Source organism: Candidatus Kinetoplastibacterium blastocrithidii (ex Strigomonas culicis) (genome assembly GCF_000319245.1).
Taxonomy (GTDB): domain Bacteria; phylum Pseudomonadota; class Gammaproteobacteria; order Burkholderiales; family Burkholderiaceae_B; genus Kinetoplastidibacterium; species Kinetoplastidibacterium blastocrithidiae.
Genome location: NC_019814.1, coordinates 403,701 through 461,371 on the forward strand (window position 1 = coordinate 403,701; position 57,671 = coordinate 461,371).

Sequence of the window (57,671 nt, forward strand, 5' to 3'; positions counted from 1 at the left end):
GTTCTCCTCAACAATTACTCCTTCTACTACTTCTGAGCGAGCTCCAATAAAACAGTTATCTTCTATTATAGTTGGATTTGATTGTAGTGGTTCTAGTACTCCACCTATACCAACCCCTCCTGAAAGGTGTACATTTTTACCTATTTGGGCGCAAGATCCAACTGTTGACCATGTGTCAACCATAGTTCCTTCATCTACATATGCCCCTATATTAACGTATGATGGCATTAATACTACATTACTAGCAATGAAAGATCCTTTTCGTGCTATTGCTCCTGGAACAACCCTATAGCCAGATTCCATAAATTTTTTATCGCTGAATCCAGAAAATTTCAGAGGAACTTTATCATAAAATAACATTGACCCACTGTCTAGAATCTTATTTTCTTTGATTCTGAAGGACAATAGAACTGCTTTTTTTAGCCATTGATGAACAACCCATTCATTATTTTTCTTTTCAGCAACCCTTAATTTTCCAGAGTCTAGTAATTCTATGGTGTTGTTAATAGCATCAGACACGTCTGTACTTAAGTTCATAGGAGATAGGCTTGATCTATCGTTCCAAATATTTTCAATCTTGTTTTGTAATGTTGTATTCGTCATATTATATATAAATAAAAGATATTAAAATTTTAAATATTGATTTTCACAAAGTTAATAATTCTATTTGCTGCTTCAACACATTCTTCTAATGAAGAAACCAAAGCAATTCTTATCCTATTCTTACCTGGGTTTTCTCCCAAAGATTCTCTAGCTAGGAAGCTTCCAGGAAGTACTGTCACTGCTGTTTTCTTATACAATTCCCTAGTAAAAATTGTATCTGATATTGGAGTTCTTATCCACAAATAAAAAGAAGCTTGCGGTCTTGGCACATCTAACACTTGTTGTAATATTGGAAGAACTGTATTGATTTTATTGGTATACATTTTGCGATTTTCTTGTACATGTGCCTCATCACTCCAAGCAGCTATGCTAGCATTTGCAATTACTGGCCCCATGGCGCTGCCATTATATGTCCTATATAGCAGAAATTTATTTAACAATTTTGAATCGCCTGCTATGAATCCTGATCTTAATCCAGGTAAGCTCGAGCGTTTTGATAAGCTAGAGAATACAACTAGGTTTTTAAAATCATTTATCCCTATAATGTCAGCTGCTTGCATACCTCCAAGAGGAGGCGTCATAGTTTCGTCATATATTTCTGAATAACATTCATCAGAAGCTATGATAAATCCATATTTATTGGATAAATAAAAAATTTTCTTCCATTCGTCTAGGCTTATTACATTACCAACTGGATTTCCTGGGGAGCACACGAATACCATCTTTGTTTTTTTCCAAATATAATCTGGAACGCTATCCCAATCATATGAGAAGTCTTTTTCTTGATTTAAATTTATATAATATGGTTTAGCTCCTGCTAGGAATGTTGCTCCTTCATAAATTTGGTAAAATGGATTTGGACAGATTACAATAGAATCTGTATCTGCGGCTGAATCGATAGCAATTTGTGTGAATGAAAATAAAGCCTCTCTCGATCCCAATGCTGGCAGAACTTGTGATTCTGCATCTATGGAGGCTATTTTATAACGATTCCTTAGCCACTTACAAATAACTTCTCTTAATGCTGAATCACCCTTTGTTGAAGGATAAACTGATAATCCTGACAAGTTGTCTATGATTGCTTTTTTTACTATAGCGGGAGATGGGTGTTTAGGCTCGCCTATAGATAAATTAATAGGGGTAGCATTGTAGTGTGTATCCTCATTATTTATATTATTTAAAAGAGAACGCAGGTTTTCAAATGGATAAGGATTTAATTTATTTAATCTTTTGTTCATATTATACAATTCTGATCATTAAAGTGTTATAATACCACTAATGGTTTAGCGAAGGTGGCGAAATTGGTAGACGCACCAGGTTTAGGTCCTGGCGCCGCGAGGCGTATGGGTTCGAGTCCCCTCCTTCGCACCATGTGTTTTATTAGTGTAAAGCTTCGTTGTTATTATGGATGTTTTATGCTATTTTTTCATCTTATTCTTATAAATGAGATAAGTTTCAGCAACATTTTTTTATTGTTTGGTTCTCAAAGCAACATATTTGCTATATATGATTTTTGAAATAAATAGTAAATTCTTTCTGTACTATCATTTTGTATATGTAGATTGTTGCGTTATTGGCACTAAATATTGAAATTTTATTGACTTGATTTTATAAGATTAGGATAGTATTACAACACGATTTTGGGTGTTGAGGTTTTTTGTTCAGTGCTTTGCCTACTTCGGGTTATGGTTATTGTTCTTTAGCTCTCTCCTTGATTGTGTTTTTTAAGGCTAAGGCCAGTGTGTCTCAAGGAAAATATAATATGTTGGAAACTGGAGTAGTAAAGTGGTTTAATGCTGAAAAAGGTTATGGTTTTATAGCCCCTGAATCTGGAGGCAAAGATCTTTTTGTGCATTTTTCTGAAATTCAAGGTACTGGATTTAAATCTCTTGAAGAAAATCAGAGAGTAAGCTTTGTGGTTACTAATGGGCCTAGAGGTTTACAAGCAACAAAGATTCAAATATTGCAATAGTATAATATTGCAATAGTAATATACATTTTATAATAATATAGAGTGTTTTTACATATGAGGACCGCTTCTGTAACTATGGAAGTGGTCTTTATTTTTATTTGTTTTATTGTAATAGATAAATACAGGTTTAATTTTTAAAATATAATAAGACATTAGTTTTTGATTGGTTTCTTTTTTAAAGATTTTTAAGTGATAGAGATCTAATACAATTTTGAAAAAATTTATAATATTAAAACTTTCCTGTAAAATTTCCAAAATCAGTAATTTTTTTTAACTATTTATTTTAATGGATTTTTAAATGCAGCCTGTGATTGAATCGCTTTCTGGTTTGAAGCGTCGTGTGGTTTTAGAGGTCTCTGTTGCAAATGTAGAGGATAAATTCCAGAAGCAATTAAGGGATTTTGCTAAGAAAACAAAAATTTCTGGTTTTAGGCCTGGTAAGGCTCCTATTAATATGATTGAGCGTTCTCATGGTTTTAGTATACGACAAGATATTATTAGTGGAGAGTTGAGCGATACATTCGAAAAAGTTATTAAGTCTGAGAATATTAATATAGTAAGAATGCCAAGTATTGTCCCTAGTAAAAAATCCACTGAGAACAATGAAGTTTTAACTTTTGAGGCGACTTTTGAGATTTATCCAGAAGTAATTATTCCTGATTTTTCTGAAGTTAGTGTTATTAGATATGTTTCAGAGATAAAAGATGAAGATGTAAATAAAACTATAGATTTTTTGCGTCAACAAAAGTCATCCTTTATTAGCAGGAAAAATAAAGTTGTTTCTGAGGGAGATAAAGTAACTCTAAGTTTTATTGGATCCATAGATGATAAGTCCTTTCAAGGAGGAAGCTCGGATTCTTTTTCTTTTATAGTTGGCAAAGGAAAACTTTTACCTGATTTTGAGAATGCTGTATTGGGAATGATTGATAATGAAGAGAAAGTCTTCAATGTAACATTTCCAGATGATTATCATGATAAAACCACTGCTGGTAAAACAGCAAAATTTAGCATTAAAATTTTAGAGGTTTGTGAAAATATACTTCCAGAGTTAAATGACGATTTTGCCAAATTATTTAGTCATGAGAAGCTATTTAACCTAGATATGCTTCGCCAAGAGGTTCTAGATAGTTTAAAACGTGATATTTCTTTTAGGCTAAAGAATAGAAATAAAAAATCTGTGATGGATGCTCTTTCTAATCTAATAAATTTTGATATTCCTGAAGTTTTGATTGAAGACGAAAAAAATAATATGTTGAGTGCCTTTAAAGATCGCATAAAATCAAAAAATAGTTCAGATAATTTGGATAGCATTTCTCTTGATATTTTTTCAGAGGAAGCAAAAAAGAGAGTAGGTGTTGGTTTGTTAGTATCTGAACTGTCGAATAAAAACAATTTATTGCCTACAGATGAACAGATTGTTGAATACTTTAAATTAGTTTCAAAAAATTATCAGGATTCAGATAAGCTTATTAAGCAATATTTATCGGATAAAAAACACTACTCAGATAGTAAAATGTTAATTTTAGAAGACAATGTAGTTAATTATATTTTTTCTCTAGCTAAAGTTACTGATGAGGTCGTCTCATTTGAAGACTTGATGGGAATACAATGACAAATAATAATATAACTACAGGTTTTTTAGGAATATCAAATTTCAATTATGTGCCTACTGTCATTGAAAAGTCTGGCAGATCTGAACGTGCTTATGATATATACTCCAGGCTTTTAAAGGAGAGAATTGTTTTTTTATCTGGTCCGGTGACAGATCATTCTGCTAATTTGGTAATTGCTCAGTTATTGTTTTTAGAATCAGATGACCCAAGTAAAGATATATCCCTTTACATAAATTCTCCTGGTGGCTCTGTTTATGCTGGAATGGCTATTTTTGACACTATGAATTTTATTAAGCCTCATGTCTCTACTATGTGCATAGGAATTGCTGCTAGTATGGGTGCTTTTTTATTAGCTGCGGGCACAAAAGGGAAACGATTCTCACTACCTAATGCATGTATGATGATACACCAACCTTCAGGTGGTGCGCAGGGTCAAGCTAGTGATATTCAGATTCATGCTGAAGAAATACTTAGATTGCGTAATCGTTTAAATAAAATATTGGCAGACAACACTGGTCAAACTATGGAAAAGATCTCTAGTGATACTGATAGAGATAATTTTATGTCAGCTAATGATGCTTTGAATTACGGATTGATTGATAAGATATTAGCAAATCGTATTATGTGATTGTGATTTGTATTATTTAAGATTTCATATTGTATTGCTAATTTTATATATTTAGAGATGTGATTTATGTCAGGAAAAAGTGAATCTTTGGATGGTGGTGGTATTCGTTGTTCTTTTTGTGGAAAAAGTCAAGATGATGTTGAGCGTCTAATATCAGGTCCTTCATCATTGTATATATGTAATGGATGTATTGATTTGTGCAATGAAGTTATGTTTGAGGAATCCAAAGCATCATCTAATCATATACATAATGACTTTAAAATTAATCTGCCAACTCCTAGGCAAATTAAGACTCATCTTGATCAATATGTAATTGGACAAGATATACCAAAACGTATACTTTCTGTGGCAGTATATAATCATTATAAGCGTATAAATGATACTTATAACTCTGTTAAAAATGAAGTAGAGTTATCTAAAAGCAATATTATACTTATAGGATCTACTGGCTCAGGTAAAACTTTGTTAGCCCAAGTACTAGCAAAATTTCTGGAGGTGCCATTTGTAATAGCTGATGCAACAACTTTAACCGAAGCGGGTTATGTAGGGGAAGATGTTGAGAATATTATCCATAAGTTGCTACAATCTTGTGATAATGATATAAAAAAAGCGCAAAGAGCTATTATATACATTGATGAAATAGATAAAATTTCTAGAAAATCTGAGAATCCTTCAATAACTAGAGATGTATCTGGTGAAGGAGTACAGCAAGCTTTGCTAAAATTTATTGAGGGAACAGTAGCTTCAGTTCCTCCACAAGGGGGAAGAAAGAATCCGAATCAAGATTTTATTCAAGTTGACACTACTAATATTTTATTTATAGTTGGTGGGGCTTTTGATGGTTTAGATAAAATAATTAGATTGAGATCAGAGAAGTCTGGTATTGGTTTTTCTGCAAATGTTTTTTCAAAAGATGATGATTTGAATAATTTAAATAAAGTTGAACCAAGGGATTTAGTTAAATTTGGATTGATACCTGAACTAGTTGGTAGATTGCCTGTAATAACTTCTCTTGATGATCTTGATGAAGCTGCTTTAGTAAGGGTTTTAGTGGAGCCTAGAAATTCTATTGTTAAGCAATTTCAAAAATTATTTTCTTTTGATGGTGTTACTCTTGAGGTTACAGAAAAAGCTTTGCATCTAATCTCTAATAAGGCATTAATTAGAAAAACTGGTGCTAGAGGGTTAAGATCTATAGTAGAGTCTGCTTTGTTTGATGTTATGTACGATATTCCTGATAATAACGATATAAGTAAGGTTATTTTAGATATTACAGAAGATAATGAATTAAAAACCATAGTTATAAAAGATAACTGAATATAGATATTTTTATTTAGTTCTACTGTCTTTTACTATTGAATTACAGGTTATTAATACCAATATTAACATTATCGATTAGAAGTCAGTTGTTAAATTACAATTTCCATAAACTAGTATTTTTATTATCTCAAGGATGTGCTTATGTCGGACAGCAAGCCTGTTCACTCAGAACCTGTAGGTTTACCGTTGCTACCATTGAGAGATGTAGTTGTTTTCCCTAATATGGCTATACCTTTATTTGTGGGAAGATCTCGCTCTATAAAAGCTCTTGAAATAGCTATGGAAGCTGGCAGGAAAATAATTTTAGTAACTCAAAAGTCTGCTAGCAAAGATGATCCTGATGTGGGAGATTTATATAGGATAGGTTGTTTAGTTAATATTTTACAGATGCTGAAGCTTCCAGATGGCACTGTTAAAGTTTTAGTAGAGGGTATTCAACGTGTATCAATTACAACCATCGATAATCTAGATACTCATTTTGTTTGTAATATTGATTATATAAGTAATGTTGATATTGATAAAATAGAGTTAGAAGCATTGCGTCGTGCTCTTACAGAGCAGTTTGATGAGTATCTTAAACTAAATAAAAAAATACCTTCAGAGGTTATTTCTTCGTTATTTGATATAAAAGAGGCCGAGCGTTTAGCATATACTATAGCTGCACATCTACCTATTAAGTTAGAAAATAAGCAGGGAATACTTGAAACCATTTCTTTATCAGAGCAAATGGAGTTATTACTGTCTTATATAGATATGGAAATAGACATTCTACAAGTTGAGAAAAAAATACGTGGTCGAGTAAAGAAACAAATGGAGAAGAGCCAGCGAGATTATTATCTTAATGAGCAATTTAAGGCCATTCAGAAAGAACTTGGCGAAGGTGAAGATAACGGATTAGAGGAATTAGAAAAGAAAATTAATTCTGCTAATTTGTCCAAAGAGGCCTGTAAAAAAATTGATTCTGAATTGTCAAAGTTAAAATTGATGTCCCCTATGTCGGCGGAGGCAAATGTAATTCGCAATTATATAGAAACAGTAATAAATTTACCTTGGAAAAAAAAGAGCAAGATAAATATAAATCTTATAAATGCTGAAAGTGTTTTGGATAATGATCATTACGGGCTTGAGAAAGTAAAAAATCGTATTATTGAGTATCTGGCTGTTCAAAAACGTGTTAAAAAATTAAAGGCTCCTATCTTATGTTTAGTAGGGCCGCCTGGAGTTGGTAAAACTTCCTTAGGTCAGTCTATTGCTAGAGCAACCAATCGTAAATTTGTAAGAATGGCTTTGGGTGGTGTTAGAGATGAGGCTGAAATTAGAGGTCATCGCCGTACATATATTGGGTCTATGCCAGGTAAAATCTTACAAAATATATCAAAAGTAGGGGTTAGCAATCCTTTGTTTTTGTTAGATGAGGTAGATAAAATTGGTATGGATTTTAGGGGTGATCCTGCTTCAGCTCTATTGGAAGTATTAGATCCGGAACAAAACAATACGTTTCAAGATCATTATGTAGAGGTTGATTTTGATCTTTCTGATGTAATGTTTGTAGCTACTAGTAATACATTCAATATACCACCTGCATTATTAGATAGAATGGAGATAATCAGTCTATCTGGATACACAGATGATGAAAAATTACATATAGCTAGATATCATCTTTTGCCAAAGATAATGAAAAACAATGGAATTTTAGAAGACGAATTAAATATAGACGATTCTGCGTTAATAGGCATAATACGATATTACACTAGAGAAGCCGGTGTTCGTTCTTTAGAAAGAGAGATAAGTAAAATATGTCGTAAAATAGTAAGAAAAATTTTGGAAAATAGTGAAAAAGGTGAGATTAATTCGTTAATTGATATTAATTCTAATAATTTGGAAGAGTATTTAGGAGTTCGTCGATATGACTTTGACTCTGTGGATCATGAGAATAGAATAGGTCAAGTAACAGGTCTAGCTTGGACTGAGGTTGGTGGAGACTTATTAACTATTGAGGTGGCAGATGTTTCTGGAAAAGGAAACATATTACGTACAGGATCATTGGGTGAGGTGATGAAAGAGTCAGTAGAAGCTGCTCGTACTGTGGTTAGATCTCGATTGAGTTCATTTGGTTTGCAAGACGATGTATTTGATAAAAGAGATATGCATTTACATGTTCCTGAAGGAGCTACTCCTAAAGATGGTCCATCTGCAGGTATAGCCATTGCCACTGCCATGGTTTCTGCCTTAACAAGAATACCAGTCAGATGTGATGTTGCTATGACAGGTGAAATTACTTTGAGAGGTGAGGTTCTTCCAATTGGCGGATTAAAGGAAAAGTTATTGGCTGCTCATAGAGGAGGGGTTAAGATAGTTTTAATACCTAACGATAATATAAAAGATCTATCTGAAATACCTGATTCTATAAAAGGAAGATTGGAAATAATTCCTGTAAAATGGATAGATAAAGTTTTGGAAATAGCTTTAGAAAGAGCTCCTGAATTTATAAATGAGACACATACAAGAAATAGAAGTTGGAATAAAAGCACAAAAAACAGCAACAAAGTAACAAAACATTAAGAAACGCATGAGCAGGTAATCTTTAGGCTTTATTCCTGCTCATGTTCTAATTATTTATCTAATACCTGAGAGATACTTGATGCAACTAAATCAATATTATTATCATTGAGAGCGGCAACGCATATCCTACCACTGGACACAGCATATATTCCATATTGTTCGCGAAGAATATCAACTTGATGAGATGTTAGTCCAGAATAAGAAAACATTCCTCTCTGATCTAAGACAAAACTAAAATCTTTTTTACTGCTATGCTTGCCAATTTTGTTAATAAGGTTTTTACGCATAAGCTTAATTCTATTCCGCATATCTGATAATTCATTCTCCCATATTTCAAAAAGATCATCAGAGCTTAATACATGATTAACTATGCTAGCACCATGTGTAGGTGGGTTTGAATAGTTGCTTCTTATTAATCTCTTAATTTGGCTAAGCGCTCTATTTGTTTCATCCCTGTTATTTGTTGTTATTGTCAATGCCCCAACGCGTTCTCCATATAATGCAAATGATTTTGAGAATGAAGAGCTGATAAATGATGGTATGTCCATATCTGAAAACATTCTAACAACATATGCATCTTCAGATAACCCATCTCCGAAACCTTGGTATGCAATATCTAGAAATGGTATTAAATTACGTTCTTTAATTGTTTCTACTATTTCTCTCCATTGTTTTACAGTAGGATCAATGCCAGTAGGATTGTGGCAGCAAGCATGTAGTACTACTATTGTTCCACTAGCCGTAGTATTTAAGCTTTCAAGCATCCTATCAAATGCAATATTGTTATTGGCTGGGTCATAGTATGGGTATGTATCAACCAAGAATCCTGATTTCTCAAATATAGCTCTATGATTTTCCCAACTAGGGTTGCTGATTAAAACTTTTGAATTAGGTAACAATTGATACAAGAAATCTGCTCCAATTTTTAGAGCTCCAGTTCCACCAAGAGTTTGTACTGTTAATGCACGTCCCTCTTCAATTTTATTAGAATTTTCTCCAAATAATAATTTCATTGCATTTTTATTATAGTTTGAAATACCATCAATAGGTAAATAGCCCCTAGGTAGTTTTTTTGACGCAAGAAATGCTTCAGATTTACACACTGCTTCCATTAATGGGATTCTACCATCTTTGTCGTAGTATACGCCAACACCTAGGTTTACCTTATTTAATCTATTATCTGAATTAAATTTTTCGTTTAGCCCCAATATAGGATCACTAGGTGCTAGTTTGACAGATTTAAATATATCTTTCATGATGCTCATCAATGTTATAGATTTAGTATAATGGATTTAATCAATACCTTTACAATTTAAAGTCTAACATGACAAATAATAGATTTGTACCTTTTTCTAACAATAGTATATTCAATCTTTCTAAGCCATATAAGCCAGCAGGTGATCAGCCAGAGGCAATTGTTAAATTGATAAATGGCATATCAGATGGTTTACATTACCAGACCCTTTTGGGGGTTACTGGTTCTGGTAAAACTTATACTATGGCTAATATTATAGCAAGTATTGGCAGGCCATCTCTAATATTAGCTCCTAATAAAACATTAGCAGCGCAATTATATTCTGAGATGAGAGACTTTTTTCCTAATAATGCGGTTGAATATTTTGTTTCTTATTACGATTTTTATCAGCCAGAGGCATATATAGCATCAAAAGATATCTTTATAGAGAAAGATGCGCGTATTAATGCACATATAGAACAGATGCGCTTATCAGCAACTAAAAGTTTAATAGAGAGACGAGATACGATTATAGTAAGCACAGTATCTTGTATATATGGTATTGGTGACATGTCTTGTTATAACTCGATGGCTTTTTCTTTGCGTTTAGGCAACTTGGTCTCAAGAGATAATTTTTTTAAAAACTTAATAGATATGCAGTACACTAGAAATGATATAGAATTTTCTAGATCCACATTCCGTGTTCGTGGTGAATATATAGATATTTTTCCGGCTGAGAACTTTGATTTAGCCGTAAGAGTTTATCTTGTCGATAATGAGATAAAAAAATTATCACTATTTGATCCAGTTATCGGCAAAATGCTTAAGGATATATCTCGTTTTGCTTTGTATCCCGTTTCTCACTATGTTGTTCCAAGAGAAAAAATATTATCTGCTATAGATTCTATAAAAGAAGAGTTAAGAGAGCAATTAAAATTCTTAGTAGATAATAATAAATTGCTAGAGGCAAAACGTTTAGAGCAAAGGACAAGATTTGATTTAGAGATGTTACAGGAGACAGGTTTTTGTAAGGGTATTGAGAATTATACAAGACATTTATCTAAATTATTGCCAGGATCTCCTCCGAGCACTTTGATAGGTTATTTACCGTCAGACGCTATTATATTTATTGATGAAAGTCATATAACATTAGGGCAATTATCAGGTATGTATTATGGAGACAGATCGAGAAAAGAAACATTGGTGCGGCATGGTTTTCGTTTGCCATCAGCCTTAGATAATAGACCTTTAAAGTTTGAAGAGTTTGAGAATATAGTCAAACAATGTATTTTTGTTTCCGCAACTCCTTCTGATTATGAGAGAGAACATTCTAGTAATATTGTAGAGCAACTAGTTAGGCCAACAGGGTTGGTAGATCCGATTGTTGAAGTTAGACCAGCTAAGACGCAGATTGACGATATTTTATTGCAAATAAAAAGAACAGTTATATTAAAAGAGCGAGTGTTTGTTACAACATTAACAAAACGGATGTCTGAGAATTTAACTGATTTCTTAAAGGATAATGGTATAAAAGTTAGATATTTGCATTCAGACATAGATACTGTTGAAAGAGTGGAGATATTAAGAGATTTACGCATTGGATCTTTTGATGTTTTAGTAGGAATAAATCTTCTGAGAGAAGGATTAGATATACCTGAGGTGTCTTTGGTCGCAATCATGGATGCAGACAAAGAGGGTTTTTTAAGATCTGAGCGCAGTTTAATTCAGACTATAGGTAGGGCAGCTAGGAATTTAAATGGACATGCAATATTGTATGCTGACAATATAACTAAATCAATGAAAAAGGCTATAGAAGAGACTAGAAGAAGAAGAGAAAAGCAATTAGAGTTTAACTCTATACATGGCATTAAAGCAATTGGTATTAAGAAGGATATAAGGGAACTTATAGATGGAGTAGTTGTTAATAACAAATCATTAAAAGTTGATATTAATAAGAATATTGTAAAATCGCATAAAAAATTATCAAAGGAGATTAAACGATTAGAGAAGTCTATGATTGATCATGCTAATAAGTTGGAATTTGAGAAAGCAGCAGAAGTTCGTGATTCTTTAAATGCATTAAAAGAACTTCTTTTATTTGGCTAGAAACTTGAGGTTATGATGTGAATAATGTTCTTTTTGTATGCACTGGTAACATTTGCCGTTCCCCAACAGCAGAAGGAGTATTTAGAAAATTATTACTAGAGAAGAAAATAGCAGTAGAGTTTAATGTTGATTCTGCAGGAACTCATTCATATTATGTTGGAAGAAAGCCTGATGAGCGGGCAAAAATGGAAGCATTGTTAAGGGGTTATGATATTAGTAATCATGTAGCAAGGCAGTTAGAAAATATTGATTTTTTATGTTTTGACTTGATACTGGCTATGGATTTTAAGAATATCCAATATATGAAAGAAATTTGTCCTAATGAATATTTTTATAAGGTAAAACTTTTGACTAATTTTTCTAATTATTATAGAAATACTGAAGTTCCCGACCCTTATTATGGCAACAGGAATGGGTTTAAATTAGTTATAGATTATATTGAAGATGCTTGTAATGGTTTGATAGATTATCTTAATTTTTAGCTATCTCTAGTTTAAATACCTTTAATTATTATTTGCTGATTTATTCCTTATAAAAACACTCTGGAATTATGTTATAATGTAGAAAGAATATAGATATGGAGTTGCTTATGGAATTTTATAATGCGATTAACTACTAAGGGTCGTTTCGCTGTTACTGCTATGTTAGATTTGGCATTAAATCAAGATGCTGGTAGGGTTAGTATAGTTTCTATTAGTAAGCGTAATAATATTTCTCTATATTACTTAGAGCAGTTGTTCATTAAGTTAAGAAAGTGTTCTTTAGTCATTGGGATGCGCGGTCCTAGCGGTGGTTATTATTTGGCAAGGTTGCCGGACAATATAACATTAGCAGATATTATATGCGCTGTTGATGAGTGTATAGATTCTACCAGTTGTGGAGGAAAGATTAATTGCATAAAAGATGAATTAACAGGCGAATATAAAAAATGTTTAACTCATGACCTATGGTCTGATTTAAATAGGAAAATGTTTGATTATCTTAACTCTATTTCTTTGTTAGACCTCATGATGATCCATCATAAAGGTTTGAATCATTTAGGTTATAAGGAGTATGAGATATCTGTAATAAAAAATCCCAGATGTAATTTGTCACCTGTATAAGTATTTATAAGAAATTGAAGGTTATTATGGCAAAAAATAAATTCCCTATATATATGGATTATTCTGCTACTACCCCTGTAGATCCAAGAGTGGTAGAGAAAATGATACCATGGTTATATGATAATCCTGGAAATCCTGCATCTAGAAGTCATAGTTTTGGATGGAAAGCAGAAGAGGCGATAGAAAGAGCTAGAGAAGAGGTTGCGGATTTGGTTAATGCTGATCCTAGGGAAATTATTTGGACATCTGGAGCAACTGAATCTAATAATCTAGCTATAAAAGGGGCTGCAAATTTTTATTCAGGAAAAGGTAAGCATATTATTACGATAAAAACAGAACATAAAGCAGTATTAGATACTTGTCGTAACCTTGAGAAACATGGTTTTGATGTTAGTTACCTTAATGTTATGAGTAATGGGCTCTTAGATCTTGATTATTTTAAGGATTCTATTAGAAAGGATACCATATTAGCATCAGTGATGTTGGTTAATAATGAGATTGGAATTATTCAGGATATAGAATCAATTGGAAAAATATGTAGAGATAAGGGAGTTATTTTTCATGTGGATGCTGCTCAAGCATCTGGTAAATTATCAATAAATCTACAAAAAATGCCTGTAGATTTGATGTCTTTTTCTGCTCATAAAGTATATGGACCTAAAGGTATTGGCGCTCTATATATTTGTCGCAAGCCTAGAGTTCGTGTTGAGGCGCAAATTCATGGCGGAGGTCACGAGCGCGGTCTTAGATCAGGAACATTAGCAACACATCAGATTGTTGGAATGGGAGAAGCATTTCGCATTGCTAAGACAGATATGAATATGGATAATGTACGTATAGCTTCATTAAGGGACAAATTGTGGGCAGGGATTTCTGATATAGAGGATGTATATATAAATGGTAGTATTGAGCATAGTATTCCTCATAACTTAAATGTAAGTTTCAATTATGTGGAGGGTGAGTCGTTAATTATGGCATTAAAAAATCTAGCCGTTTCTAGTGGATCTGCATGCACTTCAGCCAGTTTAGAGCCATCATATGTATTACGGGCTTTAGGCAGAAGTGACGAATTAGCTCATAGTTCTATACGTTTTACTTTAGGAAGATTTTCTTGCGAGAATGATATTGCATTTGCTATTCAAGAGTTGAATACGCATGTTAGTAAATTAAGAGAAATGTCGCCTTTATGGGAGATGGTTAAAAGTGGTATAGATTTGGAATCTGTTCATTGGTCATCTCATTGATATTTAGTTTTTGAAAGGATATTACTTATGTCTTATAGCAATAAAGTTTTGGATCATTATGAAAATCCTCGTAATGTTGGGTCTTTTAGTAGAGAGGATGATTCTGTTGGTACTGGCATGGTTGGAGCTCCTGCTTGTGGCGATGTTATGAAATTGCAAATAAAGGTTAATTGTGATGGTATTATCGAAGATGCTTGTTTTAAAACCTATGGCTGCGGTTCTGCTATTGCTTCTAGCTCGTTAGTGACAGAATGGATTCTAGGCAAATCTCTGACAGAAGCTTCACAAATTAGCAATATGCAAATAGCAGAGGAGTTGGCATTGCCCCCTGTAAAAATACATTGTTCTATACTAGCAGAAGATGCTATTAGATCGGCTATACAAGATTACAAGTTAAAAAATAAGATAGATTAATACTTAAGAGATGAAAAATGTCTATAAATTTGACTGAAAATGCTGCTTCACATATAGATCGTTTTTTAAAAAAACGAGGGAAAGGGATCGGTTTGCGAATGAAAGTTCAAATAAATGGATGTTCTGGTCTTTCCTATAAGATCGAGTATGTTGATGATTTTAATCAAGATGATATAATTTTTGAAAATTTTGGAGTAAAGATTTTTGTTGATCCAGATAGCTTTATTTATTTAGATGGAACGATACTTGATTATGTTAGAGAAGGATTTAAAGAGGGGTTTAAATATGTTAATCCTAATGAGAAGTCCAAATGTGGTTGTGGCAAGTCATTTATGGTATAAAAATTAATTTTAGTCATGCAGCATTTAAATTATTTCAGTACATTCGGATTGCCTATTTTGTTTTCTATAGATCAAGATGACTTAGAAAAAAAATGGAGGAATTTGTCTTGTATTATTCATCCAGATAGGTATGTAGATTCTGATGATATTGATCGCAAAGCTTCCATAGAAATGGCATCATTCTTAAACAAAGCCTATAAGATTCTAAAGGATCCTATATTACGTGCTAGTTATATATGTGAAATCAATGGTATTGATTTCGAAAAAAAGTTTAATGCCTCTAGCGTTGTTTTTCTGGAACAGCAATTAATATGGAGAGAATCTATTGACAGTTTTTCTAGTAGTAAAAATCTTGATGGTTTAAAAAAACTAGAAATAGTGCTTTGTAAGGAAAGGGATGAAAGACTTGAAACTTTATCTGTCTTATTAGATCATTCTTCTGATTATATAAATGCTAGTGTTTTAATTAATGATCTAAAGTTTATTGATAAAATTTTTAATGATGTCACAGAAAAAATTCTTTTTCTTTGTGATTAATAGATTCTCATGTTGATGCAGTATTAATTCAATAAAAATAAAGTTTATATAGATGGAACTATTACAAATATCCGAGCCTAGTGGTCAGTTTTGTGAAAAACACAAGAAAATAATTCTTGGCATTGACTTAGGAACTACAAACTCTTTGGTTGCTTTTATAAATGATAATGATTCGCCAGAAGTTTTATGTGATGATTTTAACAGATCACTATTTCCATCAGTTGTTGGTTTCCTCGATGATGGAAAGATGCTAACTAGTCACAAGGCATTCGAACTAAATAGTAATGAAATTGTATCTTCTTTTAAAAAATTTATGGGAAGATCTTTTGAGGACTCAAAATATTTACACTCCACTTATGAGTTATTAGAAAAAGAAGGAATTTTAAAAATTCATACCTCATATGGCGATTTTACTCCTTTAGAATTGTCATCTAAAATATTGAGCCATTTATATAAAATTGCCATAAATAGGATAGGGAGAGAGGTTAAAGATGTTATTATCACTGTACCTGCCTATTTTAATGAAACCCAGCGCCAAGATACTATATTAGCAGCAAGATTAGTAGGTTTAAACGTGATACGTTTGTTGAATGAGCCAACGGCTGCTGCTATTGCTTATGGTATTGGTAATTTAAAAGAAGGCATATATGCTGTATTCGATTTAGGTGGCGGCACGTTTGATATTTCTATCTTAAAATTAATGGAAGGTGTTTTTGATGTTATAGCTACTTCAGGGGATAATGCATTAGGAGGAGATGATTTTGATTTAGCTATAGTTGATTATGTTATAAATCTATTTACTAAGAATGAAGTTTCTTTTGAAGAAAAGAGTAATTTAATGAGGATAGCAAAAGAGACAAGAGAATGTTTGACTAATAATGATTCGGCTCTTTTCTATACTCCATCAGAAATTGGAAGTCATATAGAAATAAGCAATAGCACTTTCTATGAAATAGTTGATCCTCTAATAAAGAGGATCTCTAAATGTATTAAAAGATCATTAGTAGATGCTAAACTACGTATTGATGATATTTGTGGAGTGATAATGGTAGGTGGTTCTACTAGGATGCCTATAGTACGTGATTTTGTATCTAATTATTTCAAGAAGAAGGATCTATTATCTAATATTGATCCTGATAAGGTTGTTGCTATTGGGGCAGCTCTATATGGTGATATGTTATTAAACAGAAATTCTTTAAGTAAGGAATGGCAACTTTTAGATGTTACTCCTTTATCTTTAGGGATAGAAGTTTCTGGTGGATTAGTAGAACGCATTATACATAGGAATAGCAAAATTCCTGTTTCTCACTCTCAAGATTTTACTACCATGAGAGATGGTCAGACAGCAATGAAAATCCACGTTCTTCAAGGTGAGAGTGATGTGGTAGAGAAATGCCGTTCTTTATCCTATTTCGAATTGAACAATATTCCAGCAATGCCTGCTGGTAAAGCTCGAATTAATATAACTTTCCAAATAGATTCTGATGGTTTATTATTGGTGTCAGCTAAAGAAAAAAGTACTGGCTTAGGATCAAGCGTGATTGTCAATAATTTGAATAGAATGTTACATGAAGATATAAGAAGTTTACTTCAATCTGATAATAACAACTTAGAAAATAAAGATTCTTCACAATTACACAAATTAAAATCAAGACTTAGAAGCTTAGTAAACTCAATAAATAGCATACTTGATGCAGACTATAGTTTGATAGGCGATCACGAGTCATCTTATATTCAAGATAGAATTATGATTGCGAATAAGATGTTGAATGCTCAGGATATCAACTCTAATAAACTAATGGATGATATAAATTATTTCTCATTATTAGCTGAGAATTTTGCAAAATTAAAGATTAATAGGAGTCTTCAGGAGACCTTATTAAATAAAAAAATTTAATTATCAATATAGTAAAAATATATGACGAAGATAACAGTGCTGCCTAATAAAGATATATGTCCATCAGGCATTGTTATAGATAATGTTCCTGATGATGTTTCTATTTGTAAGATTTTACTAGATAATGATGTCAATATAGAACATGCATGTGGCATGGTAGGAGCTTGCTCCACTTGTCATATTATAATAAAAGAAGGGTTTTTATCACTAGAGAGATCATCTGATTTGGAAGATGATATGTTAGATAAGGCTTGGGGATTATCTTCAAATTCTCGCTTAGCATGTCAATGTAAAGTTTCTAAATCTGATTTATCTATTGAGATACCTAGGTATACCGTAAATCATGCTAAAGAAAAGTAAATATTAATAACACAGACCAATAAACTTTAGTATGTGTTATTAATGGCTAATATTATCTTTCTCTGAGATGAGGGAATAATATTACGTCTTTTATGTTTGATTTGTTTGTTAGTAGCATTACTAACCTATCTATTCCTATACCGCATCCACCTGTTGGTGGCATGCCATATTCTAAGGCTGTTATATAGTCAGAATCAAAAAACATCTCATGACTATCATCTATATTTTCATTTTTACTATCTGCTTGCTCCAATAGTCTTTTTGCTTGTTCTTCTGGGTCATTTAACTCAGAAAATCCATTGGCTATTTCTTTACCAGATATGAATAATTCAAATCTTTCAGTTATTTTTTTATTCGCGTCTGACTGCCTTGCTAATGGTGATGTTTCAACAGGGTAGTCTATTATATATGTTGGATCCCAAACTTTTTCTTCTGTTGTTTTTTCAAAAAAACATAATTGCAGCTCTCCTAATTTAGAAAGCATTAGGAAATCTTTGGAAATCTTATTGTCAATTCTATGTAGTTCTTTTTGTAAAAACTTATAATCATTAAGCTGTTCTAGATCATATTTATTGTTATATTTGCATATTGCTTCACATATACTTAAGCGCTCGAATGGCTTTGATAGATTTATAGTATTACCTTGATAATCTATATAATTTTTGTTATTTATGCTAATTGAAATTTCACGTATTAATAGTTCAGTAAAGTCCATCATCCATTTATAATCTGTATAAGTAGCATAAAATTCCATCATCGTGAATTCTGGGTTGTGTCTTGGGCTTGTTCCTTCATTTCTAAAGTTGCGATTTAATTCAAATACTCTATCAAATCCACCTACTATTAGTCTTTTTAAATATAATTCTGGAGCTATACGTAAGTACATATCCATATTTAGAGAGTTGTGGTGGGTAGTAAATGGCTTAGCAGCAGCACCTCCAGGTATTTTATGTAACATTGGTGTTTCAACTTCCATAAAACCTTCTTTAGACATATATTGTCTAATATTGGCTATTATTTTGCTACGCAATTCAAAGGTTTTTTTCGTCTCTTCAGATACGATTAGATCAATATACCTTTGTCTATATTTTATATTATGATCAGATATGCCATGAAATTTTTCAGGCAATGGTCTTATTGCTTTTGAGACTAATGATATTGATTTTACATTTATAGATAATTCCCCTTTATTTGTTTTAAAAACTTTTCCTTCTATTATTAATATGTCACCTAAATCAAATTGTTTGAAGTTATTGTAGGCTTCCTCTCCAATGTTTTTTTGAGAAATATATATTTGTATACGGTTTGTACTATCCTTAATTGTTGAAAAACTTGCTTTGCCCATAATTCTTTTCAACATCATGCGTCCAGAAATTTTAACTATTACATTTTCTAAATTAATAGCATCAGCATCTAGATCAGTATATTTATTTATAATATCTATGGTTTTTTTAGTTGGCGAAACATCATTTGGATATTCAAAACCTAGTTCTCTATATTTATTAAGTTTTATTCGTCTTTCTATAACAAGTTTGTTTTCGTCATTATCAGAATTTATAGAATCAATAGTATTAGTCATGGTTTTTCTTAATTAGTTTATTGTCAATATTTAAATTTTTTTAAATGCCCATCTTTAGGCTTTCGTGAATAAATACATCTAAATCTCCATCAAGGATTTTTTGTACATTGGAGACTTCTACATTTGTTCTCAGATCTTTTATTCTGCTCTTATCTAATACATATGAGCGTATTTGATTGCCCCATCCAACATCTGTTTTTGAGTCTTCTAGTTTTTTTTGTTCAGCCATCCTATTACGCATTTCTAAATCATATAATTTTGACTTTAGCATTTGCATAGCTTCTGCCTTATTTCTGTGTTGTGATCTATCACTCTGACATTGAACAACTATTCCTGTGGAATTATGTGTAATGCGTACGGCTGAATCTGTTTTATTAATATGTTGTCCACCAGCACCACTAGCTCTATAGGTATCTATTCTTAAATCGTTTGGATTAATCAAAATATCAAAGGAGTCATCTATTTCTGGGTATACAAATATACTTGCAAATGAAGTATGTCTACCACCAGAAGAATTGAATGGGCTTTTTCTAACTAAACGATGAACACCTGTTTCAGTTCTAAAATAACCAAATGCATATTCTCCAATAATTCTAATTGTAGATGATTTAATTCCAGCAATTTCTCCTGTTGACTCTGTTATAATTTCAGAGCTAAAGCCTTTCCTTTCTGCATACCTAAGATATTGCCTTAATAGCATTGATGCCCAGTCTTGTGCTTCTGTTCCACCGGCTCCTGATTGTATATCTAAAAAACAATTTAGCTTGTCTGTTTTGTTAACAAACATTCTGCAAAATTCCATTTCTTTTATTTTGCTATAAAACAGATCCATATTATTTTCTAAGGATCTTATTGTTTTAAAATCATTATCTATTTCTGATATGTAAAATAGATCTATAGAATCATTTATTTCATTGTGTAGAAATTCTAGAGTGTTTATAATCTCCTCTAAATATTTCTTCTCTCTATTTAGGTTTTGGGCACAACTCACATTATCCCATAATTTAGGATCTTCTAATTCAGTATTTATGATATGCAATCGTTCTAGTTTTTTATTGTACTCAAAGATACCTCCGAAGGTCTAATTCTCTTTGTGCGTAATCTTTAAGTCTTGTGATTATTTGATTTTTGTTTTCTATATCCATTATTTTAAACTCTCTTTGTTTTAAATATTTAATAATTAGTAACATATTATATATGTTGTATATGTTTTAACATGACATATTATTTATAATACTATGTCATGTTATTCTGTTATTTTTAAGTTTATAATTCTGTTTGCTGTATAAATTAATGGGTTATATCTTTATTCTATAATTTATCTATTACTATATTCAAACTATAGAAGTTGATTTTGAAAAATATATTATTTGTTTTAGTAATGAATAGTGAATTTGTTGGTGCTTTCAAAAAAATCACAAAATATATAAATTATTTATCTAACTAGTGTGGATTATATTTCATTTTAATTAAATTTAATTATCATATTTATTCTAGAGAGCATTTGATGACGTATTCTGTAAAAGAAATTTTTAAAACACTACAAGGTGAAGGATTTTATACGGGAAGAGCTGCTGTATTTTGCAGATTTACTGGTTGTAATTTTTGGAATGGAAATAATCCAGATCGTATTAATTCAGTATGTAAATTTTGCGATACTGATTTTATTGGTATAAATGGTTGTAATGGTGGCAAATTCAGATCTGCCAGTCTACTTGTTAAAGAGATATCTAGAGTATGGGGAGAAGGTGATTTTAGCCGTTATGTTGTATTAACTGGAGGTGAGCCGTTACTACAACTGGATAGTGATCTATTAAATGAATTACATAATAATGGATTCGAGGTTGGTGTTGAGACAAACGGTAGTATTATTCCTCCTAAGAATATAGATTGGATTTGTGTTAGTCCTAAGGATTTAAATCATATGGTTTTAAGAGAGGGCAATGAGTTAAAATTAGTTTTCCCTCAAGATAGTATTTGCCCAGATAATTTTATTAATATGGATTTTCAACATTTTTATTTGCAGCCTATGTATAGTGATAATCTATCCTTAAATATTGATTTAGCAGTTGATTATTGTAAAAAAAACCCAAAGTGGAGACTAAGTCTTCAAACACATAAATACATAGGGATACCATGATTTCAATCTCAAGAAAACTGGAATTTGATGCCGGCCACAGAATACAAAATCATAAAGGAAAATGCAATAATATTCACGGACATAGATATTCATTAATAGTTACATTGGAAGGAGAAATTTCTAAATCAGCTACAAGCAGTGATTATGGCATGTTAATGGATTTTGCTGATGTTAAGATTATAGCGTTAAAAAATATAATAGAAGTTTGGGACCATGGATTTTTAGTATCTAATGATGATTATGAAATTTTAAACTTATTAAAATCTTTAACCAATCATAAAACTGTAATTTTAAATAAAGTGCCAACTGTTGAAAATTTAGCAATTATTGCTTATGAAACATTAAAACCTCTATATAGCAATCATTATGGGAATAAATTGAGTTTAAAAAAAGTTTGCCTATATGAAACTCCTAATTGTTGGTCAGAGTATATTGGTTAATATTGGTTTAATATATTATGATTATATTGAATGATTTTGATAAATCTATGCTTTCTCTAGCATTGAAACAGGCAGAAATAGCCTATCGCAAAGGGGAAGTACCTGTTGGTGCAGTTATAGTTAATGATGATTATATACCAGTTGCTTTTGGTTACAACAGAACAATAACTGATCACGATCCAACAGCACATGCTGAGATTGTTGCTATAAGATTATTAGCTAATAAAATTAATAATTATAGATTAAATGGCATGAGCATGTATGTAACTTTAGAGCCATGTGTAATGTGTATGGGTGCAATTTTAAATTCTAGATTAGCTAAAGTTATTTATGGAGCTAGAGATTTTAAAACAGGTTCTTGTGGTGGGGTTTTAGATATAGCATCTATTAAAGAGATTAATCATCATACAGCTGTTTTTGACGGTAGCTCATTAAATGATTGTAGCTATATAATGAAAAATTTTTTTTATAATCTACGTAGAAAAAAAAAGAACTAATAATGGTTATTATTGTTTCTGTTAATCAAATCTTATGAGAACTATTGATGATGTTTGTAAATATGTAAAATTGGTAAAGAAAAGTCGTTTCTTAGTTAAAGCAGTTTCAGTAAATCATGTTTATGAAGCTGATAATTTTTTATGTTCTAATAAAAATAGTCTTGCAACTCATAATTGTTGGGCTTATCGTATAAATGATTTATATCGTTTCTGTGATGATAAAGAGCCATTTGGTACTGCTGGTAGACCAATACTTCAAGCAATAGATGGTCTTAAACTAAATAAAATCGCTGTTTTGGTTGCCAGATGGTTTGGTGGAGTAAAGCTTGGGAAAGGTGGTCTTATGAGGGCTTATAAATCTTCTGTTGAGGATTGTCTGTCTCAAGTTAATTTAATCGAGATTATAGATACAGTAATAATAAAATGTATACTATCAGTCAAAGATGCTCACATTATATACAATCCATGCGAAAGTATAAGTATAATTTCTGACAGTTTCAATAATGATAGTTATGAGTTTGTTATCAAAATTCAAAAAGACAAAGTAGGTGATCTAAAAAATAGAATCAATAAATTATCTAAGGATAATTCACTGTTTTACTGCCTAGACAGTACTAAAACAAACTAAAGTAGTACTTGCTAGGTCTTTTCTTACTTAAAGTATTTCTTATGAAATAATGATTTCACCTTCTTGTGATTTTTGAATAAGTTCATTTATTTTATTGATATTTATAGATCCTGGTTTTGAATATACCTGTTTCTTCTTATGGAATATAACTATAGTTGGTATTGAACTGATCTTTAATTCTGAAGCCAGCTCTTTTTCAATATCTACATTTATTTTTGCAAATATAGCGGAAGTATTTTGTTGTGCTGCGTTTTCAAATATGGGAGCAAAACTCTTGCACGGTCCACACCAAGGAGCCCAGAAATCTATAATTACTGTATCATTATTTTCTATAGTTTCATGAAATGATTTTTTATTTAGTTCTATCACGCTCATTTATCATATCCTTTTTTATAAAATTTTTCACATTTCACCATTCGCAATAGTACTAGTATGATTTAACTATGTATTGTAATGGTTTTGTATAGTTACATATTATAATAACTTTTTGTAGTATTATGTAAATAGTGTGAGATGCTTTTATCATGCTATTATTTTAAATTTGTTTGTTATTAAAAGATGGCGAAATGATAATTCTTGGATTTGAAAGTTCTTGCGATGATACTTGTGTTGCTGTTTTCTCTACAAATTTAGGATTAGTCTCTAATATTGTTCATACTCAAAAGAATACACATATTGAATATGGAGGGATAGTCCCGGAGTTGGCATCTAGAGATCATTTGAGTTATATAGTACAACTAACTAAGAAAGCAATGAGTGATATAGATTTAGATTTCTGTGATATTAATGCTGTAGCTTATACCGCTGGCCCTGGTTTATTAGGTTCCTTACTAGTTGGTTCTAGTTTTGCTAAGTCTATTGCTTGGTCTTTGAGCAAACCATCCATACCTATAAACCATTTGGAAGGACACTTGTTATCTCCTTTAATTACAAACCAAGATTTGAAGTTTCCTTTCATTTGTCTCTTGGTATCTGGTGGTAATACAATGATCGTTCTAGTTAAAGACTTTTGTGACTATTATGTGCTAGGTGATACATTAGATGATGCGGCAGGAGAGGCTTTTGATAAGATTGCCAAACTAATAGGTTTGACGCCATGTACTGGATTAGAGTTGTCAAAATTGGCTGATGATGGTGATAGTAGTTGTTTCGATTTTCCAAGACCAATGTTAAGAACCAATGATCTTAATTTCAGTTTCAGTGGATTAAAAACTTCAGTGATGCTGAAAATTAAAAAATTAAAATCAAATGGTAATTTTGATTATTCTACAAAAGCAAATATAGCAGCATCAGTGCAAGATGCTATAACTGATATATTAGTTCATAAGGTCATTCTTGCAGTCAAGAAGACTGGTATAAATAATGTTGCTATTTCTGGTGGCGTAAGTGCCAATAAAATTTTAAGAAATAAATTAATCTTTGCTTTAAATCCTCTAGGTGGTAATGTTTATTTACCAGACATTGAACTATGTACTGATAATGCAGCCATGATAGCATTTGCTGCTTCATATAGAATAAAATCTGGTCTAGTTGATTTTACAAATATTGCAGATCTAAATCATGTTATATCAAGATGGGGTATAGAGGATATTAATAGATAAATAGCTAAGCAATTAAAAATTTATACTATTTTCTGTGCCATTTATTAGTTTTTTAATGTTTTTTTTATGCTTATAGATTAATAATATGCCCACTACCATGATAGATATTAGTATCTCTCTGTCAGTATTGCCCGTTTTATAGTCAATAAAATAGTAAGTTATGGCTATAACAACAGTTACAATGGATGACATTGAAGAATACTTCCATATATATGAAATTATTATCCATGATATTGCATAGAATACTGACGACAATGGATTTATTGCAGATAGTATTCCAAAAAATGTTGCTATCCCTTTTCCCCCTCTGAAATTAGCAAAAACTGGATACATGTGACCTAATACTACAAATACAATAGAAAGTCCCATTAATTTTGGACAGTTGATTCCGTAAATTATAGTGGTTATCTTTATAGCTATAAATCCCTTTATCATATCTCCTAACAATGTTATTATGGCTGCTATTTTGTTACCTGTTCTTAGCATATTTGTTGCTCCAGGATTCTTAGATCCAAAATTACGCGGGTCTTCTAGTCCAAGAAATATACTTGTTAAAACTGCAAACGGTATTGAGCCAATTATGTAGGAAAGTATAGTTACTGAAAAAAAATGAATATTTGTGCAATTGTTAGCTATCATATCGATATTGTTCTATAATTCTGAGTTAGGTATATAAGATAAACAATTATGTAATATTAACAGATAAAGCATATTATTTCTTGAGATAAGTCTTTTAATGCATATTCTAATTTCTAACGATGATGGTCATTCTTCAGTTGGTCTGAAAGCTGCAGTTGATGCATTAGTCAGCATAGCAGATGTCACAGTGGTTGCTCCTGAATCAAATTGCAGTGGCTCCTCAAATTCGATAACACTTAATAGGCCATTAAGTGTACATTTTGCTTCAGATAATTATATGATTATTAATGGTACTCCAACTGATTGTGTTCATCTAGCCTTGACAGGCTTGTTGGATAATTTACCTGATCTTGTCATTTCTGGTATTAATAACGGAGCTAACCTTGGTAATGATGTTCTATATTCTGGCACAGTTGGAGCGGCTAGAGAAGCCTACATGTTCGGCATTCCTTCGATTGCTGTGTCTTTGGTTGAAAAAGGATGGGGCAATTTAGAATCAGCTGCTATGATTTTGCGTGATATAGTTATTAATTGCATTAAAAATCCTTTTCAAGAATCATTCCTATGGAACATTAATATTCCTAATATTAGTTTAAACCATGTTAATGGTATAAAGTCTACTAGAATAGGAAAAAGATATCCGTCACAATTATCAACAAAGCATAAAACTCCTCGTAATGAAACAGTTTATTGGATTGGTCCAGTTGGAGAAGTTTCTGACAACTCTGATGGAACTGATTTTAATGCCATATCAAATAATTTTGTCTCTATTACACCATTGGGAATTGACTTAACCATAATAGATAATTTAGGCAAAATAAATAAATGGATTGGAAGTATTTAAAAAAACTACTATATTGCTGTTTATTGCTTATATTGATATGAGATAACTAATGATTTATATTTTACGTATTATAAACGTACTAATAAGATGTTTATTCTTTGCCTCATTATTACTAATTTCTGGATGTGTTAGAGAGATAACTGATTTTAAATGTGCTCATATATTTGAAATTTCTATGGATGAAAAACAATCTGTAAATGTCTATATAGTTAAGCAGGGTGATAGCTTATATAAAATAGCAAAACATTACGGAGTGGATGTTGATTTACTGAAAAAAACTAATAACATGGAGAATTCTTATCAAGTTAATGTTGGTAGTTTATTATATATACCTATAATAGATAATTCCTATGATGAATCAATTATTACAGATAGTAGAGTAGTGAGAAATGATAATTTTCGCTCGAGAAGAAATACAAGTAGTACTTCGATAGACTGGGAATGGCCTTGTAGTGGACTTGTAGAGGAATATTTTAGTTTAAAAAATAGAGGCATAGACATATACGGTAATATTGGTGATCCTGTTTTAGCTGCGACTGATGGCAGAGTTGTATATAGCGGTGGTGGTGTTAGCGGTTTAGGAAAGTTATTAATTTTGAGCCATAACGAAGGTTATATAACAGCGTATGCTCATAATAGTAAGATTTTTGTTTATAATGGTCAGGAAGTTACAAAAGGTTTTAAGATAGCAGAGATGGGTGATAGCGACTCAGATGCTCCTAAATTACATTTCGAGATTCGTAAAAACGGTTTGCCAGTTGATCCTTTGATTTATCTTCCAGAAAAATGATTCCTGTCCTAGTATTTGATATAGAAACTATTCCTGATGTCGCCGCTATAAAAAAAATAGGAATGTATGATGAGTGTCTATCTGATCAGCAGATATTAGATCTATTTATTTCTAAACGCATAGAATTATATGGCAATGATTTTGTGCCGTTGCATTTACATAAAATAGTTGCTATTAGTTGTGTTTTTAGAAACAATCAAGGTCTTTATGTAAAAACACTCGGCAAACATTCTGATGATGAACATACTCTGCTTGAGTGTTTTTTTTCTATTATCAATCGGTATTTTCCAAGGCTAGTTAGTTGGAATGGTACAGGTTTTGATCTTCCTGTAATACATTATCGTAGCATGGTAAATTGTATTTCTGCTCCTAAATATTGGGATACCGGTAGTTATGGTGATCGTGATTTGAAATTTAATAATTACATTAATCGTTATCATAATATGCATTTAGATTTGATGGATGTTTTATCTAAATATAATGGACGTGCTAGTGTTTCAATGGATGAGTTAACAAAATTATGTAATTTCCCAGGAAAAATTGGTATGAATGGCAGTAAGGTCTGGGATTATTGGTCTGATAGCAAAATTTCTGAAATACGTTCTTATTGTGAGACTGATGTTGTTAATACATGGTTGTTATATTGTAGATTTTGTTTATTTAGAGGAGATATAAGCAAAGAATCTTATGATGATGAAATTAATATAGTAAAACATAAAATATCATCTCTTGATGGAGAGCATTGGAAATCATTTCTTAAGTCTTGGAATAATTAACATCTATTAAATAAAACATTACAGTGGCATCTATAAATAATAATATTGGAATATAATTTGAAAAAAACGTTACGCATTGAATCTATTGATGCTAAGGGCATAGGGGTATCACATGATGAAAATGGCAAAGTGGTTTTTGTGGATGGTTCTTTGCCAGGTGAATTAGTGCAGGCTAAAATTATTAAAAGAAAATCATCTTATGATATTGCTGTTTTAGAGGATATAATAATCAGTTCGCCACATAGAGTTATTCCTCGTTGTAAATATTTTAATATTTGTGGTGGATGTTCTATCCAACATCTAGATGCTGCGGCACAGGTAGCGATAAAGCAACGTGTTTTGGAAGATAGTTTTTGCCATATAGGTAAGGTAAGGCCAGGTTTTTTGTTTTGCCCTGTATATGCTGAAACATGGCATTATAGAGATAGATCTCGTCTATTTGTAAAATTTTTACAAAATAAAGATAAATTACTTTTAGGTTTTTATGAGAGAAAAAGTAATAGAGTTATTAATATTTTAAATTGCCCTATACTTTCAAGGAAGATTAATATCTTATTGAGCCCTATAAGAGAGGTGCTACATAAGTTAACTATAAGAAATTCTATATCTCAAGTAGAAATTGCTGTTGGTGAGAATAGTGTATCATTGCTAATATATAATTCATGCACTCCTTCTCGTTATGATATAATCGATCTCGTCAGTTTTGGTATGGATAATTCTGTTGATGTGTGGCTGCACTCAGGTGATATCATCTATAAAGTTGGTGATTGTTCTTATGAGGATACTAGTTATTCCCTACCAGAATTTGAGATATCTATACCATTTAGGCCTAAAAATTTTACTCAAATTAACCATAAGCTTAATAGAATATTGGTATCAAAGGTTGTAGGTTTAATGGATATAAAATCATCTGACAACGTACTAGACTTGTTTTGTGGATTAGGAAATTTTACATTTCCGATTGCAAGGATGGCTAACAAGGTGCTTGGTATAGATATAGATGATAATTTAATCTGTAAGGCTAATAGTATTGCTGTAAATTATAATTTACAAGATGTAGTTAGTTTCATAAAGCTGGATTTGTTTTCCTTGAAGGATAGTTTTTTTAATAACTTAGATCCTTTTGATATAATGTTAATTGATCCTCCTAGAAGTGGTGCTGATTTGATAGTTAGGTTGCTTATCAGTTTAGCTAACAATAAAAGGCCGCGAAGAGTAGTATATGTATCATGTAATCCTCATACTTTAGCTCGTGATTCTTATTTATTAGTTACTAATGGTGGTTATAGAATTGTATGCTCTGGTATTATTAATATGTTCCCTCATACTAGTCATGTAGAATCAATAACTGTATTCGATACTTGAGTTTTTTGTGTTTTTGTAATTTTATTTTTATAGAGCGACGCTATTAATTTTATAGGGTCGATTTAATAGTCCTGATATATCAAATTTTTTATTTTATGTTTGAGTTTATTCGTAATAAAAGTCGCTTCATGCTTTTAATTGTATTCTTGTTAATAACTCCTGCTATATTTTTTTCCGGAGTATTTAATTATCAGCATGAACAAAATGATCCTAAAATTGCTAAATTTGCAGATAGTTATATTACTTTGTGTGAATTTAATACTGCCTATTCTGGTTTTTTGGAACAATTGCGTTCAAATGTTAGAGATTGTAAAGATGTAAGTATGATTGATACTCCTGATATGAGAGAGCATTTCTTAGAAGAGCTAATTAATACTAAATTGCTCAGCATTGTATCATCAGACATGCAAATATCTGTTACTGATGAAAGGCTTAGAAACTATATAGCTTCTTTAGATTGGGGTAATGGCAAGGGCAATTTTTCTAATGATGATTATATAAAAGTATTATCGAACTATGGAATGACGCCTTCTGAATTTGAATATAATCAGAGAAAATTTCTTTCTGTTAGACAAGTCACAGATTCTATAGTTTCTTCTGGAGTAACTTCAAAAATTGTTTTAAGAAATTATATAGATAGTCTATCTCAGAAAAGAGTTATACGCACTAAAATATATAACTTTGACAATTATAAATCTTGCGTTTCTGTTGATCCAGAAGAGATTAATTCATGGTATTTTAAGAATAAAGACTTTTTTAAAAAGCCAGAAAATGTCGATGTTGATTATATAGTAATAGATGAAAATGATTATGATGAGTTATTAGATTATAAAGATAAGGAAATTGAGTTATTTTATAAAAATAATCTTGATAAATTCACTGAACCAAGGAAGTTTTCTTTTGAGAGCATATTTTTCTCTTTTGATGACATTAAGTCAAATAAAGACAAGTCTGCTCTATTTAAAGAGGCTAGAAATATTTTATCTGAGTTAGAGAAAGATCCAAGTTATATGCTTTCTTCCAAGGATAATTCTGCTTCAAGTTTTATTTATACAAATTATGGCTTAAGTACTGAAGAAGAGATATTAGAATCATTAGGTCAAGAAGCTAAAGAAATTATTTTAAATTTATCCAAAGGACATCATTCAGAATTGCTGGAGACATCGAGTGGGTTATATATATTTAGATTGAATAAAATATCATCACCTCATATATTACCGCTTAAGGATTCTAAAGATCAGATTGTTCTTGAAATGCAACAAGATAATAAGAGAAGACGTTTTTATGAAAAAATTGATCGCATAAGAGAATTAATATACAACAAAGATTATGATATTGAGTCTATTGCATTAGATATAGGAATGAAAACCTCATCTATAAAGGGGTTAACTAAGAGCGGGATTACATTTGATGACAAAAATCATAATGCTATAAAAAATAGCTATTTAGATACTTATCAAGTTCTAAGTGTAATTTTTTCTAATGACTTTTCGTTTGATAAAAATTATTTTGGATTGGTTCAAATATCACCATCAATTTTTATAATAATGAAGGTAGTGAATTATAATCCTGCTTCTATTTTTTCATTAGAAGATGTTTATAGTAAGATTGAGTCTATTATCATTGATGATAAAGCTAGATTGTTGGCTATAGATTATGTTAATAATGATATTGAAAACATTCTTAAAAAAAATGGATTTAATAGTAGCGAATTCTCTGAAAAAATTGAGATATATAGATTACAATCAGATTTTAGATTACCAAAAGAGTTAGTAAATTCTGTAATGTCTATGCCTGTAAATAGTTTGCCATATTATGATAAAGTTGTCCTAGATTCAGGAGTTTTATTAGTTTGTTTAGAGGATGTTTTGAGTAAACAAGATGATCCTTTGATAGATAAACAAATAGAGGAGTCGTTACTATATTCTATAGGTAAATCTGAATGGTTAGCATCGTTAAGATTTTTCAAGAATAAATATCAACTCAAATTACTTGATCATGTGGATGATGTTATTAGTAATTAATTTAAGTTTTTTTGATCACAATTTATATTCACAAATCATTAATTTTGAGTAAACAATGCCATTTCTGCTGCTCTTTAATAGCTTGTAATTTTCCGGGGTTGTTATATCCAATTCTGATTCTGAATATATCAGTCCATATTTTTTTATAGTTTTAGGTATGAACATCCATAGTTTTTTTAAAATATTCTGATTAAATGGAGGATCTAATAGGATTAGGTCAAATTTTTTTGTGTTTTTCTTGCATATAAAATCAATAGCGTCGCCGTAATAAAAATTTATATTTTTAGCATTAATTTTTTTAATATTCTTCTTTATAAATTGTATAGTTTCTTTATCATTATCCACCATTTGTATAAAATTAGCACCCCTAGAAGCAGCCTCAAATCCTAATGATCCACTTCCTGCAAATAGGTCAAGAACATTTTTATCTGTAAAATTATTATTCCAATGATTATTTATCCAATTAAATAAAATTCCCTTTACTTTACTTGGAGTTGGTCTTAGTTCTTGCATAGTTGGAAATGTAACTTTAGTATTCTTATATTGTCCAGATATAATGCGAATAGAGTTTTTAATCATGTTTAAATTTTTTAAAAAGAAATCAGTTGGTATTGATAATAGAAAAGAATCACCAGAGGCTATTGGTTCCGATGATTTTTTAGAAAAAGTATCAGATTGTGGTAAAGCTTATGAAAGCTCTGTTAAGAAGAACAATTTAAATTATACAGGTAATAGTGAACAAATATCAGATCAAGAATCAAAATATGTAGTTGTTAATAATAATTGGCTCAGTTTTTTGAGAAAAGGTTTATATAATACGAGTAAAAAGTTAGGTACAATTTTTTATAATTTTAAAACCAATGAAGAGTTGTTTGATAATTTAGAAGACATATTAATAACATCTGATATTGGTTGTAGAATGACTGAAAAAATCTTATCAAAGTTAAAAGAACAAGTAAAAAAAGAAAAAAATTCGGATCCAGCGTATATTAAAAGTTTGCTTAGAAATATTTTAATAGATCAATTAAAGCCACTAGAGGGCATTATTAATATAGATAAAAAACCTTTTATAATTCTAACATCTGGTTCTAATGGTGTAGGTAAGACTACTTCTATTGCGAAACTAGCATTTCATTTTAAGAATAGAGGCTTATCAGTTTTGCTTGTAGCCGCTGATACATTTCGTGCAGCATCTTGTGAGCAACTAAGAACTTGGGGATCAATGAATAATATACAAGTTTTTTATACTGATTCTTCTGATCCGTCTTCTGTTGTTTTTGATAGTATACATTATGGAAAATCAAAAAATATTGATGTTATTATCATAGATACAGCAGGACGCCTCGCCTCCAATAAAAATTTAATGACTCAGTTAAGTAAAATAAGGAAAGTCATTTCTAAAATAGATCATGATGCTCCTCATGAATCTATTTTAGTAGTAGATGGAAACACAGGGCAGAATGTTTTGCAGCAGTTAGAATATTTTAATAATGCAGCAAATTTAAGTGGGTTGATAATTACTAAATTAGATGGTTCTGCTAAAGGCGGGATATTAGTTGCTATATCTGATATATGTAAAATCAATAAAGATACCATGCCTGTATACTGGATTGGTTTAGGTGAAGGTATATCCGACTTGTATGAGTTTAGAGCTGTTGAGTTTGTTGATGCATTATTGAATTAATTACTAAATTTATAACACTTTTAGTATTTTGTATTTAAATAGTATTTATAGAATTTATTTTATTTTATTTTCATATTATCTAGTTGAATGCTAGATTTTAAATTAAAAGAGAGGCGTAATGAGTTTGCACATATCTTCTATTTTAGAACTTATTAATGAATTACAATCAGGACGTATGATTATATTGGTAGATGAAGAGGATAGAGAAAATGAGGGAGATCTACTTATAGCATCGGAGTTCGTCTCATCAGAAGCTATTAATTTTATGGTGACTCATGGTAGAGGTTTAGTATGTATTACATTAACACATGAGCATTGTAGTAAATTAGGATTGTCTATGATGTCAGATCAAAACAGATCAAGATATGGTACAAATTTTACCCAGTCTATAGAGGCAGCACATGGTATTGATACTGGTATTTCTGCATCTGATCGTGCTAGAACTATTAGGGTTGCCGTATCCCCAAACGCAACTCCTGACGATATTGTACAGCCAGGTCATATATTCCCTCTACGTGCTGTAACAGGTGGAGTATTAGTTAGGGCAGGACATACTGAAGCTGGTTGTGATCTGACAGCAATAGCTGGCTTAATACCATCTTCTGTAATATGTGAGATTTTAAATGATGACGGGAAAATGGCTAGATTACCAGATTTAATAAAATTTTCACAAAAACATAATATAAAAATAGGGGCTATATCTGATTTAATCAAATATAGAATTCAGAATGAGACGATAGTAAGAAGAATAGGGCAGTTCGATATAGAAACTATTGAAGGAACTTTTAAAGCAGTTTTTTATAAGGATTTATTTCATAGCAAATCTTTGCATATTGCCTTAGTTAGCGGTGATCCTAGAAAATCTAAAGAAACATTAGTTCATGTTTACGAGTCAATATCTATACTAAATATTATAAATCTCAATGAGAAACCATTAAATTTTAATGATGTGCTAAAAAATATAGCTAATTCTTCATCTGGAGTAATAGTTTTAATAAATTGTGAGTCAGTAGAAGGCAATATGTTAGATCAAGTTAATAAAATATTAAACTTAGAAGGTGCTAATAATGCGAATAGTGATAGCATTAATGGATATAGTTGTGGTATAAGTGATCAAATTCTATATGAGCTAGGAGTTGGTGTTAGAAATTTTATCTAATATATATATTTAATATATAGTTTTGATTTCGTAAGTTTTTGATAGTAAGTAGTTTTTATTGATAAATTATAATTATTGGATGTGTTAAATATTATGGATATTCATATCATTGATCCTGATTTAAAAGGTAAAGGTCTTAGTATTGGTATAGTAAGATCAAGATTTAATGGTGATATAAGTCAAACTGAATTGGATTATTGTATAGAAGAGCTTAATAATTTAGGAGTTTCTAATAGTGATATTGTATTAGTTACTGTTCCTGGAGCTTTGGAGATAGGTGTTGCATTATCGCATATGATAGAAACATATAATTTTAATGCAATGATTGCTTTAGGTGCCGTTATTAGGGGGGATACTTTTCATTTTGAAATTGTTAGCAATGAAATGTCTTCTGCTATATCTAATGTTTCACTTAGTACTGGTGTGCCAATAGCTAATGGTGTTTTAACTGTTGATTCCGAAGAACAAGCAAATATCAGAGCTGCTAAAAAAGGTTATGATTGTGCTAGGGCGGCGGTAGAAATGTCTAATCTTATAATAAAACTTAGCGCTGATCAGGAATATGAAGATGAGTAGATTTTCAATATATATGGAGAACTCATCGTATGCGTAATTTTCACAAAGGAGCTCGTAGTCTTGCTCGTGAACTTGCCCTTCAAGGTATTTATGCGTGGCTTATATCTGGTAATATATATAAGAATGTTAATGATATTAATAACGATATATATGATAATATCAAAAGTAATTTAGTTGATAATGATTGGTTTAAGATTCTTATAAATGGCGTTTTAGATAATCATGATTCACTATGTGAAAGATTCACTCCATATATAGATAGATCATTAGATTCAATATCACCAGTGGAGTATGCAATTTTATTAATTGGGACTTTTGAACTAATTAATCACTTTGAAATACCATATAAGGTAATTATAAATGAAGCTGTAGAATTAGCAAAATCTTTTGGTGGCACCGATGGTTTTAAGTTTATAAATAGTGTTTTAGATAAATTAGCTAGTGATGTTAGAAATAATTAACTAACAATCTCAATGTCGCAAAAATGTTTTCTAAATGTTGACAATTTGTTATTCATATAGTTATCTTTTTGATTTGTTATATTAAATTTTTTATTGCCATATTATGAAAAATCGTTATTCTGTAGGTTTTCCAAATTTTTCTTGGATTTGTAAGAAACATGAAAGATTAGTGTCTTTTGGATTTGGTAGTGGTCTTATAAGACCTGGATCTGGCACATGGGGTACTGTTTTAGCATGGTTGTTATGGCATATAATTCCCTGGTATTTAATTAGCAATCCTGTAATATTCTTTATAGTATCCTTGGGGTTTGTGTACGGTTGTATTGCCTGCAAAAAGGTTGATGATGAACTTGGCGCTCATGATCACGTAGGTATAGTATGGGATGAGATTATTTCTTTTATTATTGTTTTGTTATTCATACCTAATGTTTTTTATATTCAGTTTGTATCATTCATAATTTTTAGATTTTTTGATACAATAAAGCCATATCCTATCAACAAGATAGATAAAGAAGTGAGCAGTGGCATAGGCATAATGCTAGATGATTTAATAGCTGCATTCTATACAATAATACTAGTTTCTTTGATTTTCGGATTATAGTTTATTAGCATTCATTTTTTTATTTCTTGATAAGTTTATATCATTCATAAATTTCTTTGCAGCTGTTGATGATGCTTCTCGCCAGTTATCATTGTTGGAAGCATATATTATTGACCTTGATGAACTTATCATTGCTCCAGAACAGTTACTATTTGTACCTGAGACTACAGTTGAATATATATCTCCTCCCTGAGCTCCTATTCCTGGAATGAGTAGTGGCATGTCTTCACCGATAGCTTTTCTAATAATGGATAATTCTTTCGGAAATGTAGCGCCAGCAACTAGTCCAAATTGTGAGTTAGTGTTCCATTCCTTAGACACTACTTGTGCTATGTGTAAATATAGTGGAGTTCCATTTATCATTTTCAATGATTGAAAGTCAGATCCTCCTGGATTAGAAGTTCGACAGAGAACTAATACGCCGCGATCTTTCCATTCTAGATATGGTTCTATTGAATCTAATCCCATGAATGGATTAACAGTTAATGCATCTGCTTTATATCTATCAAATGCTTCAATTGCATATTTTTCTGATGTGTTCCCAATATCACCTCTTTTTGAATCTAAAATAATAGGCAAATATGGATAATTATTTCTTATATATGAGCAGATTTCTTCTAATTCGTCCTCTGCTCTATAGGCAGAAAAGTAGGCAATTTGTATTTTGATGCTAGATATATATTCAGCAGTTGCTTCTATTATGCCTTTACAAAACTCTAATATTGATCTTTTGTTTGTGCTTAATTCTTTTGGGAATTGTTTTGGATCTGGATCTAAGCTAACTTGCAATAGTGAATTATTTCTATCGCATGAGTTTTTAATTTTTTTAATAAAGTTCATTTTTATAGTGTTTTGTAAATTATTACTTGGATCTTAATTGTTAAATTAAGATTATTTATTAAAATAAATAAAATCTATATAATAAAATTTATAATGATCATTTAGGTATTTTTAGATTTTATATTAACTTTTTTTAAAATACTTTTACTAGTTATTAAAGATATATAACTATGCTGGTAATATTTGTTATTATATATCTTTTTCATATTCGATCGAGTTTAGGTATTTTCGAACTTCATATATAGCTTTTATGGATTTTATATGATTAAGCCATTGAATGTCAGGATTTGATCTATTTGATGTTATTATTTCAACCCTATCACCACTATTTAATTTTTTATATAATGAGCTCCACTTCCCATTAATTTTAGAGGTTGCTACTTTATTGCCAAGATTAATCTTAATTGCATATGCGAAATCTATTACAGTAGAATCTTTTGGAAGATTAATAACTTTTCCTGATGATGAGAAAACATATATAGTATCCTGTAAGAGCTCAGTTTTTATATATTCCAAAAATTCTTTTGCTTTATAGGTTTCATTATGTATATCTAATGCACAAGGAAATTTATATTTTTCTAGCTGTTTTTGAAATTCTGTATTGTCTTGTTTTTTTATCCAATAATTAGCAATTCCATTTTCAGCCAAATTATCCATATTTTTCGTTCTAATTTGAAATTTTATTTTTATCCCATTAGAGCTAATTACTGTTGTATGCAAGGATTGGTAGCCATTTATTTTTGGCATAGATATGTAGTCTTTAAATTTCTCATTTATTGGTTTGTAATACTGATGTATAACCCCCATTGTTGAATAACAGTCAGAGATTTTACTAGTAGTAATAATGAAATAGTATGTATCTGTAATCTCGGAAAAAGTCACCCCGCGTGATAACATTTTTTTATATGAGCTAAATAATGAATCTGTACTTCCATTCCTAACTTCAACATCTAAGTTATTTCTTGACGTTTCTTTATATATATCATATCTTATCTTATTGCTTAATTTATTATGTTTTTGTCGTTCAAATAATATTGCTTTATACATTATTTTGAATCTATGTGGATATATTACGGCAAAACTCAAATCTTGTAATTCTTTACAAGTAATATTTAACCCGAGTCTATAAGCTATTGGTGCGTATATCTCTAATGTTTCATTTGCCACTCTTCTTTTTTTGATAGGATTGTTTATAGCGTTTATAGTGCGCATATTATGTAATCTATCTGCCAGCTTTATAAGAATTACCCTAATATCTTTATCTGTGGCTATTAACATTTTTCGTAGATTTGCCGCTTGTTGTTCAAGTTTATTACTAAAATCAAGCTTGTCAAATTTTGATAGGCCATCGACTAATATCGCTACATTTTTACCAAATTTTGTTTCTAACTCAAGTTTTGATATTCCATGATCTTCTATAACATCATGTAATAATGCTGCTGATATTGCCTCTTTATCTAGTTTCCATTGTGAGCATATTTCAGCTACAGCTATAGGATGTGATATGTAAGGAGATCCACTCTCTCTTTTTTGTCCAGCATGAACTTTATCTGCCAATATAAAAGACTCGCAAACTATCTGCAGGTCTTTTTTAGATAGATACAATTTTAATTTTTTCAGTAAAGACAAGAAAGAATTATTTTTAATCAGTAAGAATTGACTAAGATTACCATCTAGTCTGAAATAATCTTTATTCCAGAAATTCAGAAACTTAAAGAATCTTGATAAGCTACTGGAAATAGTCCTGATCTCATTTGAACTCATAATTTAACATTAAAATTAGCCAGGTACTTTGGATAGCATCTCTAAGCCAGACAATCCTTTACTTATTTCACGTAGTGCTAGAACAGTAGGCTTGTCCTTGCTTTCTAATTTTGGAGCGTGACCTTGTGCTAATTCACGAGCGCGGTATGCAGCTGCTAAGGTAAGATCAAATCTATTGTTTATGTTTTTTAAGCAATCTTCTACTGTTATACGTGCCATTTTAGTTCGCTTCTATTGTTAAACATGTAACTTATACTTCAAGTAATATAGGACAATCCTATCATCTACTAATCTAATTTGTAATACCTAGCTTATTAAATAGATTTTTATTCTTAAAGTACTGGTATTGAAATCTCAATTTTGTTGATTTTATGATATGATTCATATCTGATCTCGCTAAGTTGAAATCAGAGTTTATTATAACATAATCATAATCACTAGAGCGCATGATTTCATTCTTGGCTTCAGATAATCTTTTCTCTATAACTTCCATAGAATCCAGGTTCCTGAGAATTAAACGGTTTCGTAATTCTTCGATTGATGGCGGTAGAATAAAAATTCTGATTGCATTTGGATAACAATTTTTTATTTGATCTGAGCCTTGGCAATCTATTTCTATTATAAAATCAGTATCTTTAATTGTTTTATTGTTTATGACTGACTTGTGTGTTCCATAGAAATTACTATGCACTTTCGCCCATTCTATGAATTCGTTGTTATTACGCATTTTTAAAAAGTCTTCTACTGACACAAAGTGATAATCAATTCCATTTTTTTCGCCAAATCTAGGCTTCCTTGTAGTATAAGATATAGAAAATGTTATTGATTCATTATCATTCAGCAGTGCCTTTATTAGACTAGATTTACCTGATCCGCTAGGTGCTGTTACAATAAATAAATTGTTGTTACTCATGTTAATCATTAATTTTATCTTGTGATCCTATCTAATTACTTATTGATTTAGTTATCATAATTATTTCACATTATACGAAACAATTATATGAGTTATGTTATATTTAAAGATATATCTTATAGTTTTATTTTAATAATTTATATCATAACTGATTTATAGTAATAGGTCGTGGTTGTTTTTTGTAATATTGTAGCTTATTGCTTATTATATTTAAATTTAGGTAGATGACATGGATTCAATTTTTATGGAAAATATGCAGAAGCAAAATTTCAGAACCCCAGATAGTTTTTCATTCGATAACTTTCAGGATGCTGAGTTAGCTGTTAATAGGTTGATTGAAATATATGAACGCAATACTGAATTCTTGCGTAATGAATTTAGTAATATTCTGACAAGCAATCAAGGTAATAATATAGATTATAGAGTAAGGGCATGTTATCCAGCTATAAGAATACAAGTAAGTACTCATGATTCTATAGATTCTAGATTTTCTTATGGACACGTCGCTGAACCAGGTATTTATCAAACCACTGTTACAAGGCCAAGGCTTTTTAAATCTTATTTGGTAGATCAAGTTAATCAATTGCTCAACAATCACCGTGTTCCTGTTAGCATTGGAGAGTCTAATTCTCCCATACCATTACATTTTGCATTTTCGGAAGGAGCACATGTTAAATATAGTGATGCTAAGTCAATTAATAGGCCATTAAGAGACATCTTTGATGTTCCAGATCTTTCTGTTACAGATGATGCTATTGTTAATGGTACTTGGAGAGAGAAAGATGGAGATAGCATAAAACCATTAGCTCCATTTACTGCTGCTCGTATAGATTATTCATTACAGCGTCTACAGCATTATACAGCTACTGCTCCTAATTTTTTTCAAAACTATGTTTTATTTACAAATTATCAATTTTATGTTGATGAGTTTTGTGAAATGGCAAGGAAATTAGTAATGGATGGGATAGGTGGTTATACTTCTTTAGTAGAACCAGGAAATATCATTACTAGCAATGATGGATCTGATCAGAATCAAAATTTAAATATAAGAGCTCCTCAGATGCCAGCATATCATTTAACCAGACCAAATCATTCCGGAATTACTTTGGTAAATATTGGTGTGGGACCTTCGAATGCTAAAACTATAACTGATCATGTTGCTGTATTAAGACCACATGTTTGGCTTATGTTAGGTCATTGCGCTGGTTTGCGTGATTCACAACGCTTGGGAGATTATGTTTTGGCTCATGGGTATGTGCGTGATGATCATGTTTTAGATGAGGATTTGCCTTTATGGGTTCCAGTTCCAGCATTAGCAGAAGTGCAAGTAGCGCTAGAGAAGTCTGTTGCGGAAATATCAGGTTTGCAAGGATGGGATTTAAAACGCATCATGCGGACAGGTACTGTAGTTACTATTGATAATAGAAATTGGGAGCTTCATGATCAGCTTGAGGTTGTGAAACGTTTTGCTCAATCACGTGCTATAGCTCTTGATATGGAATCAGCAACTATTGCTGCTAATGGTTTCCGATTACGTGTACCTTATGGAACCTTATTGTGTGTTTCTGATAAGCCGTTACATGGTGAATTAAAATTACCTGGCATGGCTAGTGATTTTTATTTAAAGCAGGTTAGTCAGCATTTAGAAATAGGTGTAAGAACTCTTGAGTATCTAAGAGACATGCCATCAGAGAAATTACATTCTAGGAAATTAAGAACCTTTATGGAAACAGCATTTCAATAATATTTAATGGTGGAGCGGAGGAGGATCGAACTCCCAGCCTTCGCATTGCGAACGCGACGCTCTTCCAATTGAGCTACCGCCCCATTCGTTAATTCTAGTTACTATTCATAAAGTATTCAACGTAGCAATTACTGGTGCATGATCAGAAGGTCTTTCAAGACCTCTTAATGATTTATCTATTACGCAGATCTGACATCTTTCTTTAAGAGAACATGAGATTAATACATGGTCTATTCTGAACCCTATATTGCGTTTAAAAGATGACTTTCTATAGTCCCACCAACTATAAGAGCATTTTGGTTGCTTAAATAATCTGAAAGCGTCAAATAGACCTAATCCTATAAGATTATTAAATAATTTACGCTCAATTTCTGACGTTAATATCTGATTCTTACAAAGTTTTGCATTATAAACATCGTCATCGTTAGGGGCTATATTATAATCACCAAGTACTATCAAATGATTATTTTTTATTAACTTGTTTTTTAGTGTTTTTTCTAGTTTTTTAAACCATTGAATTTTATATTCATATTTTTCGCTGCCTATCGTTTGCCCATTAGGACAGTATACGCATATAACACAAATATTCCCAATTTTTGATGGAAGAGTTATTGATATTAATCTTTTTTGTTCCTCATCCTCATCAGGAAAATTATATAAGGTTTTTATAGATTTATACTTACTGACAATAGCAACGCCATTGAATGTTTTTTGCCCAAGCCAATAACTATTGTATCCTATGTCATTAAATGATTCATATGGAAATTTATCGTCAGTAATTTTTGTTTCTTGTAGACATAGCACATCAATATTATTTTTATCTAAGAAGGACAAGACCTGCTCTAGACGCACTTTTAAAGAATTAACATTCCAAGTTGCTATATTCATATAAAACAATTTTGTAGCATGTCATAAAATAACAACAAATCATAGATAACTAGGGAAGAAGCATAGTTATCAAGTTATTGTTGATTTAACAACATATTTTTTACAGACATTGTCAGACGACTTTTGTGACGCGCAGCTTTATTTTTATGAATTATTCCTTTATCTGCCACTCTATCTATTATGCTTGTCGCTTTTCTTAAGACATCTTCAGATGTACTCTTGTCTTTTGTTTGAATAGATTGAGTTACTCTTTTTATTGCAGTGCGCAGCATAGATCTTAGGCTGGAGTTGTGTTTATTTCTTTCTGATGATTGACGGGCTCGTTTGCGAGCTTGTGATGTATTAGCCATTTTTTCTTAATTCTTTAATTGAAAGTTATAAAGTAGTTAATTATAAAGTTTTTATAATTTAAGTAAAATATTTTTTAGTTATAAATCTATAATTTGTGTTATTTCAATGTTTTTATTTTGTAATAAATAAGCTTAAAAAATCTTTTGATCTCATTCCAAATATAAATAATGAAGCAGTGTATATTATAAATCCTACTATTAGTACAAATGATAGTAATGAAAACCTCTGTATTATACTTGATTGTAATTCTATCCAGTTAATTTTATTTTCGAAGAGGTTTAGAAAAATTCCCATCAAAATGGATGATGGTACTAAACGCAATAGCATGGTTATCCAGCTATTCTTGTATGATTTAAATACTTTATTTTTAGTTAGAAGAAATAGCATGAATAAGGAATTCAAAGTAGCGCCAACGCTATAAGATATCGCAATTCCTACATGAGAGTATAATGGAACCAGAAATATATTTAGTGTTTGCGCAAGAAATAATGATAGTAATGAGGTCTTAGTAGGTGTTATTGTGTCCTGCATGGCATAGAATGCAGAAGACAATATTTTAATGCTCATCATTCCTAGCAACCCTATTGAATATGCTAGAACAGCCAATTTTGTATTATATACATCTATTTGATTAAATTCTCCATAATGAAATAATACAGTTACTAGTCCATTGGGTATTGAAATCATACATACCATTGAAGGTATTCCAAATAACATTATTATTTTTAGGCTATTGTTTATCAATAGTTTGTATTTATCATGATCGTTATTAATGTATGATTTTGACAGATCAGGCAACATCACTGTTCCTAATGCCAATCCTATTAAAGCAGTTGGTAAATCTACTATTCTGTCTGCTAAAGTTAGCCAAGTTAGGCTTCCTGGTGTTAACCAGGTTGCTATATTTGTGTTTATCAGGAGTGAAATTTGAGATACAGAAACACCAAGTAACGCAGGCATCATTTTTTTTATTATGTTTTTTACATATTTGTCATTATATGCACTGGTAAAATCAAATGATACAGATGGTTGTAATTTTACTTTTGATATGGCTATCCATTGTATAGCGAATTGCGCAATTCCTCCTACTACAACGCCTAAAGCTAAAGCATATATAGGCTGAATCGTCTCCTTAGAAAATACTAAGCAAGTTAAAACCATTGAGATATTAAGTAATGCTGGAGTGATAGCTGGTATAGAGAATTTTTTCCAGGTATTTAATATACAAGATGCAAATGCTGTTAGCGAAATAAGAATTACGTATGGGAACATTATTCTTGTCATTAGCACTGTAACATAAAACTGATTATTATTGTTGTTTTTGTATACTCCACTAGCAAATATTTTAATTATAAATGGAGTAAATATTATGCCTAGTACTGTAATTATTATTAGAGATGTTGTCAGCAGTAGAGCCATCCTAGTAATTAAATTATGGATATTTTCGCTCAGGCTGTTTTCATTCCTAGACTCAGTTCTTGCTAGACTTAAAGTTGGTATAAATGCTTGGGCAAATGATCCTTCTGCAAAAATTTTCCTTAACATATTAGGTATTCGGAAAGCTATCCAAAAAGCATCGCTTAGGGAATTTGCTCCTATGTTTTTTGCTATTACGATATCACGAATAAGTCCGGTTGCGCGTGATACTAATGTAAAAATACTAACAATTAATACAGATCGTAGAGTTCCCTTCAAAGTCATAATCTCAAGTTGTCTTTTAATTTAATTTGTGAATATTATACACATATGTCTAGCCAAGTAGACAGGAAAGAATTTTTTTCCTTATTTCATCAACTGATCCAATACCAGTTATCCTTATATATTTGGGAGCGGCAAATTGATCTTTTTCATACCAATTTGAATAGTACTCAACTAATGGTCTAGTTTGTTTCTTGTATATTTCTAGTCGATGTTTAACGGTTTCTTCGCGGTCATCTTCTCGCTGCACCAATGTTTCACCTGTAATATCATCTTTCTCTGGAATTGCTGGAGGATTAAATGTTATATGATAGCTGCGGCCACTTGTTATATGTACTCTTCTTCCACTAATTCTTTCTATTATATTGTTTTCTGGAACTTGAATTTCCACTACATAATTTAGCTCTATTTTTGCATTCTTTAAGGCATCTGCTTGTGGAATAGTCCTAGGAAATCCGTCTAGCAAATAACCATTTGCACAATCATGATTCTTAAGACGCGCTTTAACTAGCTCTATTATGATCTCATCTGGAACTAATCTACCAGAGTCTATTATCTTTTTTAATTCGACACTTAATCCTGTTTCAGCTCTAATTTCTGTACGCAACATATCCCCAGTAGATATCTGTGGAATATTAAATTGCTTTGTTAAAAAAGCGGCTTGAGTGCCTTTGCCTGCTCCTGGTGGCCCGAGCAATATTAGACGCATGAATACTCCTGAATTTTAATATAAATTATTTATAAGAATACTATTGACAACATATCTGCATTTTCTTGTTACATATATCTCTTGTTCTTTCTAAATCCTCAAGAGTATCTACTCCTGGACATAATTCTTCATTGATAATTTCAACTATTATTTTATAGCCATTTTCTAATGCTCGTAACTGTTCTAATGATTCAGATTCCTCTAATTCACCCTTTTTTATAAATGGATATTTTTTTAAAAATGATGATCTGTAAGCATACACTCCAATGTGCCCATATCCATATGTATCATTATATCTTTGATTATTCCATGGCACACTAGTCCTCGAAAAGTATAGTGCGTTATTCTTTAGATCACAAACTACTTTAACAATGTTTTTATTTAGCATATCTTTTTCATTGTTAATTTTAAATGCACATGTTGATATATGCGCTAACTTAGAGTTCTTTAATTTTTTTGCAACGGAGTTAATAACCTCTGGATCTATCAATGGTTCATCTCCTTGTACATTTACTATTATTTCATTATTCTTTAGTCTCAATATTCCTACAGATTCTGATAGTCTATCTGTTCCAGATTCATGATTAGATGATGTCATTATGCTCTTAAATCCGTATTTGTTTACAGTATTACAAATTTGTTCGCTATCTGTTGCAATATAGACTTCTTTCGCCATAGACAATGATGATTGCTGGGCTACTCTGACTATCATTGGAATGCCACATATATCTTTTAGTGGTTTGCCAGGTAGTCTAGTAGAGGACATTCTAGCAGGTATAATAACTATAAAACTATTATCTGATACTGTATCTTTTTTAATTGGTTTTATAACCATGGTTTTTATTCTAGATTTGTTTTGCCTGATCACATAGCATTATTGGTATACCCTCACGTATCTGAAATGCTATGTGATCAGCATTGCAAATAAGTTCAGTTTTTGTTTTATTGTATTGTAGTTTCCCACTGCATTTAGGGCAAACAAGGATATCGATAAATTTATCTTTCATAATTGTTTATTGTTAATTATTTAAACTGACCTGCATATTATAAATGATCTTTTAATTTCATGCTGGCTTGATACATTTGATTTGATAAATAATTAAAAAAAAATTTATCCGAAAATTCCGCATCTACACTTATTTCCCAGATCCTTGGATCTTCATAGTTTAGGCATTTAACGGCATCTTTGGATGTTATTAAAATAGCATCAGCTGATATGTTATAGAATAAAGATTTATCAAATTTGCAATGATCCTTTAATTTTATATATGATGATGGATATATCCAACAATCGTTAAGGGTTTTAATGAATCTTTCGTTATTTCCTATTCCTGATAATGCAACAATTTTTTTATAATAATTATTGCAGTTAAAATAACTTATCGGAAAATCCTTCTCTAATCCGCTTATGTTGTAAGCAAATTCTGGTTTTAGATACATGTTTATAGTGTAAGGCCTATTTTCTTGAAGATATATATTTGTTTCTTGCATTTCTTCGTAATTTATTCTATTGTTTACGATTGTGTTTGCTTGATTAAGCCTGACTGTCTGTTCTCTTAGTGGTCCAGACGGAATCAATCTGCCATTTCCTATCATTCTATTGTCTTGTACAATAATTTCAAAATCTCTAGCCATTGAAACGTGCTGTAATCCATCATCTGAAATGATAATATTAATATTTGGAAAATTATGTAACAGCGATTTTATTGCTATATCTCTTTTAGGATGCACGGAGATTGGGGCTCCTGTTTTTTTGGTGATTAATGTTGGCTCATCACCAAATTCTGAAAAACATACATTTTTACAGCCTACCTTTGGTCTATCTCCAACATCGATCCCATAACCTCTGCTAATAACTCCAGGTTCCCATCCTCTAGATTTTAGCTCTTTAGTTATTGATATAACAACAGGTGTTTTTCCTGTTCCTCCTATATAAATATTTCCTACAACAATAACTGGTACCCTGGCTCTAAAAATCCTGAGCATTTTTATTTTATACAAATAATTCTTAATAAATAAAAAAGATTTTGTTATATATGAAGCTGGATATAATATATTACTTATCAATCCCTTTTTCATCCATTGGTTATGTATATATTCAATAACTCTATTACAGTTTATTGATCTCATAACTAAAGCAAAGAAATTCTGCTTCATTGAATTAATTCTTTTACCATCATGGTTTGCTTACAAAATAGTAATATTATTATATAACAATTGTATTATTGCATCCCCATAAATTTATATATTAGACAGAGAAATACAAATGAAAATATATCCACAGATTTTGTGGATAATTCTGTTATTAACTTTACAAACATACTGTATTGCTTATTACTTTAGTAGTTTGTGCAATAATTATACACCTTTATAAAAAAAATTATATTTATCAATAAGATAGAATATAATTAGCTGCTTCTTAGCGTTATTTGATTATTTTTTGCTAAGGTATTAATAATGTTTATATACTATACAATTCTGTGGATATTTATTGGTTGATTGCATGAAAAATGATAGTAACGATGACTTAGATGATATTTTTACTGTTTCTGGTCTAAACAAGAAGGTTAGCTTATTACTTGAGAATGAAATTTCTTTAGTCTGGGTAAAAGGTGAGGTTTCTAATTTCATTATTGCTAATTCTGGTCATTGGTATTTTACCATGAAGGATAGTATTGCTTCAGTAAAAGTTGTCATGTTTAAGAGCAGGGCAAATGCAATTAAACAAAAACTTAAGGATGGGGATGAGATAGAAATTTATGCCAATGCTTCTTTATATGTGCCAAGAGGAGAGTATCAACTACAATCTCTCTTACTAAGAAAGTCAGGGATAGGTAGATTGCATGAGAAATTTTTGGCGCTAAAAAATAAATTATCTGAAGAGGGGTTATTTAAACAGGCAAATCGTCTGCCGAAATTAATACCAGTATCTATTGGAATAATAACTTCTCTGAATACAGCAGCTCTACGTGATGTCCTAGTTTCATTAAATAGAAGAGCTCCTTATGTTAAAATTGTCATATATCCTACCCCTGTCCAAGGAATAGATGCATCATTGAAGATATTGGAAAAAATTATCACTATCAATAATAGGATGGAAGTCGATACGTTATTATTAGTTCGTGGCGGTGGAAGCTTAGAAGATTTATGGTGTTTTAATGATGAATCTTTGGCGCGTGTTATAGCTAATAGCTCAATCCCTATAATAAGCGGCATAGGTCATGAAACGGATTTCACTATAGCTGACTTTGCTTCAGATTTAAGAGCTCCTACGCCTACTGCTGCTGCTGAGCTCTCTTGTTCTAATATTGTTGATCTAACAAACAAGATTAAATTTTTCTGTAGACATATATATAGATCTCAAAGATGTATAATAGATAACTGTTTTCAATGTTTAGATATATTATCCAGAAGGATTGTTTCTCCTTTAATAGATATTAAAATCTTCCTGGAAAGAATTAATGTTTTAAAAAAACTATTAGCCTCTTGTATTAGAGGCAAATTAGTTGAGCGTCGATCAAAATTTAATTTAATTGTAAATAGTTTGCATTTTAATGCTACCAATATTAGTATGGAAGCAAGGAGGTTATTTATATTGTCAGATAAACTTAGGAAAGTTTATCTTGATGGTGTCGCCTCGAGGCAAGCTGTGGTCCAATCTGCTATGGCTATTATTCATGCTTTTAATCCTGAAAATATTTTACATAAAGGTTATTCTGTAGTTCGTGACATTAATGGCAATGTGATTAAAAGTTATGATAGCGTGTCATCCGGACAAAAGCTAGAGATTCAATTATCAGATGGATTTATAGAAACCATAGTATATAGTAGCAAAAACAAGTAAAGTCTTTATCAATCTTTGAGGAGTTTTTTATAGTTATGAGTTACAATCTTCCGCCTTTACCATATGATGCTAGTTCCTTATCTCCATATATTTCTAAAGAAACGATAGAGTTTCATTATGGCAAACACCATAAGACTTATGTCGATAATTTGAATAATCTTATTTCTGATAATGAATTAAGTAAATTAAACCTGGATGATATTATTAAGAATTCTACTGGTGCCATATTTAATAATGCTGCTCAAATATGGAATCATAACTTTTATTGGAATAGTCTTTCACCTATTTTTAACCAACATCCATCTGATATTTTATTGAAATCAATAGAGTTGAAGTGGGGCAATTTTGAGAATTTTAAAGAATCTTTTACAAGATCAGCATTAAGTAATTTTGGTTCTGGATGGACTTGGCTTGTAAAGAAAACAGATGGTTCTTTGGATATAGTAAATACAAGCAATGCAAACACTCCTATTATTACTGAAGATAAGGCATTATTAACTTGTGATGTATGGGAGCATGCTTACTATATAGACTATCGTAATTCTAGAGCTAAGTACCTGGAAAACTTTTGGGAAATAATAAACTGGAATTTTGTGAGCTCTAATTTTTCTGGCTAGATGTGTTTTGGTGTTTTATGTAAACAAAAGACAACAATATACCAATATAGAGTTGTCCTTTGTTTGGTCTACGATAAATAGTTATTGAAAGTTTTCAATCTTAATTTCAATAAATATCCAATTAAGGCAACAACTGAGTAATTTCTCAAATTGTTTTAAGCTGATGTAATGTTAAGTGCTTGTTTTCCTTTAGGTCCTTGAACAGTTTCATAAGATACTTTCTGACCTTCTTTTAGTGTTTTAAAACCATCCATTTGAATTGATGAGAAGTGAGCAAATATCTCCTCCCCGCCGTTATCTGGAGTAATAAACCCAAAACCTTTAGCATCATTGAACCACTTTACAGTTCCTGTTGATTTGGTTTGGTTATGATCGGTATTAAATGTGTCGTTTGTACTAGACATGCAGACTGCCTCTTTAAATCACATGCTTGCAGATAAAAAAATAAAAATGAACAGAACCCCATCTAGCTATTACCTACGCAATAAGCTAAACAATGAGATTAAGCATTCCAACAACATGATAATGCTACGCTTTCCTTTGTCTAGTCAATAGAACGAGTGATACTTATAGTAATTTTTCGGTAAATATATCGTTATTCCAACACTTAAGGTTATTTTTACAACATATCCTGATATTTGCTTTATATTTTAAATATCTGGTAGAATTTTCATTATTTATTTTAGGCTCTAGTGTCATGAAAAAAAACAAATGGTTTGAGGGACTACAGGAAAATATAGGAAATAGCATTGTTAGCGGTGCTTCTAGCCTAAAGAAAGATATAGAAAACGGTATTAATCTCCTAGTAAATAATGCTGTATCTAAATTGGATTTAGTTACTAACGAAGAGCTAGAGTCTCAAGTAGAAATTCTAGAGTTTATTAGAGAAGAAATGTCTAGATTGAACAATATAATTGAAAATTTAGAATTACGCATAGAGGAATTGGAAAATAATAAATAAATTTAGGTCTAGTTTGTTTATTATTTCTGATGATAATGCTATAATTAAAGAGCACTTAGTCGCAAATGGCTAGGTGTTTAGTTTTTTATGAGAAGCAATTTGGTTAAAGTTTCGTATATTTAATATACGATCACCATTTTTGTTATATAACAACAATATTTTTAGGAACAATTATGCCTAAAATGAAAACCAAACGAGGCGCGGCGAAACGGTTTCAGTTTCGCAGTAGTGGTTCTATAAAGCGAGCACAGGCTTTTAAGCGTCATATTCTTACAAAGAAAAATACCAAGGTGAAGCGTCAATTACGTGGATCTACTGTGGTTCATGATTCGGATGTGGCCCTAGTTAGAGCCATGATGCCTTATGCTTAAATTAATGGAGAATTAATATGCCTCGCGTAAAACGTGGTGTTACTGCACACGCTCGTCATAAAAAAATTATCAGCGCAGCTAAAGGATATTTAGGTCGTCGTGGCAATGTCTTTAGAATAGCAAAACAAGCAGTCATGCGTGCTGGACAATATGCATACCGTGATCGTAGAAACAAAAAACGTACATTTAGATCGTTATGGATTACTCGTATAAATGCAGCAGTAAGAGAGCATGATCTAAACTACAGCACATTCATGTCTGGTTTAAAGAAAATTATGGTAGAAGTTGATCGTAAAGTGCTATCAGATATGGCCATAAATGATAAAAAAGGATTTTCTTTCTTAGTTCAGAAGGTAAAAGATATCTTATAAATTAATCTTTCTCTGTGAATATATTTCATATTACATTTGCAGAGAGAAAGTGTTTAGCAAATGAATTTATCACTAGATAATATTATTAAACAGGCTGAGTATGCATTTGAGTCGGCTAAAGATTCTACTGGCCTTGAGAATGCTAAAGCTCATTTTTTAGGCAAGAATGGTGTGTTTGCTTCGTTGCTTAAGGGTATTAGCAACGTAAGGTTGGAAGATAGAAGAGGTTATGGTTCTAGTATAAATTCTGCTAAGAAAAAGGTAGATTTTTTACTGTCTCGGCATAGGGAAAGATTGCTAAATAAAGAACTAGAGCTTCGTTGTTCCTCTGAAGAGATTGATGTTACATTACCTGGTAGAGGTTTAGTTTCAGGATCTGTGCATCCTATAATGCGTAGTTGGGAGAGAATTGAGAAGATATTTCGCTCCATCGGCTTTGATGTTATTGATGGACCAGAGCTAGAAACTGATTGGAATAATTTTACAGCATTAAATAGCCCTTTAGGACATCCTGCTCGTTCTATGCAAGATACTTTTTATTTGGATTTAAAAGATAAAAATGATTTGCAACTTCTTTTGCGAACTCATACTAGTCCTATGCAGGTTAGGTATTCAAGAACTAATAAGCCTCCAATCAAGATTATATCACCTGGTAAAACCTATAGGGTAGACAGCGACTCTACCCATTCACCTATGTTTCATCAAGTTGAAGGGTTATGGATAGATAGAAATGTATCATTCTCTGATCTTAAAGGGGTTTATACTAGTTTTTTAAAATGTTTTTTTGAAAATGATGATTTGAAAATAAGATTTCGCCCCTCATTTTTTCCATTTACTGAACCGTCAGCAGAGATAGACATGATGTTTACTACTGGATCTAATCGTGGAAAATGGTTAGAGATATCAGGTTCTGGGCAGGTTCATCCAAATGTTATTCGCAATTTTGGTTTAAATCCTGAGGATTATATGGGATTTGCATTTGGTTCTGGTCTAGAACGTCTCACAATGTTGCGCTATGGGATAAATGATTTACGTTGTTTTTACGAAAACGATCTACGTTTTTTGCGTCAAATTAGATAGATATTAAAATCGGTTTTTTATAATGCAATTTCCAGAATCATGGCTACGATCCATTGTTAATCCTAATATTACTAGTGATGATCTAGCTGAAAAGCTAACTATGGCAGGACTAGAAGTAGAGAACATATCATCTTCTGCAAATGCTTCCTCAAATAAGATTATATCAGTTAAAATACTAGACTTAAGTGCCTTATCTAAAGTTCATGATAATTGCTATATATGCACAGTAGACTGTGGTCCTTTGCATGGTATTTGTTATGCAATATCTAATATTTCTTCAGTTAGATCGGGAATGATTGTTCCAATGTTTTGGATAGAGCCCGACTCTCCTGTTTTTAATAAATATAAATCATCATCACTTAATATAAATTTAAACGGAATTATATGCTCCTCTGAAGAGCTTGGTGTTTTTAATAATATTAATAATTTATTTACCTTAGACAATGATTTTCTTCTGGGCATAGATCTAAATTATTTACTAAATATAGATAATATATTTACAATAAAATTAACTCCCAATAGAGCTGATTGTTTGTCTATTCTTGGTTTAGCTAGGGAAGTGTCTGCTATAACTGATACTAGTATTAATATTCCAAAATATAAATCTATATCAGAATCTATAAAGGATTTTTTGCCGATTGATATATCTTCCAATGGATTATGTGGTCATTATTCAGGTAGGGTTATTCGTAATGTAGATGCAAGCCTAGACACGCCTATTTGGATAAGATCCAGGTTAGAGAATTCCGGTCAAAAGAGTATTTCGGTATTAGTGGACATATCTAATTACTTAATGTTGGAGTTTGGTATACCATCACATATTTATGACCTAGATTCTATTAATGGTAGTTTATCTATTCGTTGGTCTCGCAATGGTGAGAGTATAAGTTTAATAGATGGCAAGAATCTTGTTTTTGATGAAAAGATAGGAGTTGTTAGTGATAATAATGGTCCTATTTGTTTAGCTGGAATAATGGGAGGTAAAAGGACATCTGTTGATATAGACACCAAGAATATATTTGTGGAATCTGCTTTTTGGTTTCCTGATGCTATTTTAGGAAAATCTAGGTTATATAAAATAAATTCTGAATCAGCATATAGATTTGAACGTGGTGTAGATTACTCTAGATCATTAGACTTTATTAATACCTTAACTAGTTTAATAGTAGAAATATGTGGTGGTGTTATTGGTCCTGTTTCTAAGTCAGTTAGGGAGCTTCCTAATAGAAATCCTGTAAAAATGAGGTTGTCTCGCTGTAAGATGGTTCTTGGTATATACATTACCATTAATGATATTAGTATCATATTTACAAAATTAGGTTTTAGCTTCAAGGAGAGTAACGAGGTTTTTATTGTTGACCCTCCAGCATATAGATTTGATATTTCAATAGAAGAGGATTTGATTGAGGAAGTAGCAAGAATGTATGGTTATGACAATATACCAGTCTCTCCTCCATTAACTTCTATTAAAATTTTACCTGTTTCTGAGAGCAAGTTAGATAGACATTATTTTAGTCATTTAATGGCTGATAGAGGCTATCAAGAGGTTATAAATTATAGTTTTGTTGATCCGGAATGGGAGCGTATATATTATAATAATCTAAATCCAATAAAGATACTAAATCCCATATCTAGTAACTTATCTGTTATGAGATCTGGTCTGATTGCTGGCTTGGTTAATAATATAATACATAATGCTAATAGACAATTGATTCGCGCTAGAGTTTTTGAGATAGGAAGGGTCTTTATCCGAGATAGTTCTATCATTGATAGTAATGATGATGTGGCTGGTATCCGTCAATCAGTTTTCATGGCAGGTGCTGCTTGGGGATCTGTTTTTGAGGAACAGTGGGGATTAAAGAAAAGATTAGTAGATTTTTATGATGTTAAATCAGACGTCGAATCTTTATTAGGAGATAATTCTTTAAACATAGAGTTTAAAAAATCTTTCCATAGTGCATTGCATCCTGGAAGAACTGCTAGTTTAGTACTAAGTGATAATAGCATAGCAGGATGGATCGGAGAGTTAAGTCCTAAAATAACTTTTGAAGCAGGATTATCGGCTCCTCCTATTGTTTTTGAGATTGATTTGAGATACTTAATTAACAGAAGTATACCTTATTTCAAGGAGTATTCAAGGCAACCAGTTGTGACAAGAGATTTATCTATATGGTTGGACTGTAGTATCGAATTTCAGTCAATTAAGGATATAATTAATATTTTAATAAAATCCGATGATAATATTTCAATTGTTAAGGATTTTATAATTTTTGATGTATGGAATGATATTAATGATCCCGTAAAAAAGCAAAAAAGTATTGCAATGCGCTTCTATATGCAAGACACGAAAACTTTAGATGAAGAAAGGGTTTCTTTGTGTATGAGTCTGATATTAGACAAATTAATACAGGTTTTTAATGTCAGTCAACGCGCATGAATTCCATTAAATTAATTGGGATGAGACTATAGTGCTAAAATCTAACACTCTAACTAAAGCTGAGTTAGTTATTTTATTGTTTGAGAGAACAGGATTAACTAAACGAGATTCAAGATTTATTGTAGAATGTTTTTTTGATGAAATAGCAAATTTTTTATATGAGGGACATAATTTCAAATTATCTGGTTTTGGTAATTTTCATTTACTAGATAAAATGCAACGTCCAGGAAGAAATCCTAAAACAGGTAAAGCATTTAATGTTTCTGCGCGTAGAGTTGTATCTTTCCATGCCAGCAACAAGTTAAAAAAAAAGATAAATAACAGAAATGGATTATAATTATAATATTTGTAATCTTGACTGCTAGTTAATATTTATTAGATTCGAGTTTTATATGATATCAAGAAATTTACCATCTATCCCATTGAAATCTTATTTCACAGTAAGAGAAGTATTAGATTTGTGTAAAATTGAGCAACATATATTAAGATATTGGGATAGCGAGTTTATTCAGCCTAAAATTGGGAATGTAAAGATTAATCGTAGATACTACAATAGAAAAGAAGTCTTTTTGATAAGGAGAATAAGAGATTTACTTTACAATAAAGGATTTACAATCCATAGAGTAAAGAATTTATTATCTAATGTTAAAGACTGCTCTTATTACGATCTTAATTGTGCTGTAAATTTAACTGGGTCTGAGTTAAATATCTTAAACAAAGAAATAGAGAGCACTATTAGTCTATTAAAAGAAGCAATTATAGATTCTGAGTAATAATTAAAAATTGCAAAATATTTTAGTTGTCGTTTTCTCTAATATGTATGCTTTTTATAATATAGTATATGAAGCTGTATTCGGGTTTTCTATTTATAGTGGGGTAGTCATGTTATGTGTTTTTATAGTCAAGACGTATTGGTAGATATATCGACTGCTGCTATGGATACTGGTGGTTATGGTGTGTTTCTAACAATAACATCAGACAGCGGTTCTAAAGTTGATAATGTTTTTTCATATTTGGGTGATTGTGAATCCTTATATGAAGCAGTTAGTTTAGCTGAAATATTTGCTAATAAATGGATAGATGAGAATTTAATTTCAAATTCTTAAAAGTACTCATCAGATTATAATATCTTTAGTATGCTATTATTTAATTGAGTTCTATTTTCGTTTGCTATTATATATCAATACAAAATATCTAATAGTTTTATTTATAAAATCAAATAAAAGTAAAAATAGCATATCCCATGATAAAAGAGTTATCTATTGTTTCGAAATTATTTTATTATACTTGATTATGTTAATTGTCATAAATGTTATATCTCTATACATAATCTTCTTGTTATAGTAAATATTTACTAATGTATAGAGAATATAATTGCTATTGGGTTTTAATTGATCTTTCTGATGATTCAACTGTATTTGTTAAAAGCATTGCTATTGTCATCGGGCCAACTCCTCCTGGAACTGGGGTTATGTAGCCGGCAATGTTTTTTACTGATGGAAAATCAATATCACCACATATTTTGTTTTCTGAGTTTCTATTTATACCAACATCTATTAATGTAGCTCCATATTTAATCATTGAGCCATTGATTATTCCTGGTTTGCCGACAGCTGCTATTATTATATCTGCTCTTTTTGTATGCAATTCAAGATTTTTTGTTTTTGAGTTGCATATTGTTACTGTAGCGCCTTCTTTAAGCATAAGCATTGCTATAGGTTTTCCTACAATATTGCTTGCTCCAACTACAACAACTTCCGATCCTCTAATGTTAATCTTCTCGTTTTTCAAAATTTGCATTATTCCATATGGAGTGCAGGGGCAAAACAACGGATTTCCTGTCATTAATAGTCCTGCATTTATAACATTAAATCCATCTACATCTTTATTATGATCTATTGCTTCTATTACCTTGTTGGTATCAATATGTTTAGGTAATGGTAATTGTACAAGAATCCCATTTATTTTATTGTCTTCATTTAATCTATGAATATGATTTAGTAATTCACTTTCTGTTATGTTTTCCGGATAATTTTCTTGTTTTGATAGTACTCCAACTCTTTCACATGCCTTAACTTTATTTTTAACATAGATTTGTGAGGCGCTGCTTTCACCAACAAGTATTACAGCCAATCCTGGTGTTGTTCCGATATTTTTTAGTTTTTTTATTCTATTTTCTAGATCATCATATATACGTTTTGATAATGCAAGACCATCTATTATTTTAGTATCCATGCTTATTAACCTATTTTGTTGAATGAAAGTATGCATTTATTAAGTTAAGTTTATTTAGCATAAGTATTTATTTTATATATTGTAAATAACCGACTGCTTATAGATAATATATCATCTTTCTTATTTAAAATTAAATCAAAAATAAGATTTTGATTTATAAGTACAATTAAGCTTAAAGATATATAATTATGTGAAATTATAGTTTTTATTTAAAGCTTCGTGTTTGATGTTATTTTTTTGGTCACAGAGCTATAACGAAAACGTGAGATATTTATCATTATTAGTATTGCTTTTGAAATTATTTTAGAACGATTATTTTATTTGAGATACTAATCAAACCTGGAGATATATAGCATGTCCTCTTTGTATCAAAATTCAGATAAAACAGAAGATGATAATAATCAAGAACGGAGAGAATGGTTAGAATCATTAGAAGCTGTTTTGAGTAATAAGGGGCCAGAACAAGCTCGTAGCTTGGTAGAAAGCTTAGTTGAGAAATTACGTAGTGTCGGTATAAAAACACCAATTTCATTGAATACTGACTATGTTAATACAATACCTGTTCATTTACAGTCAGTTCATCCTGGCAACTTAAAAATAGAATCTAGAATAAATGCATATATTCGTTGGAATGCTATGGCAATGGTTGTTAAAGCAAATTGCCATAATCCAGAAGATGGCGGTAGTTTAGGTGGGCATATATCATCATTTGCTTCCTTGGCGACTATGATTGCTTGTGGTTATAATCATTTCTGGAAATCTGATAGTACAGATAAATGTGGTGATTTAGTGTATTTTCAAGGCCACTCTTCCCCTGGAATATATAGCAGAGCTTATTTGGAAGGGTTCTTGTCTGAGAAACATCTTGATAATTTCCGTCAAGAGATTTGTGGTAATGGACTTCCGTCATATCCTCATCCACGATTGATGCCTGATTTCTGGCAATTTCCAACAGTATCTGTTGGTTTAAGTCCAATTATGGCTATATACCAAGCTCGTTTTTTAAAGTATTTGCACGCTAGAGGGATTCTTGATACTAGTGATCGCAAGGTATGGGTATTTTGTGGCGATGGAGAAATGGATGAGCCTGAGTCATTAGGGGCTATTTCT

At 31.1% G+C, this 57,671-nt stretch carries 62 protein-coding genes and 2 tRNA genes (2 of these 64 cut by a window edge); 42 read left to right on the top strand and 22 right to left on the bottom strand.

Translation table 11 applies throughout. The features are described 5' to 3' along the window. Both dapD and dapC read right to left on the bottom strand, forming a co-directional pair. A protein-coding gene (gene dapD / locus CKBE_RS01995) for a 2,3,4,5-tetrahydropyridine-2,6-dicarboxylate N-succinyltransferase (RefSeq protein ID WP_015389989.1) crosses the window boundary here: on the bottom strand, positions 1-603 show its 5' portion. Its footprint begins 222 nt before the window's first position; only the first 603 of its 825 coding nucleotides appear in the window; the start codon lies at positions 601-603; the stop codon falls past the left edge of the window. A gap of 29 nt (positions 604-632) precedes the next feature. Then, complete coding sequence (dapC, locus tag CKBE_RS02000; protein ID WP_015237924.1) at positions 633-1,841, bottom strand: succinyldiaminopimelate transaminase; 1,209 nt, start codon at positions 1,839-1,841, stop codon at positions 633-635. Positions 1,842-1,889: 48 nt separating this feature from the next. On the opposite strand from dapC, the gene CKBE_RS02005 reads away from it, so the two are divergent. The 6 genes from CKBE_RS02005 (at position 1,890) to lon (ending at position 8,698) form a co-directional block, all read left to right on the top strand. Continuing rightward, positions 1,890-1,974, top strand: a tRNA-Leu gene (locus CKBE_RS02005). A 394-nt stretch (positions 1,975-2,368) separates the two neighbouring features. Then, positions 2,369-2,575 (top strand): cold-shock protein, encoded by a 207-nt coding sequence (locus CKBE_RS02010; RefSeq protein WP_041186005.1) that lies wholly within the window; start codon positions 2,369-2,371, stop codon positions 2,573-2,575. Between the two features lie 298 nt (positions 2,576-2,873). Continuing rightward, positions 2,874-4,187: a trigger factor gene (gene tig, locus CKBE_RS02015; RefSeq protein ID WP_015237926.1), complete on the top strand. Its 1,314-nt coding sequence runs from the start codon at positions 2,874-2,876 to the stop codon at positions 4,185-4,187. Then, the gene (clpP, locus tag CKBE_RS02020; RefSeq protein WP_015237927.1) at positions 4,184-4,816 is read left to right on the top strand and encodes an ATP-dependent Clp endopeptidase proteolytic subunit ClpP; all 633 of its coding nucleotides are present in this window, start codon (positions 4,184-4,186) and stop codon (positions 4,814-4,816) included. The genes tig and clpP overlap by 4 nt, the downstream gene beginning before the upstream one ends. A gap of 66 nt (positions 4,817-4,882) precedes the next feature. After that, positions 4,883-6,133, top strand: a complete 1,251-nt coding sequence (gene clpX / locus CKBE_RS02025) for an ATP-dependent Clp protease ATP-binding subunit ClpX (RefSeq protein WP_015237928.1) — start codon at positions 4,883-4,885, stop codon at positions 6,131-6,133. A gap of 144 nt (positions 6,134-6,277) precedes the next feature. Then, a complete protein-coding gene (gene lon / locus CKBE_RS02030; protein WP_015237929.1) occupies positions 6,278-8,698 on the top strand; it encodes an endopeptidase La in 2,421 nt (806 codons plus the stop codon). Between the two features lie 50 nt (positions 8,699-8,748). Here lon and CKBE_RS02035 read toward each other — a convergent pair whose 3' ends face one another. Next, on the bottom strand, positions 8,749-9,954 hold the full coding sequence (locus tag CKBE_RS02035; protein ID WP_015237930.1) for an amino acid aminotransferase: 1,206 nt from the start codon (positions 9,952-9,954) through the stop codon (positions 8,749-8,751). A 68-nt stretch (positions 9,955-10,022) separates the two neighbouring features. Here CKBE_RS02035 and uvrB point away from each other — a divergent pair, with 68 nt between their 5' ends. From uvrB to fdx, 9 genes are all read left to right on the top strand, one after another. Beyond that, positions 10,023-12,038 (top strand): excinuclease ABC subunit UvrB, encoded by a 2,016-nt coding sequence (gene uvrB / locus CKBE_RS02040; RefSeq protein ID WP_015237931.1) that lies wholly within the window; start codon positions 10,023-10,025, stop codon positions 12,036-12,038. A gap of 17 nt (positions 12,039-12,055) precedes the next feature. Next, positions 12,056-12,520 carry a low molecular weight protein-tyrosine-phosphatase gene (locus CKBE_RS02045; RefSeq protein WP_015237932.1) on the top strand — a complete coding sequence of 155 codons (465 nt, stop codon included), beginning with the start codon at positions 12,056-12,058 and terminating at the stop codon, positions 12,518-12,520. Positions 12,521-12,640: 120 nt separating this feature from the next. Then, complete coding sequence (locus CKBE_RS02050) at positions 12,641-13,141, top strand: Rrf2 family transcriptional regulator (RefSeq protein ID WP_015237933.1); 501 nt, start codon at positions 12,641-12,643, stop codon at positions 13,139-13,141. A 26-nt stretch (positions 13,142-13,167) separates the two neighbouring features. Then, on the top strand, positions 13,168-14,385 hold the full coding sequence (locus CKBE_RS02055; RefSeq protein ID WP_015237934.1) for an IscS subfamily cysteine desulfurase: 1,218 nt from the start codon (positions 13,168-13,170) through the stop codon (positions 14,383-14,385). 27 nt (positions 14,386-14,412) lie between these two features. Then, positions 14,413-14,799: a Fe-S cluster assembly scaffold IscU gene (gene iscU, locus CKBE_RS02060; protein WP_015237935.1), complete on the top strand. Its 387-nt coding sequence runs from the start codon at positions 14,413-14,415 to the stop codon at positions 14,797-14,799. Positions 14,800-14,816: 17 nt separating this feature from the next. Beyond that, entirely contained in the window at positions 14,817-15,140 is a 324-nt protein-coding gene (locus CKBE_RS02065) for a HesB/IscA family protein (RefSeq protein WP_015237936.1), read from the top strand. 15 nt (positions 15,141-15,155) lie between these two features. After that, a complete protein-coding gene (gene hscB, locus CKBE_RS02070) occupies positions 15,156-15,677 on the top strand; it encodes a Fe-S protein assembly co-chaperone HscB (RefSeq protein ID WP_015389991.1) in 522 nt (173 codons plus the stop codon). A gap of 52 nt (positions 15,678-15,729) precedes the next feature. Continuing rightward, positions 15,730-17,574, top strand: a complete 1,845-nt coding sequence (gene hscA / locus CKBE_RS02075; RefSeq protein WP_015237938.1) for a Fe-S protein assembly chaperone HscA — start codon at positions 15,730-15,732, stop codon at positions 17,572-17,574. Positions 17,575-17,595: 21 nt separating this feature from the next. After that, positions 17,596-17,934 (top strand): ISC system 2Fe-2S type ferredoxin, encoded by a 339-nt coding sequence (gene fdx, locus CKBE_RS02080; RefSeq protein WP_015389993.1) that lies wholly within the window; start codon positions 17,596-17,598, stop codon positions 17,932-17,934. A gap of 52 nt (positions 17,935-17,986) precedes the next feature. On the opposite strand, the gene lysS is transcribed toward fdx, so the two are convergent. Further along, positions 17,987-19,513, bottom strand: coding sequence for a lysine--tRNA ligase (lysS, locus tag CKBE_RS02085; RefSeq protein WP_015237940.1), 1,527 nt, complete (start codon positions 19,511-19,513; stop codon positions 17,987-17,989). Positions 19,514-19,553: 40 nt separating this feature from the next. Next, a protein-coding gene (gene prfB, locus CKBE_RS02090; RefSeq protein WP_162137604.1) for a peptide chain release factor 2 occupies positions 19,554-20,658 on the bottom strand; the annotation gives its coding sequence in 2 pieces (ribosomal slippage) (positions 19,554-20,576 and positions 20,578-20,658; 1,104 coding nt in all). Positions 20,659-21,020: 362 nt separating this feature from the next. Here prfB and queE point away from each other — a divergent pair. The 4 genes from queE to CKBE_RS02110 are packed head-to-tail and all read left to right on the top strand — an operon-like array spanning position 21,021 to position 23,218. Next, the gene (gene queE, locus CKBE_RS02095; RefSeq protein WP_015237942.1) at positions 21,021-21,653 is read left to right on the top strand and encodes a 7-carboxy-7-deazaguanine synthase; all 633 of its coding nucleotides are present in this window, start codon (positions 21,021-21,023) and stop codon (positions 21,651-21,653) included. Continuing rightward, positions 21,650-22,093 carry a 6-pyruvoyl trahydropterin synthase family protein gene (locus tag CKBE_RS02100; protein ID WP_015389994.1) on the top strand — a complete coding sequence of 148 codons (444 nt, stop codon included), beginning with the start codon at positions 21,650-21,652 and terminating at the stop codon, positions 22,091-22,093. The genes queE and CKBE_RS02100 overlap by 4 nt, the downstream gene beginning before the upstream one ends. Positions 22,094-22,110: 17 nt before the next feature. Beyond that, a complete protein-coding gene (gene tadA / locus CKBE_RS02105) occupies positions 22,111-22,590 on the top strand; it encodes a tRNA adenosine(34) deaminase TadA (RefSeq protein WP_015237944.1) in 480 nt (159 codons plus the stop codon). Between the two features lie 34 nt (positions 22,591-22,624). Further along, the gene (locus CKBE_RS02110) at positions 22,625-23,218 is read left to right on the top strand and encodes a YigZ family protein (protein ID WP_015237945.1); all 594 of its coding nucleotides are present in this window, start codon (positions 22,625-22,627) and stop codon (positions 23,216-23,218) included. Between the two features lie 39 nt (positions 23,219-23,257). Here the strand turns inward: CKBE_RS02110 and trxA are convergent, their stop codons facing one another. Further along, positions 23,258-23,593 (bottom strand): thioredoxin, encoded by a 336-nt coding sequence (gene trxA / locus CKBE_RS02115; RefSeq protein WP_015389995.1) that lies wholly within the window; start codon positions 23,591-23,593, stop codon positions 23,258-23,260. 191 nt (positions 23,594-23,784) lie between these two features. Between trxA and tsaD the strand changes: the two genes are divergently transcribed. Next, a complete protein-coding gene (gene tsaD / locus CKBE_RS02120; RefSeq protein WP_015389996.1) occupies positions 23,785-24,819 on the top strand; it encodes a tRNA (adenosine(37)-N6)-threonylcarbamoyltransferase complex transferase subunit TsaD in 1,035 nt (344 codons plus the stop codon). 12 nt (positions 24,820-24,831) lie between these two features. On the opposite strand, the gene plsY is transcribed toward tsaD, so the two are convergent. After that, entirely contained in the window at positions 24,832-25,458 is a 627-nt protein-coding gene (gene plsY / locus CKBE_RS02125; RefSeq protein WP_015237948.1) for a glycerol-3-phosphate 1-O-acyltransferase PlsY, read from the bottom strand. Positions 25,459-25,555: 97 nt separating this feature from the next. On the opposite strand from plsY, the gene surE reads away from it, so the two are divergent. From surE to CKBE_RS02150, 5 genes are all read left to right on the top strand, one after another. After that, a complete protein-coding gene (surE, locus tag CKBE_RS02130) occupies positions 25,556-26,302 on the top strand; it encodes a 5'/3'-nucleotidase SurE (RefSeq protein ID WP_015237949.1) in 747 nt (248 codons plus the stop codon). 49 nt (positions 26,303-26,351) lie between these two features. Next, the gene (locus tag CKBE_RS02135) at positions 26,352-27,092 is read left to right on the top strand and encodes a peptidoglycan DD-metalloendopeptidase family protein (RefSeq protein ID WP_015237950.1); all 741 of its coding nucleotides are present in this window, start codon (positions 26,352-26,354) and stop codon (positions 27,090-27,092) included. Next, on the top strand, positions 27,089-27,868 hold the full coding sequence (locus tag CKBE_RS02140; protein ID WP_015237951.1) for a 3'-5' exonuclease: 780 nt from the start codon (positions 27,089-27,091) through the stop codon (positions 27,866-27,868). The genes CKBE_RS02135 and CKBE_RS02140 overlap by 4 nt, the downstream gene beginning before the upstream one ends. Before the next feature lie 57 nt (positions 27,869-27,925). Then, on the top strand, positions 27,926-29,233 hold the full coding sequence (gene rlmD, locus CKBE_RS02145; protein ID WP_225968671.1) for a 23S rRNA (uracil(1939)-C(5))-methyltransferase RlmD: 1,308 nt from the start codon (positions 27,926-27,928) through the stop codon (positions 29,231-29,233). Positions 29,234-29,328: 95 nt separating this feature from the next. Continuing rightward, entirely contained in the window at positions 29,329-31,257 is a 1,929-nt protein-coding gene (locus CKBE_RS02150) for a peptidylprolyl isomerase (protein ID WP_015389998.1), read from the top strand. Positions 31,258-31,272: 15 nt separating this feature from the next. Here CKBE_RS02150 and rsmD read toward each other — a convergent pair whose 3' ends face one another. After that, on the bottom strand, positions 31,273-31,836 hold the full coding sequence (gene rsmD / locus CKBE_RS02155; protein ID WP_015237954.1) for a 16S rRNA (guanine(966)-N(2))-methyltransferase RsmD: 564 nt from the start codon (positions 31,834-31,836) through the stop codon (positions 31,273-31,275). On the opposite strand from rsmD, the gene ftsY reads away from it, so the two are divergent. The 5 genes from ftsY to CKBE_RS02180 all read left to right on the top strand — a co-directional run bounded on the left by ftsY (position 31,835) and on the right by CKBE_RS02180 (position 35,738). Next, positions 31,835-32,941 carry a signal recognition particle-docking protein FtsY gene (ftsY, locus tag CKBE_RS02160; protein WP_015237955.1) on the top strand — a complete coding sequence of 369 codons (1,107 nt, stop codon included), beginning with the start codon at positions 31,835-31,837 and terminating at the stop codon, positions 32,939-32,941. The genes rsmD and ftsY overlap by 2 nt on opposite strands. A gap of 118 nt (positions 32,942-33,059) precedes the next feature. Further along, on the top strand, positions 33,060-34,100 hold the full coding sequence (gene ribB / locus CKBE_RS02165; RefSeq protein ID WP_015237956.1) for a 3,4-dihydroxy-2-butanone-4-phosphate synthase: 1,041 nt from the start codon (positions 33,060-33,062) through the stop codon (positions 34,098-34,100). Between the two features lie 93 nt (positions 34,101-34,193). Continuing rightward, positions 34,194-34,676 (top strand): 6,7-dimethyl-8-ribityllumazine synthase, encoded by a 483-nt coding sequence (gene ribH, locus CKBE_RS02170; RefSeq protein WP_015237957.1) that lies wholly within the window; start codon positions 34,194-34,196, stop codon positions 34,674-34,676. 29 nt (positions 34,677-34,705) lie between these two features. Continuing rightward, positions 34,706-35,137, top strand: a complete 432-nt coding sequence (nusB, locus tag CKBE_RS02175; protein WP_015237958.1) for a transcription antitermination factor NusB — start codon at positions 34,706-34,708, stop codon at positions 35,135-35,137. 103 nt (positions 35,138-35,240) lie between these two features. After that, on the top strand, positions 35,241-35,738 hold the full coding sequence (locus tag CKBE_RS02180) for a phosphatidylglycerophosphatase A family protein (RefSeq protein ID WP_015237959.1): 498 nt from the start codon (positions 35,241-35,243) through the stop codon (positions 35,736-35,738). Here CKBE_RS02180 and pyrF read toward each other — a convergent pair. From pyrF to gmk, 4 genes are all read right to left on the bottom strand, one after another. Next, positions 35,733-36,578 (bottom strand): orotidine-5'-phosphate decarboxylase, encoded by an 846-nt coding sequence (pyrF, locus tag CKBE_RS02185; RefSeq protein ID WP_015237960.1) that lies wholly within the window; start codon positions 36,576-36,578, stop codon positions 35,733-35,735. The genes CKBE_RS02180 and pyrF overlap by 6 nt on opposite strands. Positions 36,579-36,767: 189 nt before the next feature. Beyond that, the gene (locus CKBE_RS02190) at positions 36,768-38,342 is read right to left on the bottom strand and encodes a RelA/SpoT family protein (protein WP_015237961.1); all 1,575 of its coding nucleotides are present in this window, start codon (positions 38,340-38,342) and stop codon (positions 36,768-36,770) included. A gap of 15 nt (positions 38,343-38,357) precedes the next feature. Next, positions 38,358-38,561 carry a DNA-directed RNA polymerase subunit omega gene (gene rpoZ, locus CKBE_RS02195; protein ID WP_015389999.1) on the bottom strand — a complete coding sequence of 68 codons (204 nt, stop codon included), beginning with the start codon at positions 38,559-38,561 and terminating at the stop codon, positions 38,358-38,360. A 73-nt stretch (positions 38,562-38,634) separates the two neighbouring features. Beyond that, the gene (gmk, locus tag CKBE_RS02200; RefSeq protein WP_015237962.1) at positions 38,635-39,264 is read right to left on the bottom strand and encodes a guanylate kinase; all 630 of its coding nucleotides are present in this window, start codon (positions 39,262-39,264) and stop codon (positions 38,635-38,637) included. A 220-nt stretch (positions 39,265-39,484) separates the two neighbouring features. Here gmk and CKBE_RS02205 point away from each other — a divergent pair, with 220 nt between their 5' ends. Then, a complete protein-coding gene (locus CKBE_RS02205; protein ID WP_015237963.1) occupies positions 39,485-40,999 on the top strand; it encodes an AMP nucleosidase in 1,515 nt (504 codons plus the stop codon). 7 nt (positions 41,000-41,006) lie between these two features. Here the strand turns inward: CKBE_RS02205 and CKBE_RS02210 are convergent. From CKBE_RS02210 to lpxK, 8 genes are all read right to left on the bottom strand, one after another. Beyond that, positions 41,007-41,082 (bottom strand) — tRNA-Ala (locus CKBE_RS02210). Positions 41,083-41,104: 22 nt separating this feature from the next. Beyond that, positions 41,105-41,887: an exodeoxyribonuclease III gene (gene xth / locus CKBE_RS02215; RefSeq protein WP_015237964.1), complete on the bottom strand. Its 783-nt coding sequence runs from the start codon at positions 41,885-41,887 to the stop codon at positions 41,105-41,107. Positions 41,888-41,961: 74 nt separating this feature from the next. Then, positions 41,962-42,237, bottom strand: a complete 276-nt coding sequence (gene rpsT / locus CKBE_RS02220) for a 30S ribosomal protein S20 (RefSeq protein WP_015237965.1) — start codon at positions 42,235-42,237, stop codon at positions 41,962-41,964. Positions 42,238-42,349: 112 nt separating this feature from the next. Next, positions 42,350-43,939, bottom strand: coding sequence for a murein biosynthesis integral membrane protein MurJ (gene murJ, locus CKBE_RS02225; protein ID WP_015237966.1), 1,590 nt, complete (start codon positions 43,937-43,939; stop codon positions 42,350-42,352). Positions 43,940-43,988: 49 nt separating this feature from the next. Then, a complete protein-coding gene (gene adk, locus CKBE_RS02230) occupies positions 43,989-44,645 on the bottom strand; it encodes an adenylate kinase (RefSeq protein ID WP_015237967.1) in 657 nt (218 codons plus the stop codon). Positions 44,646-44,685: 40 nt separating this feature from the next. Further along, positions 44,686-45,480 (bottom strand): 3-deoxy-manno-octulosonate cytidylyltransferase, encoded by a 795-nt coding sequence (kdsB, locus tag CKBE_RS02235; RefSeq protein WP_015390000.1) that lies wholly within the window; start codon positions 45,478-45,480, stop codon positions 44,686-44,688. A gap of 10 nt (positions 45,481-45,490) precedes the next feature. Further along, positions 45,491-45,652 carry a Trm112 family protein gene (locus tag CKBE_RS03925; RefSeq protein ID WP_015390001.1) on the bottom strand — a complete coding sequence of 54 codons (162 nt, stop codon included), beginning with the start codon at positions 45,650-45,652 and terminating at the stop codon, positions 45,491-45,493. A 37-nt stretch (positions 45,653-45,689) separates the two neighbouring features. Beyond that, positions 45,690-46,802 (bottom strand): tetraacyldisaccharide 4'-kinase, encoded by a 1,113-nt coding sequence (gene lpxK, locus CKBE_RS02240; RefSeq protein WP_015237969.1) that lies wholly within the window; start codon positions 46,800-46,802, stop codon positions 45,690-45,692. A gap of 346 nt (positions 46,803-47,148) precedes the next feature. Between lpxK and xseA the strand changes: the two genes are divergently transcribed. Continuing rightward, the gene (gene xseA, locus CKBE_RS02245; protein WP_015237970.1) at positions 47,149-48,489 is read left to right on the top strand and encodes an exodeoxyribonuclease VII large subunit; all 1,341 of its coding nucleotides are present in this window, start codon (positions 47,149-47,151) and stop codon (positions 48,487-48,489) included. Between the two features lie 35 nt (positions 48,490-48,524). Further along, entirely contained in the window at positions 48,525-49,106 is a 582-nt protein-coding gene (locus tag CKBE_RS02250) for a superoxide dismutase (protein WP_015390003.1), read from the top strand. Positions 49,107-49,261: 155 nt separating this feature from the next. Here CKBE_RS02250 and CKBE_RS02255 read toward each other — a convergent pair whose 3' ends face one another. Beyond that, positions 49,262-49,510, bottom strand: a complete 249-nt coding sequence (locus CKBE_RS02255) for a cold-shock protein (RefSeq protein WP_015237972.1) — start codon at positions 49,508-49,510, stop codon at positions 49,262-49,264. Between the two features lie 293 nt (positions 49,511-49,803). Here CKBE_RS02255 and CKBE_RS02260 point away from each other — a divergent pair, with 293 nt between their 5' ends. The 8 genes from CKBE_RS02260 (at position 49,804) to CKBE_RS02295 (ending at position 55,432) form a co-directional block, all read left to right on the top strand. Continuing rightward, the gene (locus tag CKBE_RS02260) at positions 49,804-50,067 is read left to right on the top strand and encodes an accessory factor UbiK family protein (RefSeq protein WP_015237973.1); all 264 of its coding nucleotides are present in this window, start codon (positions 49,804-49,806) and stop codon (positions 50,065-50,067) included. A gap of 173 nt (positions 50,068-50,240) precedes the next feature. Next, on the top strand, positions 50,241-50,438 hold the full coding sequence (gene rpmI / locus CKBE_RS02265; protein ID WP_015390004.1) for a 50S ribosomal protein L35: 198 nt from the start codon (positions 50,241-50,243) through the stop codon (positions 50,436-50,438). A gap of 17 nt (positions 50,439-50,455) precedes the next feature. Then, positions 50,456-50,809 (top strand): 50S ribosomal protein L20, encoded by a 354-nt coding sequence (rplT, locus tag CKBE_RS02270; protein WP_015237974.1) that lies wholly within the window; start codon positions 50,456-50,458, stop codon positions 50,807-50,809. A gap of 60 nt (positions 50,810-50,869) precedes the next feature. Further along, positions 50,870-51,889, top strand: a complete 1,020-nt coding sequence (gene pheS, locus CKBE_RS02275) for a phenylalanine--tRNA ligase subunit alpha (protein ID WP_015237975.1) — start codon at positions 50,870-50,872, stop codon at positions 51,887-51,889. Positions 51,890-51,911: 22 nt separating this feature from the next. Further along, positions 51,912-54,326, top strand: a complete 2,415-nt coding sequence (gene pheT, locus CKBE_RS02280; RefSeq protein ID WP_015237976.1) for a phenylalanine--tRNA ligase subunit beta — start codon at positions 51,912-51,914, stop codon at positions 54,324-54,326. Positions 54,327-54,357: 31 nt separating this feature from the next. Beyond that, positions 54,358-54,663, top strand: coding sequence for an integration host factor subunit alpha (locus CKBE_RS02285; RefSeq protein ID WP_015237977.1), 306 nt, complete (start codon positions 54,358-54,360; stop codon positions 54,661-54,663). A gap of 55 nt (positions 54,664-54,718) precedes the next feature. Beyond that, on the top strand, positions 54,719-55,099 hold the full coding sequence (locus CKBE_RS02290) for a MerR family transcriptional regulator (RefSeq protein ID WP_015237978.1): 381 nt from the start codon (positions 54,719-54,721) through the stop codon (positions 55,097-55,099). A 114-nt stretch (positions 55,100-55,213) separates the two neighbouring features. Then, a complete protein-coding gene (locus tag CKBE_RS02295) occupies positions 55,214-55,432 on the top strand; it encodes a hypothetical protein (protein WP_015237979.1) in 219 nt (72 codons plus the stop codon). 271 nt (positions 55,433-55,703) lie between these two features. Here CKBE_RS02295 and folD read toward each other — a convergent pair whose 3' ends face one another. Beyond that, positions 55,704-56,561 carry a bifunctional methylenetetrahydrofolate dehydrogenase/methenyltetrahydrofolate cyclohydrolase FolD gene (folD, locus tag CKBE_RS02300; RefSeq protein WP_015237980.1) on the bottom strand — a complete coding sequence of 286 codons (858 nt, stop codon included), beginning with the start codon at positions 56,559-56,561 and terminating at the stop codon, positions 55,704-55,706. Between the two features lie 354 nt (positions 56,562-56,915). On the opposite strand from folD, the gene aceE reads away from it, so the two are divergent. After that, positions 56,916-57,671, top strand: the start of a protein-coding gene (gene aceE, locus CKBE_RS02305; RefSeq protein WP_015237981.1) for a pyruvate dehydrogenase (acetyl-transferring), homodimeric type. The gene runs 1,947 nt beyond the window's last position; 756 of the gene's 2,703 nt are visible here — the first part of the coding sequence; its start codon is at positions 56,916-56,918; the stop codon falls past the right edge of the window.

Coding starts and splice junctions, on each gene's coding strand:
- lon (WP_015237929.1), top strand. CDS start 6,278: ATGTCGGACAGCAAGCCTGTTCACTCAGAACCTGTAGGTTTACCGTTG.
- surE (WP_015237949.1), top strand. CDS start 25,556: ATGCATATTCTAATTTCTAACGATGATGGTCATTCTTCAGTTGGTCTG.
- ribB (WP_015237956.1), top strand. CDS start 33,060: ATGAGTTTGCACATATCTTCTATTTTAGAACTTATTAATGAATTACAA.
- pyrF (WP_015237960.1), bottom strand. CDS start 36,578: ATGAACTTTATTAAAAAAATTAAAAACTCATGCGATAGAAATAATTCA.
- gmk (WP_015237962.1), bottom strand. CDS start 39,264: ATGATTAACATGAGTAACAACAATTTATTTATTGTAACAGCACCTAGC.
- CKBE_RS03925 (WP_015390001.1), bottom strand. CDS start 45,652: ATGAAAGATAAATTTATCGATATCCTTGTTTGCCCTAAATGCAGTGGG.
- tadA (WP_015237944.1), top strand. CDS start 22,111: ATGATTATATTGAATGATTTTGATAAATCTATGCTTTCTCTAGCATTG.
- clpP (WP_015237927.1), top strand. CDS start 4,184: ATGACAAATAATAATATAACTACAGGTTTTTTAGGAATATCAAATTTC.
- clpX (WP_015237928.1), top strand. CDS start 4,883: ATGTCAGGAAAAAGTGAATCTTTGGATGGTGGTGGTATTCGTTGTTCT.
- CKBE_RS02250 (WP_015390003.1), top strand. CDS start 48,525: ATGAGTTACAATCTTCCGCCTTTACCATATGATGCTAGTTCCTTATCT.
- rsmD (WP_015237954.1), bottom strand. CDS start 31,836: ATGATTAAAAACTCTATTCGCATTATATCTGGACAATATAAGAATACT.
- CKBE_RS02065 (WP_015237936.1), top strand. CDS start 14,817: ATGTCTATAAATTTGACTGAAAATGCTGCTTCACATATAGATCGTTTT.
- ftsY (WP_015237955.1), top strand. CDS start 31,835: ATGTTTAAATTTTTTAAAAAGAAATCAGTTGGTATTGATAATAGAAAA.
- CKBE_RS02190 (WP_015237961.1), bottom strand. CDS start 38,342: ATGAGTTCAAATGAGATCAGGACTATTTCCAGTAGCTTATCAAGATTC.
- hscA (WP_015237938.1), top strand. CDS start 15,730: ATGGAACTATTACAAATATCCGAGCCTAGTGGTCAGTTTTGTGAAAAA.
- CKBE_RS02050 (WP_015237933.1), top strand. CDS start 12,641: ATGCGATTAACTACTAAGGGTCGTTTCGCTGTTACTGCTATGTTAGAT.
- dapC (WP_015237924.1), bottom strand. CDS start 1,841: ATGAACAAAAGATTAAATAAATTAAATCCTTATCCATTTGAAAACCTG.
- CKBE_RS02035 (WP_015237930.1), bottom strand. CDS start 9,954: ATGAAAGATATATTTAAATCTGTCAAACTAGCACCTAGTGATCCTATA.
- CKBE_RS02055 (WP_015237934.1), top strand. CDS start 13,168: ATGGCAAAAAATAAATTCCCTATATATATGGATTATTCTGCTACTACC.
- pheT (WP_015237976.1), top strand. CDS start 51,912: ATGCAATTTCCAGAATCATGGCTACGATCCATTGTTAATCCTAATATT.
- uvrB (WP_015237931.1), top strand. CDS start 10,023: ATGACAAATAATAGATTTGTACCTTTTTCTAACAATAGTATATTCAAT.
- CKBE_RS02135 (WP_015237950.1), top strand. CDS start 26,352: ATGATTTATATTTTACGTATTATAAACGTACTAATAAGATGTTTATTC.
- kdsB (WP_015390000.1), bottom strand. CDS start 45,480: ATGGTTATAAAACCAATTAAAAAAGATACAGTATCAGATAATAGTTTT.
- tig (WP_015237926.1), top strand. CDS start 2,874: ATGCAGCCTGTGATTGAATCGCTTTCTGGTTTGAAGCGTCGTGTGGTT.
- trxA (WP_015389995.1), bottom strand. CDS start 23,593: ATGAGCGTGATAGAACTAAATAAAAAATCATTTCATGAAACTATAGAA.
- CKBE_RS02205 (WP_015237963.1), top strand. CDS start 39,485: ATGGATTCAATTTTTATGGAAAATATGCAGAAGCAAAATTTCAGAACC.
- lysS (WP_015237940.1), bottom strand. CDS start 19,513: ATGACTAATACTATTGATTCTATAAATTCTGATAATGACGAAAACAAA.
- nusB (WP_015237958.1), top strand. CDS start 34,706: ATGCGTAATTTTCACAAAGGAGCTCGTAGTCTTGCTCGTGAACTTGCC.
- ribH (WP_015237957.1), top strand. CDS start 34,194: ATGGATATTCATATCATTGATCCTGATTTAAAAGGTAAAGGTCTTAGT.
- adk (WP_015237967.1), bottom strand. CDS start 44,645: ATGCGTCTAATATTGCTCGGGCCACCAGGAGCAGGCAAAGGCACTCAA.
- plsY (WP_015237948.1), bottom strand. CDS start 25,458: ATGATAGCTAACAATTGCACAAATATTCATTTTTTTTCAGTAACTATA.
- rpmI (WP_015390004.1), top strand. CDS start 50,241: ATGCCTAAAATGAAAACCAAACGAGGCGCGGCGAAACGGTTTCAGTTT.
- rpoZ (WP_015389999.1), bottom strand. CDS start 38,561: ATGGCACGTATAACAGTAGAAGATTGCTTAAAAAACATAAACAATAGA.
- CKBE_RS02255 (WP_015237972.1), bottom strand. CDS start 49,510: ATGTCTAGTACAAACGACACATTTAATACCGATCATAACCAAACCAAA.
- queE (WP_015237942.1), top strand. CDS start 21,021: ATGACGTATTCTGTAAAAGAAATTTTTAAAACACTACAAGGTGAAGGA.
- CKBE_RS02295 (WP_015237979.1), top strand. CDS start 55,214: ATGTGTTTTTATAGTCAAGACGTATTGGTAGATATATCGACTGCTGCT.
- CKBE_RS02180 (WP_015237959.1), top strand. CDS start 35,241: ATGAAAAATCGTTATTCTGTAGGTTTTCCAAATTTTTCTTGGATTTGT.
- CKBE_RS02110 (WP_015237945.1), top strand. CDS start 22,625: ATGAGAACTATTGATGATGTTTGTAAATATGTAAAATTGGTAAAGAAA.
- fdx (WP_015389993.1), top strand. CDS start 17,596: ATGACGAAGATAACAGTGCTGCCTAATAAAGATATATGTCCATCAGGC.
- CKBE_RS02260 (WP_015237973.1), top strand. CDS start 49,804: ATGAAAAAAAACAAATGGTTTGAGGGACTACAGGAAAATATAGGAAAT.
- tsaD (WP_015389996.1), top strand. CDS start 23,785: ATGATAATTCTTGGATTTGAAAGTTCTTGCGATGATACTTGTGTTGCT.
- CKBE_RS02100 (WP_015389994.1), top strand. CDS start 21,650: ATGATTTCAATCTCAAGAAAACTGGAATTTGATGCCGGCCACAGAATA.
- rpsT (WP_015237965.1), bottom strand. CDS start 42,237: ATGGCTAATACATCACAAGCTCGCAAACGAGCCCGTCAATCATCAGAA.
- murJ (WP_015237966.1), bottom strand. CDS start 43,939: ATGACTTTGAAGGGAACTCTACGATCTGTATTAATTGTTAGTATTTTT.
- hscB (WP_015389991.1), top strand. CDS start 15,156: ATGCAGCATTTAAATTATTTCAGTACATTCGGATTGCCTATTTTGTTT.
- xseA (WP_015237970.1), top strand. CDS start 47,149: ATGAAAAATGATAGTAACGATGACTTAGATGATATTTTTACTGTTTCT.
- iscU (WP_015237935.1), top strand. CDS start 14,413: ATGTCTTATAGCAATAAAGTTTTGGATCATTATGAAAATCCTCGTAAT.
- pheS (WP_015237975.1), top strand. CDS start 50,870: ATGAATTTATCACTAGATAATATTATTAAACAGGCTGAGTATGCATTT.
- rplT (WP_015237974.1), top strand. CDS start 50,456: ATGCCTCGCGTAAAACGTGGTGTTACTGCACACGCTCGTCATAAAAAA.
- folD (WP_015237980.1), bottom strand. CDS start 56,561: ATGGATACTAAAATAATAGATGGTCTTGCATTATCAAAACGTATATAT.
- lpxK (WP_015237969.1), bottom strand. CDS start 46,802: ATGAAGCAGAATTTCTTTGCTTTAGTTATGAGATCAATAAACTGTAAT.
- CKBE_RS02150 (WP_015389998.1), top strand. CDS start 29,329: ATGTTTGAGTTTATTCGTAATAAAAGTCGCTTCATGCTTTTAATTGTA.
- CKBE_RS02140 (WP_015237951.1), top strand. CDS start 27,089: ATGATTCCTGTCCTAGTATTTGATATAGAAACTATTCCTGATGTCGCC.
- CKBE_RS02290 (WP_015237978.1), top strand. CDS start 54,719: ATGATATCAAGAAATTTACCATCTATCCCATTGAAATCTTATTTCACA.
- xth (WP_015237964.1), bottom strand. CDS start 41,887: ATGAATATAGCAACTTGGAATGTTAATTCTTTAAAAGTGCGTCTAGAG.